This is a genomic window from Shimazuella soli (genome assembly GCF_022511585.1).
Lineage (GTDB): Bacteria > Bacillota > Bacilli > Thermoactinomycetales > Thermoactinomycetaceae > Shimazuella > Shimazuella soli.
In genome coordinates, this window is sequence record NZ_JAKWBN010000001.1 from 860,334 (window position 1) to 918,004 (window position 57,671).

General features: G+C 37.8%; 62 protein-coding genes, 2 pseudogenes, 1 riboswitch and 1 other annotated feature (2 of these 66 cut by a window edge). Of the genes and pseudogenes, 48 read left to right on the plus strand and 16 right to left on the minus strand.

Features of this window, described 5'->3' with window-relative positions; translation table 11 throughout:
* Both MK805_RS04665 and MK805_RS04670 read left to right on the plus strand, forming a co-directional pair.
* Positions 1–483, plus strand: partial view of a purine-nucleoside phosphorylase gene (locus tag MK805_RS04665; protein ID WP_240874088.1) — the 3' portion only. 330 nt of this gene lie to the left of the window's left edge; 483 of the gene's 813 nt are visible here — the last part of the coding sequence; the start codon falls outside the window, past its left edge; it ends in the stop codon at positions 481–483.
* Positions 484–493: 10 nt separating this feature from the next.
* Positions 494–1,312, plus strand: coding sequence for a purine-nucleoside phosphorylase (locus tag MK805_RS04670; RefSeq protein WP_240874090.1), 819 nt, complete (start codon positions 494–496; stop codon positions 1,310–1,312).
* 143 nt (positions 1,313–1,455) lie between these two features.
* Here the strand turns inward: MK805_RS04670 and MK805_RS04675 are convergent, their stop codons facing one another.
* Complete coding sequence (locus MK805_RS04675) at positions 1,456–2,121, minus strand: methyltransferase domain-containing protein (protein ID WP_240874092.1); 666 nt, start codon at positions 2,119–2,121, stop codon at positions 1,456–1,458.
* 63 nt (positions 2,122–2,184) lie between these two features.
* Positions 2,185–2,358: pseudogene (locus MK805_RS18005) on the minus strand (putative RNA methyltransferase); the annotation flags it as partial.
* Positions 2,359–2,686: 328 nt separating this feature from the next.
* On the opposite strand from MK805_RS18005, the gene MK805_RS04680 reads away from it, so the two are divergent.
* From MK805_RS04680 to MK805_RS04700, 5 genes are all read left to right on the plus strand, one after another.
* On the plus strand, positions 2,687–3,847 hold the full coding sequence (locus MK805_RS04680) for a D-alanyl-D-alanine carboxypeptidase family protein (RefSeq protein ID WP_240874094.1): 1,161 nt from the start codon (positions 2,687–2,689) through the stop codon (positions 3,845–3,847).
* A 141-nt stretch (positions 3,848–3,988) separates the two neighbouring features.
* Entirely contained in the window at positions 3,989–4,342 is a 354-nt protein-coding gene (spoIIAA, locus tag MK805_RS04685) for an anti-sigma F factor antagonist (protein WP_240874300.1), read from the plus strand.
* A complete protein-coding gene (spoIIAB, locus tag MK805_RS04690) occupies positions 4,339–4,794 on the plus strand; it encodes an anti-sigma F factor (RefSeq protein WP_240874097.1) in 456 nt (151 codons plus the stop codon). Before spoIIAA ends, spoIIAB begins: the two co-directional genes overlap by 4 nt.
* Positions 4,795–4,804: 10 nt before the next feature.
* Complete coding sequence (gene sigF / locus MK805_RS04695; protein WP_240874100.1) at positions 4,805–5,557, plus strand: RNA polymerase sporulation sigma factor SigF; 753 nt, start codon at positions 4,805–4,807, stop codon at positions 5,555–5,557.
* Positions 5,558–5,655: 98 nt separating this feature from the next.
* Positions 5,656–6,495: a DUF2935 domain-containing protein gene (locus tag MK805_RS04700; protein WP_240874102.1), complete on the plus strand. Its 840-nt coding sequence runs from the start codon at positions 5,656–5,658 to the stop codon at positions 6,493–6,495.
* On the opposite strand, the gene MK805_RS04705 is transcribed toward MK805_RS04700, so the two are convergent.
* The 3 genes from MK805_RS04705 to MK805_RS04715 all read right to left on the minus strand — a co-directional run bounded on the left by MK805_RS04705 (position 6,473) and on the right by MK805_RS04715 (position 10,192).
* Positions 6,473–7,522: a Ger(x)C family spore germination protein gene (locus MK805_RS04705; protein ID WP_240874104.1), complete on the minus strand. Its 1,050-nt coding sequence runs from the start codon at positions 7,520–7,522 to the stop codon at positions 6,473–6,475. The two genes, MK805_RS04700 and MK805_RS04705, sit on opposite strands and share 23 nt — an antisense overlap.
* Before the next feature lie 65 nt (positions 7,523–7,587).
* Positions 7,588–8,688 (minus strand): GerAB/ArcD/ProY family transporter, encoded by a 1,101-nt coding sequence (locus MK805_RS04710; protein WP_240874105.1) that lies wholly within the window; start codon positions 8,686–8,688, stop codon positions 7,588–7,590.
* Between the two features lies 1 nt (position 8,689).
* Entirely contained in the window at positions 8,690–10,192 is a 1,503-nt protein-coding gene (locus MK805_RS04715; RefSeq protein WP_240874108.1) for a spore germination protein, read from the minus strand.
* Between the two features lie 124 nt (positions 10,193–10,316).
* On the opposite strand from MK805_RS04715, the gene spoVAE reads away from it, so the two are divergent.
* The 13 genes from spoVAE to MK805_RS04780 all read left to right on the plus strand — a co-directional run bounded on the left by spoVAE (position 10,317) and on the right by MK805_RS04780 (position 21,242).
* Positions 10,317–10,688 (plus strand): stage V sporulation protein AE, encoded by a 372-nt coding sequence (gene spoVAE / locus MK805_RS04720; RefSeq protein WP_420833051.1) that lies wholly within the window; start codon positions 10,317–10,319, stop codon positions 10,686–10,688.
* Between the two features lie 3 nt (positions 10,689–10,691).
* Positions 10,692–11,267 (plus strand): stage V sporulation protein SpoVABEA, encoded by a 576-nt coding sequence (gene spoVAEA / locus MK805_RS04725; protein ID WP_240874111.1) that lies wholly within the window; start codon positions 10,692–10,694, stop codon positions 11,265–11,267.
* 66 nt (positions 11,268–11,333) lie between these two features.
* Positions 11,334–12,659 (plus strand): diaminopimelate decarboxylase, encoded by a 1,326-nt coding sequence (lysA, locus tag MK805_RS04730; RefSeq protein ID WP_240874112.1) that lies wholly within the window; start codon positions 11,334–11,336, stop codon positions 12,657–12,659.
* A 232-nt stretch (positions 12,660–12,891) separates the two neighbouring features.
* Positions 12,892–13,803, plus strand: a complete 912-nt coding sequence (locus tag MK805_RS04735) for a COX15/CtaA family protein (RefSeq protein ID WP_240874115.1) — start codon at positions 12,892–12,894, stop codon at positions 13,801–13,803.
* Positions 13,804–13,872: 69 nt separating this feature from the next.
* Positions 13,873–14,019: riboswitch (FMN riboswitch) on the plus strand.
* 134 nt (positions 14,020–14,153) lie between these two features.
* The gene (gene ribD / locus MK805_RS04740; protein WP_255724506.1) at positions 14,154–15,227 is read left to right on the plus strand and encodes a bifunctional diaminohydroxyphosphoribosylaminopyrimidine deaminase/5-amino-6-(5-phosphoribosylamino)uracil reductase RibD; all 1,074 of its coding nucleotides are present in this window, start codon (positions 14,154–14,156) and stop codon (positions 15,225–15,227) included.
* The gene (locus MK805_RS04745) at positions 15,187–15,879 is read left to right on the plus strand and encodes a riboflavin synthase (protein ID WP_240874119.1); all 693 of its coding nucleotides are present in this window, start codon (positions 15,187–15,189) and stop codon (positions 15,877–15,879) included. The genes ribD and MK805_RS04745 overlap by 41 nt, the downstream gene beginning before the upstream one ends.
* A gap of 18 nt (positions 15,880–15,897) precedes the next feature.
* A complete protein-coding gene (locus tag MK805_RS04750) occupies positions 15,898–17,091 on the plus strand; it encodes a bifunctional 3,4-dihydroxy-2-butanone-4-phosphate synthase/GTP cyclohydrolase II (RefSeq protein WP_240874121.1) in 1,194 nt (397 codons plus the stop codon).
* A gap of 18 nt (positions 17,092–17,109) precedes the next feature.
* Entirely contained in the window at positions 17,110–17,586 is a 477-nt protein-coding gene (gene ribH, locus MK805_RS04755) for a 6,7-dimethyl-8-ribityllumazine synthase (RefSeq protein ID WP_240874123.1), read from the plus strand.
* Positions 17,587–17,649: 63 nt separating this feature from the next.
* Positions 17,650–18,339, plus strand: a complete 690-nt coding sequence (locus MK805_RS04760; RefSeq protein ID WP_338057481.1) for a segregation and condensation protein A — start codon at positions 17,650–17,652, stop codon at positions 18,337–18,339.
* A complete protein-coding gene (gene scpB / locus MK805_RS04765; RefSeq protein WP_240874128.1) occupies positions 18,339–18,938 on the plus strand; it encodes an SMC-Scp complex subunit ScpB in 600 nt (199 codons plus the stop codon). The genes MK805_RS04760 and scpB overlap by 1 nt, the downstream gene beginning before the upstream one ends.
* A 125-nt stretch (positions 18,939–19,063) precedes the next feature.
* Positions 19,064–19,402 carry a hypothetical protein gene (locus tag MK805_RS04770; protein WP_240874131.1) on the plus strand — a complete coding sequence of 113 codons (339 nt, stop codon included), beginning with the start codon at positions 19,064–19,066 and terminating at the stop codon, positions 19,400–19,402.
* A gap of 425 nt (positions 19,403–19,827) precedes the next feature.
* Positions 19,828–20,487 (plus strand): hypothetical protein, encoded by a 660-nt coding sequence (locus MK805_RS04775; protein WP_240874133.1) that lies wholly within the window; start codon positions 19,828–19,830, stop codon positions 20,485–20,487.
* A gap of 89 nt (positions 20,488–20,576) precedes the next feature.
* Positions 20,577–21,242 (plus strand): DUF2953 domain-containing protein, encoded by a 666-nt coding sequence (locus MK805_RS04780; protein ID WP_240874135.1) that lies wholly within the window; start codon positions 20,577–20,579, stop codon positions 21,240–21,242.
* 231 nt (positions 21,243–21,473) lie between these two features.
* Here MK805_RS04780 and MK805_RS04785 read toward each other — a convergent pair whose 3' ends face one another.
* The gene (locus tag MK805_RS04785; protein ID WP_240874138.1) at positions 21,474–22,484 is read right to left on the minus strand and encodes a terpene synthase family protein; all 1,011 of its coding nucleotides are present in this window, start codon (positions 22,482–22,484) and stop codon (positions 21,474–21,476) included.
* Positions 22,485–22,497: 13 nt separating this feature from the next.
* Entirely contained in the window at positions 22,498–22,839 is a 342-nt protein-coding gene (locus tag MK805_RS04790; RefSeq protein WP_240874140.1) for a hypothetical protein, read from the minus strand.
* 909 nt (positions 22,840–23,748) lie between these two features.
* Between MK805_RS04790 and ytfJ the strand changes: the two genes are divergently transcribed.
* A complete protein-coding gene (ytfJ, locus tag MK805_RS04795) occupies positions 23,749–24,183 on the plus strand; it encodes a GerW family sporulation protein (protein WP_240874302.1) in 435 nt (144 codons plus the stop codon).
* A gap of 266 nt (positions 24,184–24,449) precedes the next feature.
* Positions 24,450–25,502 (plus strand): lactonase family protein, encoded by a 1,053-nt coding sequence (locus MK805_RS04800; protein WP_338057482.1) that lies wholly within the window; start codon positions 24,450–24,452, stop codon positions 25,500–25,502.
* A gap of 67 nt (positions 25,503–25,569) precedes the next feature.
* On the opposite strand, the gene MK805_RS04805 is transcribed toward MK805_RS04800, so the two are convergent.
* On the minus strand, positions 25,570–26,451 hold the full coding sequence (locus MK805_RS04805; protein WP_240874145.1) for a glycoside hydrolase family 16 protein: 882 nt from the start codon (positions 26,449–26,451) through the stop codon (positions 25,570–25,572).
* A gap of 226 nt (positions 26,452–26,677) precedes the next feature.
* Between MK805_RS04805 and MK805_RS04810 the strand changes: the two genes are divergently transcribed.
* The 9 genes from MK805_RS04810 (at position 26,678) to MK805_RS17790 (ending at position 35,473) form a co-directional block, all read left to right on the plus strand.
* Complete coding sequence (locus tag MK805_RS04810; RefSeq protein ID WP_240874146.1) at positions 26,678–27,808, plus strand: D-alanyl-D-alanine carboxypeptidase family protein; 1,131 nt, start codon at positions 26,678–26,680, stop codon at positions 27,806–27,808.
* On the plus strand, positions 27,805–28,392 hold the full coding sequence (locus MK805_RS04815; protein ID WP_240874148.1) for a nucleoside recognition domain-containing protein: 588 nt from the start codon (positions 27,805–27,807) through the stop codon (positions 28,390–28,392). The genes MK805_RS04810 and MK805_RS04815 overlap by 4 nt, the downstream gene beginning before the upstream one ends.
* 4 nt (positions 28,393–28,396) lie before the next feature.
* Positions 28,397–28,930 (plus strand): spore maturation protein, encoded by a 534-nt coding sequence (locus tag MK805_RS04820; RefSeq protein ID WP_240874150.1) that lies wholly within the window; start codon positions 28,397–28,399, stop codon positions 28,928–28,930.
* Positions 28,931–29,022: 92 nt separating this feature from the next.
* A complete protein-coding gene (locus MK805_RS04825; RefSeq protein ID WP_240874152.1) occupies positions 29,023–29,763 on the plus strand; it encodes a pseudouridine synthase in 741 nt (246 codons plus the stop codon).
* 177 nt (positions 29,764–29,940) lie between these two features.
* Positions 29,941–31,503, plus strand: coding sequence for a cytochrome c biogenesis protein ResB (gene resB / locus MK805_RS04830; RefSeq protein WP_240874155.1), 1,563 nt, complete (start codon positions 29,941–29,943; stop codon positions 31,501–31,503).
* A complete protein-coding gene (gene ccsB / locus MK805_RS04835; RefSeq protein ID WP_240874157.1) occupies positions 31,500–32,687 on the plus strand; it encodes a c-type cytochrome biogenesis protein CcsB in 1,188 nt (395 codons plus the stop codon). Before resB ends, ccsB begins: the two co-directional genes overlap by 4 nt.
* Positions 32,688–32,723: 36 nt before the next feature.
* Positions 32,724–33,452, plus strand: a complete 729-nt coding sequence (locus MK805_RS04840; protein ID WP_255724470.1) for a response regulator transcription factor — start codon at positions 32,724–32,726, stop codon at positions 33,450–33,452.
* Positions 33,449–35,248, plus strand: a complete 1,800-nt coding sequence (locus MK805_RS04845) for a sensor histidine kinase (protein WP_240874159.1) — start codon at positions 33,449–33,451, stop codon at positions 35,246–35,248. Before MK805_RS04840 ends, MK805_RS04845 begins: the two co-directional genes overlap by 4 nt.
* A gap of 93 nt (positions 35,249–35,341) precedes the next feature.
* The gene (locus MK805_RS17790; protein WP_255724471.1) at positions 35,342–35,473 is read left to right on the plus strand and encodes a hypothetical protein; all 132 of its coding nucleotides are present in this window, start codon (positions 35,342–35,344) and stop codon (positions 35,471–35,473) included.
* Positions 35,474–35,644: 171 nt separating this feature from the next.
* Here the strand turns inward: MK805_RS17790 and MK805_RS04850 are convergent, their stop codons facing one another.
* From MK805_RS04850 to MK805_RS04860, 3 genes are read right to left on the minus strand one after another with little or no spacing between them, the layout of a single operon-like run.
* The gene (locus MK805_RS04850; protein ID WP_240874161.1) at positions 35,645–36,316 is read right to left on the minus strand and encodes an SDR family oxidoreductase; all 672 of its coding nucleotides are present in this window, start codon (positions 36,314–36,316) and stop codon (positions 35,645–35,647) included.
* A gap of 49 nt (positions 36,317–36,365) precedes the next feature.
* A complete protein-coding gene (serA, locus tag MK805_RS04855) occupies positions 36,366–37,949 on the minus strand; it encodes a phosphoglycerate dehydrogenase (protein WP_240874163.1) in 1,584 nt (527 codons plus the stop codon).
* Entirely contained in the window at positions 37,942–39,096 is a 1,155-nt protein-coding gene (locus MK805_RS04860; protein WP_240874169.1) for a pyridoxal-phosphate-dependent aminotransferase family protein, read from the minus strand. Before MK805_RS04860 ends, serA begins: the two co-directional genes overlap by 8 nt.
* Before the next feature lie 57 nt (positions 39,097–39,153).
* Positions 39,154–39,379: a binding site (T-box leader), on the minus strand.
* A 791-nt stretch (positions 39,380–40,170) separates the two neighbouring features.
* Here MK805_RS04860 and MK805_RS04865 point away from each other — a divergent pair.
* The 6 genes from MK805_RS04865 to rbsB are packed head-to-tail and all read left to right on the plus strand — an operon-like array spanning position 40,171 to position 45,815.
* Positions 40,171–41,178, plus strand: coding sequence for a LacI family DNA-binding transcriptional regulator (locus tag MK805_RS04865; protein WP_240874178.1), 1,008 nt, complete (start codon positions 40,171–40,173; stop codon positions 41,176–41,178).
* Positions 41,153–42,064, plus strand: a complete 912-nt coding sequence (gene rbsK, locus MK805_RS04870; protein ID WP_240874180.1) for a ribokinase — start codon at positions 41,153–41,155, stop codon at positions 42,062–42,064. Before MK805_RS04865 ends, rbsK begins: the two co-directional genes overlap by 26 nt.
* The gene (gene rbsD, locus MK805_RS04875) at positions 42,039–42,434 is read left to right on the plus strand and encodes a D-ribose pyranase (protein WP_240874181.1); all 396 of its coding nucleotides are present in this window, start codon (positions 42,039–42,041) and stop codon (positions 42,432–42,434) included. Before rbsK ends, rbsD begins: the two co-directional genes overlap by 26 nt.
* 16 nt (positions 42,435–42,450) lie before the next feature.
* Positions 42,451–43,938, plus strand: coding sequence for a sugar ABC transporter ATP-binding protein (locus MK805_RS04880; RefSeq protein ID WP_240874183.1), 1,488 nt, complete (start codon positions 42,451–42,453; stop codon positions 43,936–43,938).
* A gap of 54 nt (positions 43,939–43,992) precedes the next feature.
* Positions 43,993–44,886, plus strand: coding sequence for an ABC transporter permease subunit (locus MK805_RS04885; protein ID WP_240874303.1), 894 nt, complete (start codon positions 43,993–43,995; stop codon positions 44,884–44,886).
* Between the two features lie 17 nt (positions 44,887–44,903).
* Positions 44,904–45,815, plus strand: a complete 912-nt coding sequence (rbsB, locus tag MK805_RS04890) for a ribose ABC transporter substrate-binding protein RbsB (RefSeq protein WP_240874184.1) — start codon at positions 44,904–44,906, stop codon at positions 45,813–45,815.
* 105 nt (positions 45,816–45,920) lie between these two features.
* Here the strand turns inward: rbsB and MK805_RS04895 are convergent, their stop codons facing one another.
* Positions 45,921–46,259 carry a VOC family protein gene (locus tag MK805_RS04895; protein ID WP_240874304.1) on the minus strand — a complete coding sequence of 113 codons (339 nt, stop codon included), beginning with the start codon at positions 46,257–46,259 and terminating at the stop codon, positions 45,921–45,923.
* A gap of 262 nt (positions 46,260–46,521) precedes the next feature.
* On the opposite strand from MK805_RS04895, the gene MK805_RS04900 reads away from it, so the two are divergent.
* Complete coding sequence (locus MK805_RS04900) at positions 46,522–47,490, plus strand: DNA polymerase III subunit delta' (RefSeq protein WP_240874309.1); 969 nt, start codon at positions 46,522–46,524, stop codon at positions 47,488–47,490.
* Positions 47,491–47,607: 117 nt separating this feature from the next.
* Here the strand turns inward: MK805_RS04900 and MK805_RS04905 are convergent, their stop codons facing one another.
* Positions 47,608–48,105, minus strand: coding sequence for an inorganic diphosphatase (locus MK805_RS04905; protein WP_420833052.1), 498 nt, complete (start codon positions 48,103–48,105; stop codon positions 47,608–47,610).
* 87 nt (positions 48,106–48,192) lie between these two features.
* Positions 48,193–48,402, minus strand: a complete 210-nt coding sequence (locus MK805_RS04910) for a ferredoxin (protein WP_240874188.1) — start codon at positions 48,400–48,402, stop codon at positions 48,193–48,195.
* A 193-nt stretch (positions 48,403–48,595) separates the two neighbouring features.
* Between MK805_RS04910 and MK805_RS04915 the strand changes: the two genes are divergently transcribed.
* The 4 genes from MK805_RS04915 (at position 48,596) to MK805_RS04930 (ending at position 52,207) form a co-directional block, all read left to right on the plus strand.
* A complete protein-coding gene (locus MK805_RS04915; RefSeq protein WP_240874190.1) occupies positions 48,596–48,964 on the plus strand; it encodes a hypothetical protein in 369 nt (122 codons plus the stop codon).
* A 138-nt stretch (positions 48,965–49,102) separates the two neighbouring features.
* Positions 49,103–49,693, plus strand: coding sequence for a genetic competence negative regulator (locus MK805_RS04920; RefSeq protein ID WP_240874192.1), 591 nt, complete (start codon positions 49,103–49,105; stop codon positions 49,691–49,693).
* A 210-nt stretch (positions 49,694–49,903) separates the two neighbouring features.
* Positions 49,904–51,172, plus strand: coding sequence for a Glu/Leu/Phe/Val family dehydrogenase (locus tag MK805_RS04925; protein WP_240874193.1), 1,269 nt, complete (start codon positions 49,904–49,906; stop codon positions 51,170–51,172).
* Between the two features lie 63 nt (positions 51,173–51,235).
* Complete coding sequence (locus MK805_RS04930; RefSeq protein ID WP_240874196.1) at positions 51,236–52,207, plus strand: YpdA family putative bacillithiol disulfide reductase; 972 nt, start codon at positions 51,236–51,238, stop codon at positions 52,205–52,207.
* A 65-nt stretch (positions 52,208–52,272) separates the two neighbouring features.
* Here MK805_RS04930 and MK805_RS04935 read toward each other — a convergent pair whose 3' ends face one another.
* Positions 52,273–52,881: a hypothetical protein gene (locus MK805_RS04935; RefSeq protein ID WP_240874198.1), complete on the minus strand. Its 609-nt coding sequence runs from the start codon at positions 52,879–52,881 to the stop codon at positions 52,273–52,275.
* A 109-nt stretch (positions 52,882–52,990) separates the two neighbouring features.
* Positions 52,991–53,170: a hypothetical protein gene (locus MK805_RS04940; RefSeq protein ID WP_240874202.1), complete on the minus strand. Its 180-nt coding sequence runs from the start codon at positions 53,168–53,170 to the stop codon at positions 52,991–52,993.
* Between the two features lie 143 nt (positions 53,171–53,313).
* On the opposite strand from MK805_RS04940, the gene MK805_RS04945 reads away from it, so the two are divergent.
* The 6 genes and pseudogenes from MK805_RS04945 to rpsA all read left to right on the plus strand — a co-directional run.
* Positions 53,314–53,478, plus strand: a complete 165-nt coding sequence (locus MK805_RS04945) for a hypothetical protein (protein ID WP_240874204.1) — start codon at positions 53,314–53,316, stop codon at positions 53,476–53,478.
* A 201-nt stretch (positions 53,479–53,679) separates the two neighbouring features.
* Positions 53,680–54,039, plus strand: a pseudogene (locus MK805_RS04950) (cell wall hydrolase); the annotation flags it as partial.
* Between the two features lie 12 nt (positions 54,040–54,051).
* Complete coding sequence (gene ypeB / locus MK805_RS04955) at positions 54,052–55,395, plus strand: germination protein YpeB (RefSeq protein WP_240874205.1); 1,344 nt, start codon at positions 54,052–54,054, stop codon at positions 55,393–55,395.
* Positions 55,396–55,633: 238 nt separating this feature from the next.
* A complete protein-coding gene (gene cmk / locus MK805_RS04960) occupies positions 55,634–56,302 on the plus strand; it encodes a (d)CMP kinase (protein ID WP_240874207.1) in 669 nt (222 codons plus the stop codon).
* A gap of 1 nt (position 56,303) precedes the next feature.
* Positions 56,304–56,909: a lysophospholipid acyltransferase family protein gene (locus tag MK805_RS04965; RefSeq protein ID WP_240874212.1), complete on the plus strand. Its 606-nt coding sequence runs from the start codon at positions 56,304–56,306 to the stop codon at positions 56,907–56,909.
* 91 nt (positions 56,910–57,000) lie between these two features.
* Positions 57,001–57,671 carry the 5' portion of a 30S ribosomal protein S1 gene (gene rpsA, locus MK805_RS04970; RefSeq protein WP_240874214.1) on the plus strand. Its footprint extends 466 nt past the window's final position, so the window shows 671 of its 1,137 coding nt (coding positions 1–671); its start codon is at positions 57,001–57,003; its stop codon lies beyond the right edge, outside the window.

Here is a 57,671-nt window from a genome sequence, read left to right on the forward strand (position 1 = left end):
GCTGGAGGAGTAAATACCTCTTATGAACCTGGTAATCTGATGTTGATTCAAGATCATATCAATCTGATGTATCGCAATCCATTGATTGGACCAAACGATGCTTCGTTAGGAGAGCGCTTCCCTGACATGTCCACTGCATATGATGTAGAATTGCGAGAATTGGCAGCTAAATTAGCGGCCGCGCAAGGAATAAAGCTTCAATCAGGTGTTTATGCAGCTGTTCTTGGTCCATCTTATGAGACCCCAGCAGAAATCCGTATGATTCGGGCAGTTGGGGCAGATGCAGTTGGAATGTCTACCGTGCCTGAAGTAATTGTTGCACGTCATGCGGGTATTCGGGTATTAGGTATTTCTTGTATCACCAATATGGCAGCAGGAATCTTACCGCAACCGCTCAGTCATGCAGAGGTAATGGAGACAGCAGAACGAGTGAAAGGTGACTTTGTTCAATTGCTTCACAGTATTCTAAAAGAACTACGTTAGGAGTTATATCATGGATAGTTGGAAACAGATAAAAGATGCAGCAGAAGCGATTAAAAGAAAAAGTGATATAAAACCGTTAATAGGGTTGATACTTGGGTCAGGATTAGGAGATCTAGCAGATCAAATCCAAAACTCTACTAAGATTACATATGATCAAATCCCCCATTTCCCCGTTTCCACCGTTGAAGGTCATACAGGACAATTGGTCATTGGTGAATTAGAAGGCAAAACAGTAGTAGCCATGCAAGGAAGAATTCATTTTTATGAGGGCTATACACAACAACAAGTTGTGTTTCCCGTGTTTGTAATGAAATTATTAGGAATTGAAAACTTGATTGTAACGAATGCAGCAGGGGGAATGAATGCAGATTTTCAAGCTGGTGATTTGATGGTGATTACGGATCATCTGAATATGACAGGGTCCAATCCGCTTATTGGAAAACATATTTCTGATTTAGGTCCTCGCTTTCCAGATATGAGCAGTGCGTATACACCTAAACTGATTTCGTTAGCTGAAAAGGTTGCTAAACAGCATGACTTCTCGATTCAAAAAGGAGTATACGCTGGTATTAGCGGACCTGCTTATATGACACCAGCTGAACTCATTATGCTTCGTAATTTAGGTGGGGATGCCGTAGGGATGTCTACCGTTCCAGAAGTAATCGCAGGGAGTTTTCTAGGTCTAGATGTACTTGGAATCTCTTGTATTACAGATATGGCGATTGGAGAAGAATTGGAGCCACTCTCACATGAACAGGTGATGGAAACGGCCAATCGCACAAAACCTAAATTTATTCAGTTAGTAAAAGGGATAATAAGTGAGGTTTAAGGAATGAATGTAGTAGAAGTCATTCGCAAAATCTGCTGAAAAGTGTTAACGATAAAGTCGTAGTGGACAATATAATGGCTCCAAGACAAAACACCAACTGGTCCTTGCTCATAAATGACCAGTTGGTGTTTTAGTTTTATTGATTAGTGAGGTTTTCCAAGGAGAATGGCTAGATCGACTGTTATGGTTTTGGAATTTGCGTCTAAAAGCTGTTGGAGTTGCATATCTGTAGCTCTCCAAGATAAAGGTGTCATTTGAATGAGAGGTTTGATAAGAGTACTGTTTAATGTTATACGATATTGTATCCGTTTCACATCTAGAAGCTTAAAATGATCTCGAAATCGTTCCAATGATTTTTGATTTGAATAAATCTGTTTATCTGTATGTTCATAAAAAAGGTTTCTCAATTCGTGAAGATAGTTCTTTTCAGGAATTACCTTTATTACTCTTCCATCATCCGTTAATATTCTTTTGAATTCCGCATAATTAGAAGGCGATAAAATATTCAAAATGAAATGAAATTGGTTTGCTTCAAATGGCGAATTAGCAATATCTCCAATACACCAGATCAGATTTGTATTATCTTGAGAAGCAAGATCAATACCCTCTCTGGAAATATCCATGCCTATTCCTAAAAAATCATTTGTGGTTGGAGCCGAGATTTTTTCTCTTAGACTGGATAATGAAGACCCTTCTCCACAGCCTGCATCTAAAATATACATTCGCTCATTTTTGGAAGTAGGTCCACTTTTGATCCTTACACAAATTTCCTCTATTAATGGTTCAAAAAATCCACTTTTCCAAATCATCCTCCTAGATTCAAACAAAGATTTATCATATTTTGTTTTTTGAGGACGGTTTAAAAAGTTCACATATCCCCTTTTGGATAGATCAAAACAATGATTCTTGGAACAAACTAAGCTATTATTCTGAACCATTTTCATCGGTTGGGAGCATAGTGGGCATTTAAAGATACTTTGATTTCCTAAAATAAGATTTGCTTGTAAAGTCTTTTTTTTGCTTGTTGACATAAAGAAGCACCCCATTCATTCATAGTCGATATCGGTGAATGAAAAAAGGCACAGAGAAATAGACCCACCCCATTTATAAATAAAAATGAGTGAGTATTCATTTTCTGTACCTCACATTATCGAAACCGAATGAATTGGATGATCATGTCAGTAACCTCTTGAAATAAGATCTTCAAACCTCGTTATTATACCATAAGTTGATTTCAGTATATCCGCTATTTTATTTCGGATGGATGATAAAGGAAAATAATTTGATGTTGTTTTTCACTGTGACATTCCTACAAGAATATTCTTTCTGTCCGCTGCGCACACTATGGTCGTACGATAGGAGGAATGAAGATCCATGTGGAAAAGATTTAGCATTCTTTTTTCTGTTTTTTGTTTGGGTTTGACAAGTATCCCTATGATTGCTTTTGCAGGTCCAGACAACTCATCTGATCTAGCACCAAATGCTCGATCAGCCGTACTTTTGGATGCAGACACAGGTACTATCATCTTTGAGAAAAATGGACACGATAAATTACCACCAGCAAGTATTACCAAAGTAATGACCATGTTAATGATCATGGAAGCCATTGAACGAGGACAATTGAAGTGGACGGATCAAGTCAGTGTAAGCGAAAATGCAGCTTCTAAAGGTGGTTCCCAAATATTTTTAGAGCCCGGAGAACAAATGAGTGTACGTGATATGCTGAAGGGGATTGCAGTAGGTTCTGCGAATGATGCTTCTGCGGCCATGGCAGAAAAACTAGGTGGAACAGAACAACGTTTTGCCCAAATGATGAATGCTCGGGCGAAGGAATTAGGAATGAATGATACAAAATTCCAAAACTCTAATGGACTGCCAGTAGCAGATCATTATTCTTCTGCACACGATATTGCACTTATGTCCCGTGAGTTACTGAAACATCCGGAAATTACAAAGTTTACAGGTCTGTATCAAGATTATTTACGTCAAGGTAGTAAAAAACCATTTTGGTTAGTAAACACAAATAAATTGGTTCGCTTTTATCCTGGTCTCGATGGTCTTAAAACGGGTTTTACCAGTGAAGCACGTTTTTGTCTTACCGCTACTGCAAAACGAGAAAATTTCCGGGTTATAGCTGTTGTCATGGGGGAACCCGATTCGAAAATAAGAAATGCAGAAATATCTCAAATGCTTGACTATGCATTTGCCCAGTTTACCAATCAGGTATTTTACAAAAAAGGCCAAGTTATTGCTAAACTTCGGGTAGAAAAAGGAGATCCGGAGTATATTTCCATTCGTGCTCGTCATCCAATTAGTATGATGCTAAAAAGAGGAGAAAATCCAAACGGTATACGCAAAGTTATTAAATGGCGTACATTACAAGTTCCCATCAAAAAGGGCCAAGTTTTAGGAACGATGGAGTTTCATAAAGAGGGAAGAAAAGTTGCCTCACTTGAATTGATAAGTTCGAGTGATATTGGAAGAGCTAGTTTTTGGTCTTCCATAAAACGAGTGTTAGAGGATACATTATTTTAAATAGAAAAGCTGGAAGTATTTTAAAGTGTACCCTATAAAGTAGACCGTAAAAGTCCACTATATAGGGTACTTATGTTAGCAGGAAATATAAGGGAATAAAGAGAATGTATTCGTTAAAGGATGGAGAGGAGCGTGCTAGGTTTGTCGTTATCTGTAAATATAACTTCCAACCATCAGGTGCTTATTGTTCGGCTGAATGGAGATTTGGATCATCATACTGCGTCAGATGTACGAAGAAAAATAGAAGCAGAGTTGGTGAAGGATACCCATACTCATCTCATTTTGAATCTTGGGAACCTTCAATTTATGGATAGTTCAGGTCTAGGTATGATTTTAGGAAGATACAAACAAATGACTAGCAAGGGTGGAAAAATGTATCTATGCTCAGTTCAACCATCTATTTTTAAATTGATGGAGATGTCAGGATTGTTTCAAATTTTGCCTACTTATCAAGATGAGCGTAGTGCTGTTTATGCTTGTGAGGTGGCCTCATGAGTAATATTTATCGAAATGTGATGGAACTTACCTTTTCTAGTCTTTCGGAGAATGAGGCTTTTGCCAGAATTGCTGTTGCAGCTTTTGTATCCCAATTAGACCCGAGTTTAGATGAGCTGAATGATATTAAAACGGTAGTTTCCGAAGCAGTAACAAACGCAATCATTCATGGATATGAAGAACATCCAGAAGAACAGGTATATATTCGTGCTGAAATTCAAGGTACGAAAATTTCGATTCAAATCACTGATAAAGGGGTTGGAATTGATGATATAGGGCAGGCCCGTCAGCCGCTCTTTACTTCAAAACCGGAACTTGAAAGATCTGGTATGGGGTTCACTATCATGGAGAATTTTATGGATGAGGTGACGATTCGTTCAAACCCAGGTCAAGGAACAACAGTTTATCTTGTGAAGCAATTGAAAAATCATCCTCAAACGATGGCGAATTGAGGGATGGTAAATGGAAGCTGATGTAAGGAATACAAGGCACCGGTACTTACCAGACAAAGAGGTAAAACAGCTGATTCAAGAAAGCCAGCGTGGAGACAATTCTGCTAGAGATCATTTAATAAAACATAACATTCGATTGGTTTGGTCTGTTGTGCAACGATTTTTAGGGCGAGGCTATGATGCAGAGGATTTGTTTCAAATCGGGTCTATTGGATTACTCAAAGCAATTGATAAATTTGATCTATCCTATGATGTCAAATTTTCTACCTATGCAGTACCAATGATCATTGGAGAAATCCAACGTTTTTTACGAGATGACGGAATGGTAAAGGTGAGTAGATCCCTAAAAGAGATAGCTACCAAAGTTCGAAAAAAGAAAGACGAGCTCAGCAAAAAATTAAATAGAATCCCTACACTAAAAGAAGTTGCAGATGAATTAGAGCTATCACCAGAAGAGATCGTATTTGCCCAAGAAGCGAATAGAGCGCCTACTTCTATACATGAGACGGTATATGAAAATGATGGTGATCCGATAACGCTCATGGATCAGATTGCAGATGAATCTGATATAACTTGGTTTGATAAATTAGCTTTAAAGGAAGCGATCGAGCATTTAACAGAGCGAGAAAAATTGATTGTGTATCTACGCTATTACAAAGATCAGACTCAATCAGATGTGGCAAAAAGGTTAGGGATATCTCAAGTTCAAGTTTCCAGGTTGGAGAAGAAAATCATATCGCAAATGAAATCACATCTTTTATAGAAAAAGAAGACCGCATGATGGTCTTCTTTTTTCGTAAAAGGGGATAAAGCCATGATCTATCTAATAAGATGATACAAATAAGAAGAGGGGGGAAATAGATGGATAAGTGTTATATTTCTCCGTGGGAAGAGCATCAATTTTGGTTAAAAATATTAGATGATCATGCTCATTTCGTTAGAGATTATTTATCTCCAGCAGAAAAAGAGTTCGTAAGGACTGCCAATCAGTACATTGAGCAATTTAGATATTTGAGAAGAAGGTTAAAACAAATTGATCCTTATTTGGATGTTTCTTCACCGGAATTGATTCATTTTGCCAGAGAAGTTCACCCTGTAGCATATGGATATTTTGCTTTAGAGTCTAACTTAGAATATTTAAGACTAAGAAATAAAGTAAATCTCAACCTGACACCTTCTTTTTTAACGGGAACTCTTTTAGAAAATCAAGAGTATCTACGAATTTTAGGTTATTTTTCTTGCGGGAAAGAGGCTCCGCCTTTGTCTCTTGTTCAACTGCTTGATTTATGGTTAGAAGATCAAGCGGGACATGCTGAGCTACTCGCGAATGGATTAGATCCATTGGAAGGGGAGATCATTGCCAAATCACAAGTGTTATCCAGACAATTTATATCCTTTTTATTTCACAATCGAAAAATAGCACAAATGGAACATTTTACACATGAAGACGTACCCCAACAGAAGAAATTTGTCCATCAAATAATCGTAGCTGTAAATGAGTTCAACCAATTGGTCATTCGTGTTTTGCATGAATATAAGGATAATCAATTGTTAAGTAGATTGACTTACCGATTTCTCGAGCATCATCTTCCTGAGACATGTTATTTTTTAAAGAAATTATCTTGTTATGTTCCAAATCAAGCAGATATACCAGATTGTATGCTTATCCCACCCTACTTCAATGACTCACTCCGGTATTGATTAAGATTAACTTTGTCCGGATATTTATTTTTGCTTTAGCATACTGATCGAACCATTCACCTTTGATTTTTTTCCATTGATCATACTTGAATGCCCTTGCATAAACCCCAAAGCCAATAGGGTCAATCTTTTTTTGTTGGATTTTTCGTATTAGGTTGTTGTATTCTTTATCCAACTGTTCCTCGATGATTTTGTTCTGAAGGTCAGCATGTTTTTCTGCATCTAAAAAGAACATTCTTTCTACTAAATCAGCATATAAAGTTAACTGAACATCAAATTGATAATGCCCATTTACAATTCTTGTATCTACTTTTCGTTTGATTTTTTTAATTTGTATACTAATACGTTTAAGTTCTTTTTTTGCATGAATTTTATCAGAAGTGATATTCATACTCAAAGGAATTTTATCTGTAAAGAATGCTTGTATACTTAATGCTAAAGGGCTTTCTGATAAATTTAATGTTGTGACATAAAAGCCTTTATGTGAGAGTAGTGCCATACCTGTGATCTTGGGCTCATTATGGATAACTTTCATCGCTGGTACCATGGGAGTGAATCTAGTATCTAATTGTTGGGCAACGTACTGCTGTAAATTTGGATTGGTAATGATACCACTATAAAATGAGGTATCTATCATATTTCTTATTACAGCACTTAAACGACCTTTATCACTCATATTCGCGTTAAAAATATCCTCTACAGGTCCATCTATAAAAATAACCCTGCTATTTAGATCATCCTTGGGATCACGCAATATAACATCAAGGTATGGTAAAACAGCTCTATTCTGTAAGAGTTTTTTTCCAATTAGGATAGTTTGAATTTTCCCCTTTACTATGCTTCCTGGGCTTAATGAATCAAATCGGTATCTGGCTTCTCGTAAGCTTTTTGCTGTTACCTTGATATGATGATCTTTCTTTTTCGCATCTGTATTGAAGACAGGAGTATCAGCAAAAAAGACCAGTTCATTTTTCTCATTTAAGTCAATACCAAGTAATAAAATAATGTCTGATTTCTCCAAATACATCTGGTCTCCGCAGCCACTCATAAGCAAACACAAACTCAAAAATATAAAGGAAATCCACCTAATTTTCATCCTTTTACTTGCCCCTTTCGTAAAGCTAAAAATACTTTGCTATATAACCAAAGTAAGACGGGGAATGCGAAGGCAAAAATAAGACCCAGATTAGCGAACCATTTTTTGAAATAGATGATAGGTTGAAATCCGATAATCGGAGAATATAAGAGGATAATCCAAAGAAATAATATCCCGACAAGAGCGTATTTTTTTAGCGAAGATCGCTGAATTAGTTGAGAAGTTCCAGATAAAGCCATATAAAGATAGGGGATGATCGTCATAAATAAAATAATGATATAAGCAGAAATGAAGATAATTTCCAAGCGTTCTAAAAAAGGAAAACGAATTAATTTAATGAGATCCAATGTTGGCCAAATAGCATAGGACAGCTCGGCTTCACTTAAGCGTACATAACTTAAAATAGTGACGAGTAATAACACAATAGCTGTCATGGTATTCGCTATGAACATGCCTTTATAGGCTTGTTTTTTATTTTTCAAATGAGGATACAAAAGATAGATGAGTTCAAAGCCCAAAAAGGAAAGTGCGGTTGTAGGAGTAGACTTAAAAATGGGCATCCAACCGTCTTTCACTATAGGAAGTAAGTTAAACCACATCCCATAATGTGCAGTAATTAGGATGATGGGGTACATCCATATGGTGACAAGAAAAGTAAGCTCTGCATAACGACTGATCATTGGTAGACCGCGTACGGTTATTTGGAAGATCGGAACAATAAAAAGTATCCCGAGCAAGATAGGGCTGGTATTGGGTAGAACCCAAACTTTAATGAGATAAACGGTATACATAAACACATAACTTGCAGCATACAACGTATAGATTATCCAGCAAAAAAGAATGCCTTTTCCGAGCCATTTTCCAAAATACTTGGGAAGTAAATCATAAAGCGTTTCATCAGGGTGTTTTTCTAAGGTGTTAACAATAAAGAATCCGATAATGAGACTGATGATCCACCCAAAGATGACCGCAATCCAGCCATCAATTCCACTAATCTGAAACAGATCGTGAGGAAGAGTTAAAACACCTATCCCAATCTGTGTTTTATAAATAATGAAGATATATTGACCAAAAGATAAAGGTGTTTTCTTTTGCATGCTATTCTTTTTCCTCTCCTAAACGTCTGGATTGCTGCGGGTTAACAGAGAAAGGCCTTTTCTTCATCCAGTTTAGCGGAACGCGTACAAAAACATCTTTCCAATCGATTAAATGAATGGGTGCAATGGGACTGCCAAAAGGCACACCAAGTGATTTGAGGGAAATGAGATGAGCGAATAGCACCATTAATCCTACTGATAATCCAACGATTCCAAATAGAGCAGATATGATCATGACAGGAAAACGAACCAATCGAATTGCACTGGACATGTCATAGTTTGGGATGATAAATCCGGCAATAGCAGTAACCGATACAACAATGACCATGATATTGCTTACAATCCCTGCTTGAACTGCAGCTTCTCCAACTACAATCCCTCCAACAACCCCTACCGTCTGTCCAATAGGATTAGGTAGACGTAATCCTGCTTCCCGAAGCATTTCAATCGCAATTTCCATTAAAATTGCCTCTAATATGGGTGGAAATGGAACTCTAGACCGAGATTCCCCTACAGATAACATTAAATCCAAAGGAATCACTTCATAATGGAAAGAAATAACAGCAATGTATAAGGAAGGAAGAATGATAGCTAAAAAAAATGCAGTCACTCGCAATAAGCGTAAAAATGTTGCAACAATCCATCTTGAACTATAATCATCTTGGCTTTGGAAAAATGCAGCCAGTGTCATCGGAGCAACGATCGCATTAGGGGAGTGGTCCATTAAAATTGCTACTCGTCCTTGTAAGAGATTGGAAGCAATATTATCTGGTCTCTCTGAAATCAAAAATTGAGGAAAGACGGTAAGTGGATCATCTTCAATCATTTCCTCTAATTCTCCCAAATCTAAAACTGCATCTTTTTTTATATTTTGAATACGATTTGTTACCTCTTGTACATAATCTGGATTAACTACATCTTCTATATATAGGATATATACTTTAGTAGGAGCGCGTTTTCCCACGGAATGTTCTTTCACCACTAAGTTATCATCTGTTACGTATCTCCGTATTAATGCAAGATTTATTTCAAGCGTTTCTACAAATCCCTGGTGTCCGCCTTTTAGAGACGATTCTATTTGCGGTTCTGCAATAGCACGTTGTGGCCATCCTTGTGTACAAAAAGCAAGTGCATGGGAAACGTTATCGATAAAGAGGATTGATTCACCTCGAAACATAGCTTTTTCAATATCAACCCAAGAATTCAACTTTTGCACACTTCCTATTGGAAGTGGTATTTCAGGCTGGAATATTTCACTGATGCTGTCCAGATGAAACATTAAGGGTCGTAATAGATCTTCATTTATGGAGGCTTTATCATTGAGACAACTAAAAAATACCAATGCAACATTTTCTTCCCCTTTTGTTTGGAAAGAACGAATAATCAAATCAGGGCTATGGGAGAATCTATTGGATATGTATTCTATATTCACCATGATGTCACTGGAGACAGGATTGCTATTTTGATTGTTGTCTTGTGTGTTACTTGGATTTGTTTCCATCATTAAAACCTCATTTAAACTTCAGAATGAATTAAAGATAGTATTAGGAAGTTGTAGCTATTTATACAAAATCTTCAATTGTATCTTGATTAAGCATTTGGACATACTACCTTTCATATATCACATGATGAGGTGGGGTTTGTCATTGGGATCTTTTCTTAGTGCTTTTATTGTCGGAGGACTTATTTGTGTTATTGGACAATTAATGATGGATTTAACTCCACTTACCCCTGCACATGTTTTAAGTATTTTAGTAGTTGCAGGAGCAGTTCTCGATGGGGTAGGACTCTATGACCCATTAATTTCCTTTGCAGGTGCAGGGGCTACTGTTCCTATTGTTAACTTTGGCAATTCTTTGGTACATGGAGCATTACAAGCGGTAGAAGAAGAAGGTCTAATTGGAGTACTTTCGGGAATCTTTCAAATTACAAGCGCCGGAATCTCAGCAGCAATCATCTTTGGTCTTTTAACTGCGTTTATTTTTAAACCAAAAGGATAAATCATGGCTAAGCGACAAGTGATACTAGTCACCGATGGAGATCAAATAGCCAGAGATAGTTTGGAGCAGGCAGCTAGAAACATTGGCGGACGTTGTATCTCCTTATCTGCTGGAAATCCTTCACCGCTGTCTGGGGATGAACTGGTCTCTTTTATTCAGCAAACACCCTATGATCCAGTGCTTGTGATGTTCGATGACTGCGGATCGAGTAAGATTGGTGCCGGAGAGAGCAGCATGTATAGTGTTGCGACTCATCCAGATATAGAGGTGATTGGAGCGATTGTGGTCGCCTCTAATTGTATGAGAAGTCGAGGAACTCCTGTACATATGTCATTGGATTGTTACGGAAATGTAGTGAGTACAGGTGTGAATAAATTTGGTTACCATCAACAACAACGAACAGCAAGAATATATGGAGACACAGTAGAAATATTAAATCAGTTATTTATTCCTGTCATAATTGGTATAGGTGACATCGGTAAGATGCACCATCGAGATACGATGGCCATTGGTTCCCCCATAACAACCAAAGCTATACAGCTCATCTTAAACATTCATTATCAAAATGAGTGGAAATAATGCTTTCATCCTCTAACAGACTAGCGTATAGTAGAGTATTATTGGCACAAAGGGGAATATGGAGAAATGTATTTACATGGGACAGCAAAAATCAATCCTGATGGCAATCTAGAAATCGGATCTTGCGATACAACACAACTAGTAAAACAGTTTGGTTCTCCGCTATATGTGATGGATGAAACGAACATTCGCAATCAAATGAGACGGTTAAAATCAGCTTGTGAACAAACTTCCATTCCTTATCGTGTTGCGTATGCAAGTAAAGCGTTTAACACGCTTGCTATGTGTCGAATCGTAGAGGAAGAAGGATATTTACTGGATGTTGTATCTGGAGGGGAATTGTATACAGCAATTCAAGCAGGGTTTCCAGCAGAACGCATTTATTTCCATGGAAATAACAAGTCCACAGAGGAATTGAGAGAAGCAATAAATCATGGAGTAAAGTATATCGTAGTGGACAATATGGTAGAGTTGACCATGTTAGAGGATTTAGCAAGTGAGATGGGAAAAATTGTTCCGATTTTATTTCGAATCACTCCTGGAGTGGAAGCACATACTCACAATTTTGTGCAGACTGGCCAAGAAGATTCAAAATTTGGATTTGATTTATCAAGTGGACAAGCGAATCAAGCTGTCCAATACGTATTAGGAAGCTCATCCTTACTATTAAAAGGATTTCACTCACATATTGGTTCGCAAATTTTTGATGCAGATGCTTTTGCAGTTGCTATCAATCGTTTAGTAGAGTTAATCCATGAATGTCATAAAGAGTATGCTTTCTTTCCTACAGTCCTCAATATTGGTGGTGGCTTTGGGATTCGTTACACAGAGCAGGATACTCCAAGGTCGATCGAAGAAATAATTCAAGGGATAACAGCTATTATCGAAAAAGCATTTCCAGAAAGGTGTCCCGAAATCTGGTTAGAGCCAGGTAGATGGATTGTTGGAGAATCAGGCACAACACTTTATACGGTTGGAACGATGAAAGAGATTCCTGGAGTTCGCAAGTATGTGGCAGTAGATGGTGGAATCGCAGACAATCCGAGACCAGCTTTATATGATGCTAAATATGAAGCAATGCTGGCCAATCGAGCAAATGAAGAAGAAACTGAATTGGTTTCCATAGCAGGAAAGTGTTGTGAATCTGGGGATATGTTGATTTGGGATGTTCACCTACCACCTGTAAAAAAAGGAGATATATTAGCTATTAGTTGCACCGGTGCCTATAATTATTCCATGGCTAGCAATTACAATCGCTTACCCAAACCAGCTGTTGTGTTAGTTCAAAATGGTCGAGCTGAAATGATCGTGGAACGTGAAACATATGCAGATATTCTAAAAAAAGACAAAATTCCGTCAAGGCTTTTAAAACAAACCGTAAATCCTGTATAGAAATTATTACAAAATAGTGCACCTTTGAAGGGAACTCTCGTCTTTGCTTTCTCTCTAAAATTGATATAATTGAACCTGCAAGACATATCCTGTCTGTTTGTAAGCACTCTGATGGAGTGCTTTTTTGGATTTATGAGACTATCCTTCTGTAATTCCGACGTTTTTATGTCCATTCTAAGAATAGGGATTATCTATGTTACAATGTGTAATTGGATAGGGAGGGTCTATTCACGTGCATAAACAATATCGATATTTACGTGTTCTCACTTGGCTTACTGTATTTGGGGCTTATCTTATGCTTATCCACGGTTCCATTGTTACCATTACCGAATCTGGACAAGGCTGTGGAAATAGTTGGCCGGTATGCCAAGGACAACTCATACCAAGTAATGTATCTGTTGCCACTGTCATTGAATATAGTCATCGGATTGTTTCTGGAGGGGTCGGTTTTCTTATTTTATTTCTTGCAGTCTGGTGCTGGATTTCCTTTTGGAAAGAGAAAAAAATTCGTTGGTTAGCTTTTTACAGTTTGTTTTTTGTAGTGTTGCAAGGAGCTCTTGGAGCACTTACGGTTGTATTTCAAGGAGAATTTGAAAGAAATGCAGCTTTAGCACTTCATTTTGGATTTTCATTGGTTTCTTTTGCAAGTGTTGTATTGCTCAATATTGAACTAACTCGACGGATGAAAGAGAACCAACCTACTCGTTTTCCTGTAGGGAAAAAGTTCTCCATATTGCTTTGGCTGTATGTTATTTATACGTACATCGTCGTATATTCTGGTGCTTTAGTGCGTCATGCAGATGCTACAATGGCTTGTGGGTATCATGTTCCTTTATGTGGACCTCAGTTGTTGCCTAGTCTTTCTACACCTGCTGGCATTCAAGTCCTCCATCGGTATGCAGCTTTTTCATTGTGGATTTTGATGTTGGTATTACTTTTTGTTATTTTGGTAAAATATCAAGATAGAAAACAACTTAAGAATACGGCTTGGTTAGGCTTTATATTGATATCACTACAAGCAGTATCAGGAATCATTGTTGTTTTGAGTGGTGGACAATTACTTGCGGCGTTGCTGCATACTACCATTATTTCTCTATTTTTCACTGTCCTATTGTTTATGGCGACATCGAAAAAATGGAGTTAGCGGCTAACTATTGATTAGTACAATATGTTTGTGTTACGATGGCAATGATTTCGAATATAAGATATATACAGTGTCCTTCGGGGTAGGGTGAAATTCCCAACCGGCGGTGAGGTGCCATGAAGCCTAAGCCCGTGACCCGCAGAATCGCTAATATTCTGCGGTGGATTTGGTGAAATTCCAAAGCCGACAGTATAGTCTGGATGGGAGAGGGATAGAACGAACCTTTTTTGTTTGAACAAACATAAAGGTTCATTCGGCATGCAAGAAACCTCGACCAAAACACTAGTTTGGTCGTTTTTTTGTATAAGTCGTAAACTAGGAGGTATCAAGTGGGAATTCATGAACACTGGATGAATTTAGCGATTCAACTAGCAAAAGCAACGACTGGTCAAACTTCACCAAATCCTATGGTAGGTGCAGTTGTAGTAAAAGATAACCGTTTACTTGGAACAGGTGCCCATCTTAAAGCAGGAACACCTCATGCAGAAGTACATGCATTGAATATGGCGGCAGATGAAGCAAAAGGAAGTACGATATACGTAACCCTTGAGCCTTGCAATCACTTTGGACGTACACCACCTTGTACGGAGAAGATTATTGAATGCGGTGTAAAACGTGTAGTCATAGGTTCCGGAGATCCAGATTCATTAGTGGCAGGAAAAGGAGTTGCCAGATTAAAAGAAGCAGGAATTGAAGTCCTAGAAGGAGTAAAGAAACAAGAATGTTTACAGTTAAATGAAGCTTATTTTCATCATAGAAAAACAGGAAAACCTTTTGTTACACTAAAGACGGCAACGACGTTAGATGGAAAAATTGCTACCAAAAACGATGATAGTAGATGGATCACTGGTGTGGAATCGAGAGCATTTGTACATCAACTTCGCCACGAGCAAGATGCAATTTTAGTGGGCGCAAATACAGTAATCGCAGATGATCCAGAGTTAACGACTCGATTGCCTGAGGGAAATGGTATCCATCCAGTTCGCATTATTTTAGATAGCACTTTACGCACACCAATTACGGCAAAAATTTTAAACACGACGAAAGCTCCTACCTGGATTTTTACGACGGATGCCAAAGATCCTTTTAAAGAGGCTGCTTTTCAAGAAGCTGGTGTCCATGTATATTCAACTGGTTCTGATCCAAGAGTAAGTATCGAACAGATGTTAAAAATACTTGGCAGTAAAGGAATACTATCCTTGTTGGTAGAGGGTGGAAGCGAAGTAAATGCTGCCATGTTAAGAGGGAATCATGTAAATAAATTTGTTGCTTTTCTCGCTCCGAAATTGCTCGGAGGTGTAGAAAGTCCTAGCTCTATAGGAGGAGAGGGACCAGATAAGATGGCAGAGGCAATACCACTCCACCAAGTTTCTTGGAAGCAGTATGGTGAGGATTTATGCATTATTGGTTATCCCACTGCTTAAGGAGGAAAAAATTATATTTACAGGACTTATTGAGGAAGTTGGTCGTGTTGTACAGATTATACAGAGTGGGGACGGAATGGAGCTAACTATTTCTTGTTCCAAAGTCCTAGAAAACACCAACATAGGAGACAGTATTGCTGTGAACGGTGTTTGTCTGACTGTAACAGAGATGGGACAAGAATTCTTTGTTGCAGATGTAATGGCGGAAACGGTTCGGAAAAGTGGCTTGGCAAACTATCGTCCATCTACTGTAGTGAATTTAGAACGTGCAATGAAGGCTTCAGATCGATTAGGTGGGCATATTGTGCAAGGCCATGTTGATGGAGTGGCAACGGTACTGGAACGGTTAGATCATGGAAGTGCTACTTATTTTCAATTCCAATCCACTCCAGAAATTGCTGCACTATTAGTTGAAACGGGTTCTATTGCAATTAATGGGGTAAGTTTAACCTTAACAGAAGTTATCCAAGATACCTTTGCTGTATCTCTTATTCCCCACACCCTTTATCAAACTCAATTTAAAGTGCTCCAAGTCGGAGAATTAGTAAATATAGAGTGCGATATTATCGGAAAGTATTTATTTAAATGGAGAAGTACTGAAGCGAAAAAACAAGTATTAGATAAAGAAAAATTAGCAAAGTACGGCTTTTAATCTGGAAGGAGTAGAGAGATGTTTCATACTGTAGAAGAAGCACTTGAAGACTTGCGAGCTGGACGCATGGTAATTGTAGTAGATGCGCAAGATCGTGAAAATGAAGGAGATCTTATCTGTCTTGCTGATCAGGTTACACCAGAGATCATCAATTTTATGGTGACCCATGGACGAGGGTTGGTCTGCGCCTCGATTTCCAAAGAAAGAGCAGAAGAATTAGAGCTTACACCAATGGTTGCGTCAAATACAGAGCGACATGGAACAGCATTTACTGTATCAGTAGATGCGGATGACGTGACAACAGGTATTTCAGCAGCTGAACGTGCTACCACCATTCGCGCGCTGTGTGACCCCACAAAGAAAGCATTTCATTTTCGTAGACCGGGCCATATATTCCCATTGATCGCCAACCCTGAAGGTGTATTGGGACGTGCAGGTCATACAGAAGCTGCATTGGATTTAGCTAGATTGGCAGGAGGTACACCGGCAGGAGTAATCTGTGAAGTATTGAACGAAGATGGTAGCATGGCAAGATTACCACAGCTGGCTACTTTCTCCCAAAAGCATCAATTGAAAATGATCTCGATTCAAGATTTGATCCAATATCGTCGTTCCTCTGAACCACTGGTAGAACGCGTTGTTTCTATTCAACTGCCCACCGATTATGGAGATTTCAAAATGGTAGGTTATTCGAATACAGTCGATAATAAAGAGCATGTTGCAATTGTAAAAGGCGAAATTAATCCAGATGAGCCTATTTTGGTCCGGATTCATTCGGAGTGTTTAACTGGTGATGTATTTGGTTCTAAAAGATGCGATTGTGGTCCACAACTCCATGCAGCATTGCATCAAATTGAAGAAGCAGGTTCAGGGATTATTCTTTATATGAGACAAGAGGGAAGAGGAATCGGTCTTCTTAATAAACTACTGGCTTATAAACTACAAGAAGAAGGATATGACACGGTAGAAGCAAACCTACGCTTAGGATTTGCTGACGATTTAAGGACATATGATTTATGTGCGCAGATGCTCAAAGATTTGCAAGCAACAAAAATCAAATTAATTACCAATAATCCAAGGAAAATCAAAGGATTGGATGAACATGGTATTGAAATAGTGGAAACAGTACCTATCCAGCTTCCAACAGGAGAACATAACAAAAGATACATGGAGACCAAGAAAGAAAAGCTTGGACATCTCCTTCATCTATAAAAGTAAAGAGGTAGAGATATGGCTAATTTATTAGAAGGAAAGCTAGTAGCAGAAGGATTACGATTTGCCATTGTTGTCAGTCGTTTTAACGAATTTATCACACAAAAACTACTCACAGGTGCACAGGATGCACTTTATCGACATGGAGCTGAATCACAACATATCGACATTGCTTGGGTTCCAGGTGCATTTGAAATCCCACTGATTGCAGAACAGCTAGCTGCAACAGGTCGTTATGATGCTGTGATTACGCTTGGAACAGTAATACGCGGAGCAACCACCCACTATGATTATGTATGTAAAGAAGTTGCCAAAGGGGTAGCTGCTGCAAGTACAAAGTACCAATTGCCTGTTTTATTTGGAATCTTGACAGTCAATAATATCGAACAAGCAATAGAACGTGCAGGAACAAAAGCTGGGAATAAAGGACATGAAATTGCAGTGAATGCTATTGAGATGGCAAATTTACAAAAGGCAATAAAGGCTGTGATGTAAATTACAACGCTACAAATAAAACTAGATGCTTTTGAAGGTCCTTTTGATCTGTTACTACATTTAATTGATAAAGCAGAAGTAGACATTTATGAGGTGTCTATTTCTACCATTACGGATCAATATCTTACTGTTTTGAATGATGCAAAAGCATGGAATATGGAAATTGCTAGTGAGTTTATGGTGATGGCGGCAACGTTATTATCTTTAAAAAGTAGAATGTTGTTACCTCCAACTATAAAAGAGGAAGAACGAGAATCTGATTCTGATGAATGGTTGGATCCTAGAGAAGAGCTGATTGAACGCTTATTAGTCTATAAACAATTTAAACGTCTAGGGGATCAGTTGGAGGAACGAGAGAGTGAACAAAATAGGGTTTATTTTCGACAGCCTATGGATTTAACGCCTTATACTCCAACACAAAACCCGCTACAAGGTTTAGAACCAGAAGATTTATGGAAAGCATTATTTGCTCTACTGGAACAACAAAGAGAGATTGAGCAGCCTTTAACAAAATTGGCTAGAGAAGAAATATCAGTAAGTGATCGGATGGATCAAATTTATCAGGAGTTAGTACATAAAGGCGAGCTTTGGTTTTCTAAATTAGTAAAGGCAGAAGGTATTACACGTGAAAGATTAATTACGACATTTCTCGCTATCTTAGAGTTAATGAAAACCAAACCGCTAACTTGTATACAAATGGAATTATTTTCGGATATATGTATTCGGCTAGATCAAACAAAGGGGAACGTTTGATGGAAGCAAAAGCATGGAAGAGTATATTGGAAGGGATTATATTTGCTGCTGGTGTAGATGGAGTAAGTATAAAAGAACTTGCACAAATTACAGAGCTTCCAAAGCAAGAAGTACAACTGCTGTTAAATGAGATGCAATTGGAATGGAAACTGGATCATCGAGGGGTACAACTGACACAAGTTGCTGGAACTTACCAAATGAATACTCTTCCACAACATACACCTTACATTCAAAAAATGGCTCAAGCCCCAACTAGAGCGAGATTATCACGTGCAGCTATTGAAGTGCTTGCCATCATCGCGTATCGACAACCAGTTACTCGTGTTGAGATTGAAGAGATTCGCGGCGTTAAAAGTGATCGCATCATTCAACAACTGGAGAGAAAAGAGTTGATTCGACAAGTTGGAAGAGCGGAAGGACCAGGAAGACCCATCCTCTTTGGTACAAGCCGCCAATTTTTACAGTATTTTGGACTGAATAAAATCGATGAGTTGCCTTCTCCAGAATCGATTTTTCATTGGCAGGAATGGGAAGAAGATCGAAAAAATTTATATGAGCGATTAGGAGTAGAATCAGAAATGGAGAGTAAAATAGAATAATTGTTTTCATGTCAAGGGAACGCGCTTTCTGACGAAAATTTGGAAAAATAACCAAATAATAGTGGAAATTGTTTCTCGTTTTCGCTATAATCAAACAACAGGTGCGAGAATACGAGGGGGTTCCCATGGTAAACAATAAGGATATCATTTTGAAGGAATTAAGCGCAGTGAAAGAGGCCATTTGTGGAGTAAAAGAAGATATCATTCAGCTAAAACAGAATCAAGAGCGAAATGAGAAGATGATAACACAGTTATTGCAAATCGTTGGTTCTACAAATGCAAAGGTCGGTTCATTCGATGAAAAAATGATAATGCTTAAAGGGTCTTCTTCCGAGTTAGGTCATAATATGGAAATAATTATGGAAAAGATAAAAAAACAGGATGAGATGATGGATATACTAACAAAACGATCTCTTCACCAGGAGAAAGAAATAATGGACCTGAAACAAATAAAGTCAGCATAATTATATATAGGACCCAATGGGTCTTTTTTTTATTCATAAATAAATAATACACGAATAAATAGCCCAATTTTTTCTCTTTTGGTAGGTAAGAGAGTATAAATTTTATCTTATCTACAAAGCGAGACTAGGAGCGTAGCGACGTAGCGAGACTTGTGCCCTAGTCTGAGGTGCAAAGCGAGACTAGGAGCGTAGCGACGTAGCGAGACAGAGGCGTGACTTTGCGCTTTAGCGCAGTAGCACGACCCGTACACTCGGTGTGCTTGTGCCCTAGTCTGAGGTGCATAAGTGCAACTAAGCCTCTGTCTGCGTCTTGAAAGGCAAGACACACCGGCAAGTTTTCTTTAAAAATGTTGACGAAATGAATATTGCTCGCTACAATTAATTGATAATAAATATCATTATCAATTAATTGTAAGGGAATCGATATGATGGAGACATTAGCCTCTTTACAACAAACAAAAGCGATACATCTAAATAAATTGTGGAAACTCGATGTACTTCAAACATTTTTAACCGAAATAACCTCTATTCTAAAGGTTCCTTCTAGCCTTGTAGCTGCTTCTCAATTTTCAAAACGGTATAGCTCTTATTTATTTTCTTTAAGTCTTAATCAATTGTTAACAAGTGGGAAATTTCCTTTGATTCAAAGAGATCGAGATTTTATCGAATTCAACTATCAGACAGGTGAGCTAGAGCTTATTATCCAAGAAAGTACAGTAAAGTATCAGGCGAAACATTGTTCCAAAATACAAATGGATCGTTATATTCAGCACTATTTTGCTGAACACTTGGTTCCATTATGGTCTTCTATCTCCCAACTTACGGGCATTAAAATGGATTTATTGTGGGAAAATACCTTCATTTATATTGCTTGGACCTGTTTAAATAAAACAAAAACACCAGACTCATATGACAATTTTATTTATTTAACTCGAGAAGCAGATGGAAGTCTATTTCATTTGTCAGAAAATCCTTTTACTGCTTTTCATGCAGGTGCTGTTCGCAATAAATGTTGCTTGTATTTTATGATGCCGGGTGCATCGGGTGTCAAATGCAAAAACTGTCCACTTGACTGTAAGAAATAGATTTGTTCAGTAGAATATTCCTACCAGTTTTTGCCGATCCTATATATAGGATCATTTTTTATTTATTTTAAAATTGGTGTGAGATATAAATGGGAATGTTTATTCTAATAGTAGTATTGGGATTAGGATTGTTGATTTATTTTTCTAAAATTAAAATCGAAATTAATTATAAGCGAACAGATAAACAAGATAAAGGGGAACTAAAAGTAAGGGCTTTAGGAGGTCTTCTTCACTACCGTTTGTCTATTCCTACTATTGATTTCAAAAATGTGGATAAGGGTGTAAAAGTAGAAAGTAACAAAGAGTCATCTACAGATAAAAAAGCAGAAGATACATTCATCAACAAAGATAAAATTGAATTCTTGTACGAGAATTATGAAGATTTATTACACCGAGTTAAATATTTCCAAGAGAGTGTTAGGTGGTTTATGAGTCGTGTACATTGTACGAAATGGGATTGGGAGACAAATGTAGGGACAGGAGATGCTGCAGAGGCTGGTGTATTAACTGGTATGATATGGGGAGTAAAGACAACGGTACTCGGATTTTTTAGTCATTATATTCAATGGGATAGCAGACCCCAAATAGAAGTAACTCCTTGTTTTCAACAGGCACTACTTGATACATCATTTGTGGCTAAATTTTCGTTTACATTTGGAAGTGCAGTGCGTTTTCTTTTGCTTTTATGGTTCAGATTTAAAAAAAGTAATAAAAAATCTCATATCCTTTCAACCCAACGAATAAGTAATATGTGATGGTAAAGAGTCTGTTAGCATACTCTTAGTGGATAAGATTTAGCCAGTTCACAAGTGAACAACAAAAAACACCCGTATAAGACGGGTGAATGATAATTCCAAAAATCTCTTTCTAAGTTAGAATGAAGTTGTTCGGGCTATATGATAACGAAAGGGAGAGAAAAAGCTTAAACAAAGCAAATCACTTATGCCAAACGAAGTGGTTGTGCAAGGGTAAGGTGAACTTTTCTTCTAGGAAATTTTATTAGTACCTTGGGTTAATATATATCTTTGAGACTTTTTTCCCACCCAGTCGACATGTCCTCTAATCCAAGATTGCAAGAGGCCTACATACTTGCTTACATCTTGATCAGTTTTTGATCCAAGAACAGGTATTTCTTTCTTTAAAACCAAAAACCGTTCTACCATTTTATTTACTCGTTCAATTACTTGGTTAACTGCATCTTCAACAGTGGTTTGATTTTGTTGTACCATTTGCAAAACCAAGTTATGATGAACTTCTTCTTGTAGAATCTCTTTACCATGCGAAAAGAGATCATTACAAAGGGTTATGTGCATGACAGTTAAATCTGTCATTTCTCTTAAAATAGGATGATTTTTCATTTCAATGGGTACGTTCATCTTTTCTGTGATATCTCCTAAATCCATGGAAGGATATACGGCACCAGAAAAATAGCGATTGCGAATATATTCTTCTTGAGAAGGGATAATATGAAACTGGCGATTTCGAGATTCCCAGACACAAGCATCAAAATATCCCTTCATTCCATTTATAAAATTTTCCTGCCACTGAAGATCTGGTTGATGTTTACAAATCCGATTCCAAAGTTCGCACATTGATTCAGCAATAGGATCTTGTGCATCTCTTGATAGGATGGTTCGATCAATTAACAGTTGTAATAGATAATCAAAGCGACGGCGGAGCTTTGTATAGTCTTGTCCGATTTCTGAAGTATCATTCAGATCATCAAGTAAAAAAAGCCATGCATTCCAATCAGAAACAATAAATTGTTCTTCTTTGCCAGCATTTGGATAGGCGTAAACCATTAACCAACTATAGCCATATGATTGAAACTTCCGCTCATCTTCAAAATTATCAAAAAAGCCAAAATACCTTACCCAATCATTCATGTGTTTTTCTGCTTCTACTCCAAATTCACATTCTTGAAAATCAAATGGAATATAAAGTTTTTTAATAATTTCTGGAATAGGAATAACCATATGTTGATAAATATTATTCACATCCTTATTCTAATTAGAAATGATACCGGGTTACAGTATCTTCAACACCTATAAACCAATGAGATTTTACCCCTAGAGAGTTAAATACAGAAATCAATTCACTACTTCTTTCGTCACTAATCATAGCTTCGATCGCTTCAGTAGTGGGGAAATAAGCTGTAATACTAAAGAAAATATCATTTCCCAAAGTAACTTGAAACAGCTCTGATTCTACTGGATTTACTTCACAATATTGGATCTTCACAACCCCATTGATCTTAATAGATTCTGGTAAAAACGCTTCCTTATATAATTTGATGAAGTGTTCCTTATCGGTATCAGGATTAGCTTCACAAAGTATCGTCAATGTTTTCATAGATGTTTTCCTTTCTGTTTCAATGGATATCTAGTTTAAAATACTTGAATCAAATCAATGGCTCATTCTTACTTATATAATATCAGATTTTTATTAAAGTTTGTTGTGTTAATCTTCACAATTAAATAGAAAAACACATCATAAAACCGTGGTTATGATGTGTGTGGTCAACACCAATCCACGGAGGCAGAAACAACGAGTTTAGCATGGTTTTCATTGAAAAATCATCCACTATGCTAATAGATGACCAAAAGTTATTTGCTAGGACTAATGAACTTTCATTTTTTGGTTTCATCGTAAATATGCGAAATACTTCTTAAAAACTAAATTTCTGACTCAATGAGGATCGAGTGGTGCTAAAAATCCAGATTGGATTATTTTACATCATGACCATTGGATTACTTTGTTTTAATTATTTGACTACTGATTATAATCCTCTGATTTACATTAAGAACTATCCATGGAACGGCAAGTAATTTATTTTCCAGATAAATTATGTAACAAGCTCTCATCTATATCCATTTGACAAACTTACCATGCAGTGAGTTGGTGATCAGATATAAATGAAACAGGAATACTTCAAGAAGATTCGATGCATGCAACACATTCAATTTTTAATGTTGGCGGGATATTGTAACTTTCTGCGTTTTGTATACCTTTATGTTCTTGAAATGTAAAACTAAACCTTATTTTCATTGTTACATTGCCCCCTTATTTGTAATGTATTTGATAAACAAATTATAATCGTTTGAATTAAATTTTTGTACCCATAAATATGAAAATTAATGACTAATTTGCATCTGAATATTCTTTTGCCATTGGGAAAAGCTAAATCTGATTTCAACATAAGGGTAGTTTGATCATGAAGGAGGATATAAAGTGTCAAACGAACATCCTATTCAAGGCTTAATGCAAACAGCTATGGAAAACCTCAGGGATATGGTAGATGTCAATACTATTATAGGTGCACCTGTAGAGACTCCTGATGGCCAAGTGATTATTCCAGTTAGTAAAGTAGGATTTGGATTTGCGGCAGGTGGAAGTGAGTTTTCAGCTGGAGTGAAGCCAAAATCGAATGGAAATGGAAATGGACATGAACCAGGAAAACAAGATGGTAAACATTTTCCTTTTGGCGGAGGTAGTGGTGGTGGAGTATCAATCACTCCAGTGGCATTTATTGTAGTTGGGGATCATGGTATTCGCTTGCTCAGTATGGATGGAAATGCACACTTAATCGATCGAATTTTTGACTTGGCACCAAACTTATTTAGTAAATTTGGCGGAAAAAGAAAAGCGGGGGTTTGCGGTACAGGGGAATCAGCACCCCAAACTCCTATCGATTAATTGTCGTTTCTATAAACCCGAGGTGATCACTTTTTACCTCGGGTTTTCTAGTTGAGGTACCAATAGGATAATACGTAAAATTATTTTCTGTTTTTTCATACATAACTGGGTATGAATAATACAAAATAAAAAATATACAGTTAAAACTATATGTTTATGAACTATAGAAATGTATAAAAGCGACACATAATTTCTTAATATATACTAAAGTATGTGTACATGTTTTTCGTTTACATATAATTCAGTTCTAAGTGAAGGAGTTAAGTATTATGGAAGGATCAAAATTTATTGGTTATGTAGGAACATATACAAACACAGAAAGCAAAGGCATTTATTCGTTTGAATTGGATGCCAAAGAAGGACAGATTGTGAATCTGAAGGTCGCAGCTGAATTGGAAAACCCTACTTATTTGGCGATCAGTTCAAATCGCCAATATCTTTATTCGGTAATAAAAGAAGGGGATATGGGTGGTGTTGCAGCATTTTCTATGGATGGTCAGGGTGAACTCACGTTTATTAACGCAGAGATGTCAGCTGGTTCCCCTCCTTGCCATGTGAGTGTAGACCAAGATCAGCGTTATGTTTTTAGTGCGAATTATCATAAAGGAACGGTAGAATCTCATCCTATCAGTTCAAATAATGGAATTATCTATCCGCCATCTTCTATTATCCATCATGAAGGTACTGGACCAGATCCGAGACAAGAAAAACCTCATACTCACTTTGCTGCAATGACACCAGATAATAACTATTTAGCTGTTGTAGAACTAGGAAGTGATTATTTGATTACTTATCAAATAGATGATAATGGACAATTAGAAGAAGTAAGTCGATTGAAAATTCGTCCAGGAAGTGGCCCGAGACATCTTGTTTTTCATCCTGAAGATCCAAATTTTGCTTATGTAATGACGGAATTTAGTTCTGAGGTCATTGTACTTTCTTACAATGATAAAAATGGGAGTTTTGCAGATATTCAAACAATATCTACTCTCCCAAGTGATTTTACTGAAAATAACCAAGGGAGTGCGATACATATCTCCAGTGATGGCAGATATGTATATGCAGGTAATCGTGGACATAATAGTATTGTTATTTTTGAAGTTGATGAGCAAACCAAAAAATTGACTTTTATAGACCGAACTTCTACAGAAGGAGATTGGCCAAGGGATTTTGTGTTGGATCCAACCGAGAAGTATGTAATCGCCTCCAACCAAAATTCGAGTAACCTCGTTTTGTTTGCGAGGGATGTAGAGACAGGAAAATTGAGCCTTTTACAAAATGACATCCAAGTTCCTAATCCTGTATGTGTAAAATTTTAGTTTTTATCACAAATAAAAATCAAACCCGCTTCTAGTTTTGAGAAGTGAGTTTGATTTTCTATTGCTATTATTCTCCTGTGTATTCATATGCTGCAACCCATGTGATCCAAATGGTTGCAGATGAATTTGGAGCGGCTTGTTCTCCATTTAAAGCACTTTCGGATTGGATGATCCAGGACATGGGTTGATCAGGAACTTTGGAACCTTCAGAAGTTCCAACTTCCTTTCCATCAAGGATAAATCTCACTTTTTCAGGGGACCATTCCGTTACAGCAGTATGCCAAACTCCATAAGGTTGTCCAGTATCAAAGGCATCTTGCTTTTTGCCATCTGGGTCTCCTTTGTGATGCATAAAAGCAGATATATTATCATCTAATTCGAGTTCAGGGAAGTCAATTTCACATCCTGGGCAGGAATTGTTATCATCTGGCCATTGCAACCAAGCTAGTTTGTAGCCTGGTGTTGTCTCTGCCTTAAAACGAATGACATATCGGCCATATTTTGATCCGGCGATTTTTTTTGGAACAACCGCAGCAACTTGATTTTCTCCACCATTGTTAAACATTTTAATCTTCATCACGCCATCCCCATTTGGCAGTGGTTCAATAGAGATAGTCTCTTCTGGATTGTAAATACCGCCTAATGGATACTTACGTTTTTTTGCAGTATCAGGCCATCCGTGCGGATATGCCCACCAGATGCTTTTTTGTGGCTCAGGAAGACCATTGCAGTAGGCGTTTTTAGGATCCATGGCGTTATGATCACAATCCGAAAATTTTCCAACTGGAACATATTGACCATTGAAGTTATCTGCAAAAACTTGCTTCCAGCCAGGTAAATTTCCTTTCGGCATAGAATTATCCACGTTTTTACTTGTGGTGGTAGATCCATAGGCAGGAAATAAGGTTACGATAAATATCAAACAAATGATCAAAAATTTCAATTTCATGCTTTCACTCCTGTGAAATCAAATTGATTTGAATAACCAATTTACTTGCTTGTATAAATGTTAGTATATTTCGAAATGAAAGTAAATGAATATTCCCTCTATTTATTATAGTAATTTGTCCTAATGAATAAATAAAGAACTTTGTGATCACATTGTTGGAAGTGGTCTATTTCTTTACTTTGTTCGCATAAACTGGTACAAACCCTAGCTGGGCGAGGTGAAACCAGTGAAACGATGGTACTATTTCGTCATAATCGCTGTAATATTGTTTGTCCCTATCTATGTTTATGCAACTCCCCCATTAGCGGGTTCTGCACAAGCTGCAATCTTGATGGATCGTGACTCTGGTAGGATATTATTTGCCAAAAATGCTGATAAAGAGATGAAGATAGCGAGCTTAACCAAAATCATGACTGCATTAGTGGCAATCGAACAATCCAAGTTGGACAGTATTGTCACAGTGGGACCAAATGCAGTTGGAGTTGAAGGATCTTCGATATATCTGAAAAAGGGAGAGAAAATTCCTCTTGAACATTTGTTGTATGGACTTATGTTGCGGTCTGGAAATGATGCAGCTACAGCAATAGCAGAACACGTAGGAGGTTCTGTAGAAGGTTTTGTATATTTGATGAACCAAAAAGCTAGTTTTCTAGGTTTACAGCATACCCATTTTACAAATCCACATGGTTTGGATCAACCGAATCACTATTCCTCTGCGAAAGATTTAGCTATCTTAACTAGCTATGCGTTAAAAAATCCTGTTTTTCAACAGATAGTCAAAACGCAAGTAAAAACAATTGATTGGCCTAATTTGGACTGGAATCAAAAATTTTACAATAAAAACAAATTATTACGGTTGTATCCTTGGGCTGATGGGGTGAAAACAGGTTTTACGAAACAAGCAAGAAGAACACTTGTTACTTCCGCTACGAAAAACGGAATCCAGCTTATAGCAGTTACATTAAATGACGGAAATGATTGGAACGATGCAATTGATATGTACAATTATGGATTTGCCAATTATAAAAAAGAAGTGATTGTAAAAAAAGGACAACTTCTTGCTATGATGGGTGTAACAAATAGGAAAAACAAAGAACTATATATGATGGCTGGAAAATCATTTTTATATCCATTAACCAAAGATGAAAAGAAGAAATTACGAATTCAAACGGTACAAAGCACCCCAACAGAAACAATACGGACAGACAATCAAGCAATCGGAATTGCTAAGATTTATTTGGAAGAACAATTAATTGGTTCTGTCCCCATATTGTCCGCATACCGTGACAAACCAACCTATTTTCAAAGAGTAGAACAAGTACTGTCTTCTGTCGTTGCTAGGGTGGTGGAACCATGATTCATTACATATGGATGTTTTTGCTGCTTAGTGGGGTAGTAGCGGCAGCTGCAAAAGGACGAATTGATCTAGTCACTTCTGCAACATTGACAGGAGCAAAAGACGCAATTACGGTTTGTTTTGGATTAATCAGCATTATCGTATTTTGGTTGGGGATGATGCAGATTGCCCAAGATGCAGGTTTAGTGAGAAAATTAGCTAAGTTATTGGGGCCCATTGCACGCTTTTTATTTCCTAGTGTTCCAGCAGATCATCCAGCTATGGGATACATTTTGTCAAATATGAGTGCTAATTTATTTGGATTAGGAAGTGCAGCAACACCTATGGGTTTAAAAGCGATGGAAGAGCTACAGAAATTAAATCCTGATAAGCAAACTGCAACACCGGCTATGTGTACACTCCTGGCTATTAATACTTCTGGTTTAACCTTAATACCTACCACCGTTATTGGTCTGCGTTTAAAATATGATTCCCTTAATCCTACTGAAATCATTGGTCCTACGATGATTGCAACTTTTATCGCTACTTCGATGGCAGTCCTTATTGACCGGTACTACCAACGAAAATATAGCAGAAAGGGATAAATTTATGTTTGAATTTATTACCTTAATATCCAAATGGATGTTGCCAGCTCTCATCGTATTTATCCCTTTATACGCGCTTTTTAAAAAAGTACCTATTTATGAGAGTTTTGTTGAAGGGGCGAAAGAAGGATTCCCTACAGTTATTTCGATAATTCCACACCTCGTAGCGATGATGGTTGCAGTCGCAGTTTTTCGTGATACGGGAGCAATGCAATTTTATTTACACCTTTTGTCCCCTATATCCAATTGGTTTCATATACCAAGTGAAGTAATACCAATTGGTTTGTTACGACCTATATCGGGTATAGGAGCACTTGCTTTTGTAGAGAGCATATATCGAGAATTTGGTCCTGATTCTTTTCTCGGTAAACTAGCTTCTACGATTCAAGCGAGTTCGGATACTACTTTATATGTTTTAACGGTATATTTTGGTGCTGTAGGGATAAAGCGTTCGCTCTATGCTTTAAAAGTTGGTTTATGGGCGGATTTCATTGGGTTTGTAGCGTCACTCGCCGTTTGTTCCCTCATGTTTTTGTAACATATCGAAAGATACGATGATTATCCTCTGCTAGTAGAAAACTAGCTTTTTTTTTGTGAAAAAAGTAACATAGGAAGCGAGGTGACAATTTGGTGGAACGTTTACAAAAAATATTAGCTCAAGCAGGTATTGCTTCACGTCGTCAGGCGGAAGTGTTAATACAAGAAGGAAAAGTACAAGTAAATGGTCAAGTGGTAACAGAACTAGGCACAAAAGTAGATCCAGATAGTGATCACATTTTGGTAAAAGGCAAGTTAATTCAAAAGGAACAAAAGCGAACTTTTATCTTTTATAAACCGCTTTATGTGATCTCTAGTATGTCAGACCCACAAAAGCGAAAAGTGGTACCAGACTTTTTTCGTCACATCAAGGAACGGGTCTATCCAGTTGGACGGTTAGATTATGATACGGAAGGGTTATTACTTGTTACCAATGATGGAGAACTGGCCAATCATTTGTTGCATCCTCGATTTGAAGTAGAAAAACAATACATTGCTACTGTAAAAGGAATCCCTGATGAAAATAGCTTAGAACAATTACGCAAAGGTGTTTATTTAGAGGATGGATTAACAGCGCCTGCAGAGGTAAAGATGATACAAAAAAAAGATGAGGATGCCAAAATAAAATTGACGATCCATGAAGGGCGGAATCGACAAGTCCGTCGAATGTGTAAAGCAATTGGACATCCTGTCATGCATCTTATCCGTACAAGATTGGCAAACCTTACAATCAAAGGTTTAAAACGTGGAGAATTTAGGGAGTTGACTTCTCAGGAAGTGAAAAGTTTGAAAAAGTTACTAAGTGGTGAACGAAATCGAAATAGGCAAAAATAATTTGACGCTACTTGTATAATAAAATAAAATTGCCATTTGCAAGCCTGTGGAAGGGTGCAAAGCTTTTATTATGCTCATCATTTGATTTATGGACACTGATGTTATCTTCTTTATGGGGATCCGTATAACATGATCAAAGAGAGTTTTGTGTAATAAGGTAGAAACTAGGTGCAGAGAATGATTGAAAATACAAAATGTGAATGTGGTCACAATAATCCTCTTGGAACAGTTCTTTGCGAACATTGTGGAAGGCCATTAGACGAGATTAGCGATAGCAAGGAAAAGATCGATAAAGAAATGAGATACGAAGGGAAAGCACGTCGTTCTCTTACTTATCAAACGTCCATTATGGATCAAGTATGGAACTTTTTTTCTTCGGTGAAAATTGCAATCGTCCTCATTATTATCACATTGATCATGTCTGGTATTGGTACGATTTTTCCACAAGAGCAGTTTATTCCTTCTTCGTCACCAGATACATACTATGAACAAACGTATGGAACGCTTGGAAAGTGGTTTTATCAATTAGGATTTTCTGATATGTATTCTTCTTGGTGGTTTGCTACATTAATGTCGATGATTGGAATTTCCTTAGTGATCTGTAGTTTGGATCGTGTTATTCCTTTGTATCGGGCACTTAAAAATCAAAAAGTAGCAAAAAGTACCGTTTTTATTGAACGGCAACGTATTTCATTAAAAGAGAATATGCTTGAGGACGTTCCTGCAAAAATAGATGATTTAGCAGATAAATTAGCTGCAAAAAGATACCATGTACGAAGAGAAGGCAATACACTGCTTGCTGAGAAAGGTCGTTTTAGTAGATGGGGCCCTTATATTAATCATATTGGGCTTATTATTTTCTTAGTTGGGATTTTATTGCGCTATTTACCTGGATGGAATCTAGATGATTATGTCTGGGTGCAAGAGGGACAGACTGTTCGTGTTCCCCAGACTCATTATTATGTGAAAAATGAAGGATCGTCGATAGAGTACTACAAAAGTACAGAGAAATCGAACAAGGGTCCGATTGTTAGTAAATATAGAACAAAAGCTGTATTATACCAAAAAGATAGTGCTGGAAAACTGATCCCTCTGACGAAAAAAACAATTTTAGTCAATGATCCATTGAACTACCAAGGTTTAAAATTATATCAATCGGATTTCCGTTCTGGAGACTTGACAGGGATTAAGTTTTCGCTCATTGATCGAAAAACGAAGAAGAATCTTGGGGTGTTTTCCGTAAATCTTTCCCAGATTTCGGAGTCACAGATATATAAAGTGGGAGACTTGCGAGTAAAAATCAAAGACTATTACCCTGATTTTGCGATTGAAAATAATGTTCCTGTTACCAAATCCCAAGATCCAAATCAACCAGCTTTTTTGTTTGAAACGATAGAAAAAGGCAAAACAAAAGGGGAAAATTCCTTAGTTATTTCTGGGATGAATTTTCCAAATCCCAAAAGTAATAAATACGATATTGGGCTTGCTGGATTTGACATGGTTAATACAGCAGGGCTTATGGTTCGAGTTGAAAAAAGCCTGCCTATTTATTTAATTGGTGGAATTATTTCCATGATAGGTTTAGTCATGGGCTTTTATTGGCAACATCGAAGAGTATGGATCAGAGTTCAAGACAGAATATTGTATTTAGGAGCACATACAAATAAAAATTGGTTTGCGCTTCGTAGGGAGTTATCACAGATCGGCTTTAGCCATCTAGTGAAGGAGATAGAAAAATGACTACCGTAATGAATAATCTCTTATATGGGACATTTATCTTATATCTGGTTTCTGCAATCGTTTTTGTAGTTGTAGCAACAGAGTCAAAAAATCGTTCCAAAGTGTGGAGAAGACTCGCCATCATTCTCAGCATTGCAGGGGTAGTGATCCATGTAGCATTTATGATTACAAGAATTGTGATCGGCGGTCATTTTCCAACTAGTAATATGTTTGAGTTTATTGCTTTTTTGTGTTTTGCTTTGGTGCTGGCGTTTATTGTTATTTTTGCAATATACAGAACCTATGTATTAGGTGCATTTGTAATGCCATTGGCAGTGGTGTTACTGGCTTATGCTGCTGTTTTTCCACGAAATATTCAACCCTTGATTCCCGCACTTCAAAGCCACTGGTTATATATTCATGTGACTACTGCTGCTCTGGGACAAGGTGCTTTTGCTGTATCCTGTGTAGCAGGATTAATTTATCTCATTTATCAAGTTGGGAAGGGCGAAAAGCCCAAACATGCAAAGTATTTGGAGATGACTTTGATTATTCTTGTTATGCTAGTCGGATTTTCAATTGCTTCCTTGCTCTTCCAAACATTTGGATACCAAGCAAGCTTTATCCATCAAGTGAATGAAAATCAAGTGATAGAAGAGTATAATTTACCGCCAATTGTTGCCCCAAATGAAAGTAAAGCAGTAAAAGTAGATCAATTTCTAAGTTATCAAGGTCCTCTATTTGAAGCACCTTCTTGGATGAAAGGAGAAAAAGCAGCAAGTAAATTTAATTCTGTAATTTGGGGAATTGTGGTAGGATTAGTTTTATACGCTATCTACCGAGCTATCGCCAGAAAAAATCTCTATCAATTGCTCTATCCTCTGGTGCGAAAATTAGATCCAGAGTTATTAGATGAGATCAGCTATCGTGGTGTAGCCATCGGGTATCCTCTCTTTACATTGGGGGCTCTTATATTTGCAATGATTTGGGCAAATGAAGCATGGGGAAGACCATGGGGATGGGACCCAAAAGAGACTTGGGCATTTATTACTTGGATGTTCTATAGTGCGTATCTGCACTTGCGGTTATCTCGAGGCTGGGTTGGTATGAAATCTGCTTGGCTAGCAGTAGGTGGGTTTGTTATCATTATGTTGAATCTGATAGTTATAAATCTTGTTATTTCTGGCCTCCATTCCTATGCTTGAGAATGGAGATGGAAGAGTTCGTAAGAGGTGAATGTATTGGCATCTAATGAAGGCAAAACTTATTCTATCTTAGTCGTAGATGACGAAGATCGCATCCGGCGTTTGCTTAGGATGTATTTGGAACGAGAAGGTTATGTTATTGAAGAAGCAGAAGATGGGGAAATAGCAGTCCAAAAAGCATCTTCACAAAATTACGATCTCATCTTATTAGATCTGATGTTACCAGGTATGGATGGTTTGGAAGTTTGTGCAGAGATTAGAAAACATAAAGCTACTCCCATCATTATGTTAACAGCTCGTGGAGAAGAAACAAATCGAGTAGAAGGATTCGAAGCTGGTACGGATGATTATGTAGTCAAACCCTTTAGTCCCAGAGAATTGGTGCATCGCGTGAAAGCTGTACTTCGACGTGCATCTGCAACCGCATACTTATCTACGAATACGGAAACACATAATGTTATTGTTTTTCCAGAACTTACAATTGATAACGATGCTCATGAAGTAAAAGCAGGCGGCAAATCAATCTCTCTTACACCTAAAGAATATGAGTTACTGTATTACCTAGCACAGTCACCCGATAAAGTATTTACCCGTGAAACTCTGCTGCGTGATGTATGGAATTATGAGTTTTTCGGTGATTTGCGAACCGTTGATACTCACGTGAAACGGCTTCGAGAAAAATTAAATCGTGCATCCAATCGTGCAGCATCGATGATAACTACAGTTTGGGGTGTAGGTTATAAACTAGAGGTGCCCAAAGAGTGATTTTAAGAAGTGTTGTCGGGAAACTGTGGCTTACGATAATTATTTTGGTTTCACTCGTGCTGATTCTTCTGAGTTTGTTTTTAAATCAACAAGTGGAAAAGACATATGTGCAAGACCAACAAATTAGTCTAAGTAAGCTAGCAGATGTCGTACAACGCAAATTAAACAGTACGATGATTGATATGCCTAACTATGTTGCTAATACGATTGCCATTGCCAAACAATTTAATACACACGTAGTTGTTGTAGATCGGAATGGGAATGTTTTACCTACTCTATCTTCTTTTGAAGACTCTATTCCAAAAACACTAATTCAAAAAGCCAATTTACCATACATATTAGCTGGAAATAAAAGCGTAGCCGTTGGGCGTATTCCATCAACGGAATCCATTTTAACAAGTGCCTTTCAAAAAAATGATGTGTTTTTAGTTGGAGTTCCATATAAGAAAGATAATAAGACGATTGGTGCGATATTACTGTATCAAACAAAAGATCAGTTGAGTGTTTCGGATATCAAACACTGGATCTTTTACTCTGCTCTCATTGGTATTGCTTTAACTACTGTTTTTGCTTTCTTCTTGTCAACACGTATTACCCAACCACTGATTCAAATGCAAAAAGCAGCTGAGAAAATGGCTCTTGGTCAATTCTCCACTCGTGTTCGAGTCAGGCCGCATGAACGCGATGAAATAGCTGATCTTGCGATCACGTTTAATCGTATGGCTCGACAGTTGGAAGAATCCATTAATCTTTTATCTCATGAGAAGGAACAGTTGACTAGTATTTTAAGAAGTATGGTTGATGGAGTATTGACCATCAGTGCTTCAGGTAAAGTCATTGTTACCAATCCACCTGCTGAAAGATTGTTAACTCTATATGATTTTCCGCATTCCCGTTTACTTCCGCCTCCACTGGAAACCGCATTTCGCCAAGTATTGGAGGAGGAGAAAGAGTATCAGGGAGACATTACGGAACAAGGAAGAACTTGGTCTGTTGTCATGACCCCATTATATGCGAGGAATCAAGTGAGGGGAGCAGTAGCAGTTCTTCGAGATGTTACAGACGAACGGTTACTAGAAAAGTTCCGCAAAGATTTTGTGGCCAATGTTTCCCATGAACTCCGGACACCGCTCGCTATGTTACAAGGATATAGTGAAGCATTGTTAGACGATATTGCAGAAACACCAGAAGTCCGACACGAGATTGCTCAAGTGATTAATGATGAGTCACAACGCATGGGTAGATTAGTCAGTCAGCTGCTTGATTTGGCGAGGATGGAAGCTGGATATATTGACTTAGAACCAACATTTATCTCTCTACATCCATTTATCACCCGGGTATGCCGAAAATTTGCAAACTTGGCAGAAGAGCAAAAAGTTGAGTTAACAAGTGATTTCCACAATCCATTGCCTGAAGTTTTTTGGGATACGGACAAAGTGGAACAAATTTTGACTAACTTAGTTGGAAATGCAATACGACATACACCAGAAGATGGTACCGTTACGGTAAAAGTTTATTGGGAGAATGACTACGTTCATCTTGATGTTGTCGATACAGGAGAAGGAATACCAGAAGAAGACTTGCCATTTTTATTTGAGAGGTTCTACAAAGCGGATAAATCTCGGAAACGGGATAATGCTTCTGGAACTGGACTCGGATTGTCGATCGTAAAACATTTAGTCAAAGCGCATGAAGGCGATGTTACTGTTCGAAGTAAATTGGGTGTGGGGACAACGTTCTCTGTTCAGTTGCCAGTAGAGGTAAAGCTGGAGAACGACGAGGAGTTAATAGGATAACGAAAAAAGATGTTGGTCTATCCGTGACCGACATCTTTTTTTGTAAATATCTCAAAGGGAACAAAAACTATTTTCTATTGTTGTGTTACTATAATGATAAGCTCACTAGTTGGAAAAGGTAAGACGAATGCGACGATTTCTGCGCTTTCTTCAGAGTTGGTTGTCCAGGAAGGACGTTGTGACCTACGGATCTACCACAGCACCTCAGATCGTGATCTGCTCTGATAAACTTAATGAGATCAAAATGGGTCCGTGGACGGTGCAGGTGGTGAATCAAGAGCCCATCCGAAAGGCAGCGCCTCCTGAATGGGAGCTTTGGAACGCGGCTAAGTGAGAAAAGACCGGCTTGTATCTATTTCTTCAATAGATCAAGTCGGTCACTCGTTTCAAAACATTTTAAGGAACTTGTGGGCGCATCACGATTTGGCCATAGATGACTTCTTTAGGAGAAGATACAACTATTAGAACCGTTTCTGCGACTTTTTCAGGTGGCAGAGCCCAATCTTTGGGAGTGCCAAAACTCGTTTTAATGGATCCAGGACAGATGGTGGATACGCGTACATGATGAGGTTTTAACTCTTGGGTAAGTGCATCTGATAGAGCCATTAATGCAAATTTGGATGCACAGTATCCTCCCCCTCGGGCAAATGCTCCTAGACCTGCACCACTTGAAATATTTACAATATGGCCTTTTGTCGCTTTCAAGTGAGGGATAGCATATTTGCAAGTAAGAAAAGGCCCTTTGCTATTTACATCAAGCATCTCATCCCACTGTTCTTCTGTTAATTCATCGACTGGAGCAAAATGTCCAACTCCAGCATTGTTTACTAAAATATCGAGTTTACCCCACTTTGCTATCGCCTGCTCGATGACATCTTTTACTTGGTTTTGTTTGGTGATATCACAAGCTATAGGGAGAATTTGCTCAGGTGCTATTTCGGTTAATTTGTTTAAAGATTCTTTATCCCGAGCAGTAGCAACCACACGATATCCTATTTGAACAAATTGTTTTACAATTTCATAGCCTACTCCTCGACTTGCTCCCGTTACAATAGCTACTTTGCTCACGATGGTTCCTCCTAATACAATCGTTTATAGGGCTATTATAACGTAATCACTAAAGCTCTATCACTTGAACTCCATTTACTACCCCGCACCCACGTAGATTTTCAAGAGCATCTTCGTCAATACCTTTGTCTATTCCTAGCAGCATAATGGCTTGTCCACCGATTGTTTCTCGACCAACTTGCATCGTAGCAATGTTTACATTGTCGTTTCCGAGGATTGTCCCAACTTTTCCAACAACCCCTGGTTGGTCTTGATGAGTGATGTGTAGAATATGCCCTTCTGGGACAACATCAACGGAATATCCATTTACTTTGGTGATTCTAGCTCCAAATCCATTTAGTAATGTACCAGAAACCGTAGTTTTCCCTCTGCTGGTTGTAATATCTACTGTTATCAATTGTGTAAATCCATGACTAGCAGTGGATTTTTTTTCAAGAACTTCAATTCCACGATTTTTTGCCACATGTGGGGCGTTTACTTGGTTAATTCCATCAAGATGCTCTGAGAGTACGCTGCTCAGTAAAGCTCGTGTTAATGCGGAAACTTCAAGGTCTGCTACTTCTCCACCATAGGAAATAATCATTCTTTGCAGGGCACCAGCTGCCAATTGGGAAGCAAATTTTCCTAGTTTTTCTACTAACGGCAGGTAAGGTCCTATTTTCCTTTGTAATTCAGCTGATAGAGAAGGAAGATTTACTGCATTTTTGAATGGTTCGTCTCGGAGTATATGCAGTACTTCTTCTGCAACGTCAATAGCTACATTTTCTTGTGCCTCTACGGTAGAAGCTCCAAGGTGAGGCGTGACAATAACTTGTGGTAAGACAAAGAGTGGGTGATCAGCAGCAGGTGGTTCTTGTTCAAATACATCCAACGCAGCTCCCGCAACTTTGCCAGATTGAATAGCGGCGACAAGTGCATGCTCATCAATAATACCACCACGAGCACAATTCAAAATACGAACTCCATCTTTCATCTGATGAAAAGCGTCACTATTGATGAGATGACGGGTTTGTTTGGTTAAAGGAGTATGAACAGTAATAAAATCTCCTGCCCGTATAGCATCTTCAAACGAAGCTTTTTGTACACCCAGTTCTTCGGCACGGGCAGCAGTCAAATAGGGATCAAACGCGACGACATTCATCCGAAAAGCTTTTGCTCTGCGGGCCAATTCTGCACCAATACGTCCTAATCCGATGATGCTTAATGTTTTTCCATTAAGCTCCACTCCAACGTACTCTTTTCGTTTCCATTCTCCATTAACGGTGGAACGATAAGCTTGTGGAATATTTCGGGACAGGGAGATGAGCATTGCAAAAGTGTGCTCAGCGGTTGAAATCGTATTTCCATCTGGAGCGTTCATCACGATAATGCCGCGTTTTGTAGCAGAGTCAACATCGATATTATCTACACCTACTCCAGCTCTGCCAATTACTTTCAATTTATGAGCTCTTTTTAGTACTTCTGCGGTCACTTGTGTTTGACTACGAACGAGCAATGCATCTGCGTCTTCGATTTCGAGTAAAAGTTCGTCAGGGGTCAATCCTGTTTTTTTCACCACTTGTACATCTGTTGCTTCTGTAAGAGCAGCCAATCCTAAATCGCTTATATTATCTGTTACCAATACTTTAAACATAAGTAGATAAAACCTCCTCAGCAGCTTGTATTGCAGTACCAAAAGACAGGGCTACATTTTGTTTCTTTAAGGAAATCTCAATTGCAGATAGAACAGGTAATACATCTAAGGGGTCACAGTAGCCCATATGACCTATGCGGAAGATCTTTCCTTTTAAATGTTGCTGCCCTCCTGCGATGACAATTCCCATATTTTTGAGATCACTTCGAAGGCTTTCACTATTCCAACCATCCGCTTGATATACAGATGTAACAGTTGGAGAAGCATCTTGGTCACTTGTCATTAATGGCAGGGAAAGAGCACGAATAGCACTACGGGTCATTTCTTTCATCACTTCATGACGTTTGAAAATTTTAGGCAATCCTTCTTGTTCCAGTAGCTCAAGTGAGGCATCAAGTCCAAATAATAAAGATACTGCAGGAGTAAATGGAGTCGTACCTTTTATTAGATTATCGCGGTAACGTCTGAAATCGAGATAAAACTTTGGATTTTTATTTTCTTCAATTACTTTCCATGCTTTTTGGCTGACTGCTGCAAACGCCAATCCAGCAGGGATCATCAACGCTTTTTGTGAACCAGCAACTGTGATATCGACTCCCCATTGATCCATCTCAAATGGTACAGCACCTAAGGAGCTAACAGCATCTACGATGACAAGGGCATCCGAATGTTCCTTGACAATAGGGGCTAATTTATCAATTGGATTTAAAACTCCTGTAGATGTTTCACATTGAGTAAAAAAGACAGCTTTCGCGTTTGGGTTTTGTTTCAACATGTTTTTTACAGCTTCAGGTTCAGGAGTTTTTCCCCATTCTACATCTAGTCTTTTTACAGTAACACCATATTCTGTCAATATTTTTGCAAAACGATCCCCAAATACACCTGTTACCACCACGATCGCTTCTTCTTTAGGTTGGACTGTATTGATAACAGCTGCTTCAAGTACAGAAGTACCACTGCCAGTAAATAAGAGAGGGGGTTCATTCGTACCAAAAAAAGGTTTTAAGCGTTCGCTTACTTCATTAATAAGTGTACTGGCTTCACCGCTTCGATGACCAATCATTGGCTTATTCATAGCAGCTTGAACTGCTGGTGGTATCGGAGTTGGACCTGGAATGCGAAGATTGATTTTGTTTGCTATAAACATAAGACAAAATTCCTCCTTAAAATAAAAAAACTCGTTCCAATCACCTACTGTAGGTAGGTGAGGGACGAGAGACTCGTGGTGCCACCCTCAAATCATTGTTTGCTCACGCAAACAACCTTGATAAGTCAGTTGACTTAGAGGTAACGGATCTACCGTATTTGCCTACTATATTCTTTCAGCAAATCACTCCAGAGTGCTCCATCAGGTTAGGAATACCGATTTACACCAACCATCGGCTCTCTTTGATTCCTATTTCCTCATTTGGCTCTTTCATCGCTTTCGTATGAAGTTGTGCTTACTTTAACACGAATAAGAAAAGCATGTCAATGCACTTTTTAGAAAAATAGGTCCATAATAAAGAACATTTATCATGAATTATAGTGATAATGTTCGCTTTTTTAGTGTTTGTAGATATTTTAAATTGGTATTGCTGGATAAAAGTAACTTTTTTTTGACTAGCGCAAACACAAAAAACCAGACAGCAGAACCATCTGGTAAAAGCAAAACAAATCAAAGCAAATTACATAGAATGGTCAAGCATCCATACATGGTCATTCTGCGTTTCAGCGATCACTGGTCGCAGTTACTGGTAAGCTCAATCGCATCCTGTTACCGATGCGAATACGTTTTTTTAACCAACACTACTGTGTTAGCTAAAAGGACGTATCCGTAACCGTAACGGGGAAACGATTTGTTTTCAAAACATCATTTGTTTCCTTCCCGTGTAACGCGTCCAAAAAGATCACGCTTACTCCAAGAAGTCACCAGAAAGTATGGGTAACACATTCCAAATTTATTATATGATAGAGAAACGTTCTGATCAATCAGAAAATGCTGTGTGTTTGTGATCAGCCACGTCAAAAAGCTATAAAAATGAAGAAAATAAAATATAAATATAAAAACACCAAAAATAAATCAATAAAAATTTACTATTTTCCTTTCTTGTAATTATAATACAGAAATATTTTTTATCTGATTTTAAAAATATACTTGACTAAAAAAATATACGAAGATATAGTATATGTAACCGGTTTCATGTAACCGGTTACATAAGGAAAGGGAGGTGTAAAGAATTTGGCTACTATTCGTGATGTGGCGAAGTTAGCCGGAGTTTCTGTTGCCACTGTATCACGAGTGATAAACAAAAATGGTTATGTCCATGAAACTACGAAACAGAGTGTAGAAGCAGCAATATCCCAATTAAATTATCGTCCAAATGAAATAGCACGAACACTATATAAAAAGAATTCAAAACTCATTGGACTGATCATACCAGATATTACAAACCCTTTTTTCACAGAATTAGCAAGGGCGATAGAAGACACTGCTCATCATTATGGATACACTGTTGTCCTCTGTAATACAGATGAGATTTTAGAGAAGGAAAAGCATTATATTGAAGTATTACAGCAACGGCAAGCAGACGGGTGCATTATGATTATTAATGAAAAAGTAACGCATTCTAACCTGCAACAAGATTTTCCTATTGTCGCCTTAGACCGTCCCATTCATGCAGAGATTCCTTTTATTCATGCTGATCATTACCAAGGGGGGCAACTTGCAGCTCAGATATTGCTGCGAAAAGGATCTAAACATTTGGTTCATATACGAGGTCCAAAGTATTTAGATTCTGCTGAAGCTAGGTATCAGGGATTTTTGGATATCGTAAAAAAAGAAAGCGTCTCCTATCACATCTTGGAGAGCTCCTTTCAACCAAGCAATGATGAACGGTTAATTAATGACCTGTTTGATCGTTTTCCAGAAACAGATGGAATATTTGCAGCAAATGATGTGATTGCAGTATCTGCTTTAAAAACGGCATTGCGTCGGGGAATTGCTGTACCGGAAGAATTACAAATCATGGGTTATGATGGGATTTTGTTTGGGCAGTTATTCTATCCATCCATTTCCACTATCGCACAACCCATCTATCAACTTGGCGAAAAAGCAACCAAAATATTATTGCAATGGATTGAAACGAAAACTTGTGATCCGTTGGTTAGTTGTTTACCAGTTGAATGGATAGAACGTGATACGACTCGAAAGGAGTTATTGGATGAGCAACATAGTAATAATCGGTAGTATGAATATGGATTTAGTTGTGATCACTTCTCGACGCGCTCATCCAGGAGAAACTATTTTTGGAGAAGAATTTCTTACTGTTCCTGGAGGAAAGGGAGCCAATCAGGCAGTTGCTGCTGCTCGATTAGGAGCAAAAGTCCACATGGTTGGTGCAGTAGGAAATGATTCGTTTGGAGCATCCATATTTCAGAATTTGAAAAAGGAAGGGATAAACACAACGAACATTCAAGTTCTGTCTGATGAGAGTACAGGTACCGCTCACATCACAGTTGCAGAAGGTGATAATACGATTATTGTTATCCCAGCAGCAAATGCAAGGCTATCTGTGGATATCATACAATCGATTCGAAAATTAATAGAAGATGCTTCTATCGTAATTCTTCAACTGGAAGTTCCACTTACGACAGTAGCTTATGCAATCGACCTTTGTAATGAATTGCAAACTCCTGTTTTGTTGAATCCAGCTCCAGCTCAAGCTTTGCCGAAGGATATGATAGATAAGGCAACTTATCTTACTCCTAATGAACATGAAGCAAAGATACTTTTTCCTGATGATGAATTAGAAGCAGTCTTAAAAAAATATCCAAATAAATTAATCGTTACCGAAGGTGAAAAAGGTGTTCGGTTTTATGATGGAGAGCAGTTAATACACGTTCCAGCAAGAAACGTTGAGGTAGTTGATACTACTGGAGCTGGAGATACCTTTAATGCCGCATTCGCTATTGGTCTAACAAAGGGATACAAATTGAAAGAAGCGATTGAGTTTGCCAACTTAGCAGCAGGATTATCAGTGGGCAGGTTAGGTGCACAAGCAGGAATGCCTACATTGGAGCAATTAATTCAAGTTCAAGGTGAGATGGATGAAAAAAATAGGCGTCATCAATAGCGAGATATCTACTGTATTGGCACGAATGGGGCATACCGATACCATTGTAATAGCAGATAGCGGCTTACCAATTCCCGGACATGTAAAAAGGATTGATTTGGCAGTCGATCTAGGAAAACCTGCATTTATTGAAGTGTTACATGTTGTTTTAAGAGAGTTAGAAGTAGAAAAAGTAACGCTAGCTTCTGAAATAAAGCAATATAATCCGAAGTTATTTCGACAAGTTGAGTCTATTTTTTCTGATCAAGGCAAATCATTTGTTTCGCATGAGCAGTTTAAAAAAGCATGTCATGAGGCGAAAGCTATCATTCGGACAGGTGAAAACACCCCATATGCAAACGTTATTTTACATGCAGGGGTGATCTTTTAAGAAGGGAGGAGGTTTTATGCAGATTCAACTAAAAAATATTTCTAAGTCTTTTGCCAAGAATCAAGTACTTCATAGGGTTGATTTCACTTTGGAATCAGGAGAAGTACATGCTCTCATGGGAGAAAATGGTGCCGGAAAATCAACATTAATGAAAATCTTGACTGGTGTTTACACCCAAGACGAAGGACATGTTTTGATTGACGGTAAGGAAACAAGATTTAAAAATGTGAAGGAAGTAGAAGAAAAAGGGATTGCTTTTATTCACCAAGAGCTGAATATTTTCCCGAATTTAACTGTTGCAGAAAACTTATTTCTAGGACATGAAGAAAAGATAGGTCACACTGGGATTTTAAAAACCAAACAAATGGAACAGAAAACAGAAGAGTATTTAGCTGGTCTTGGTTTATCTGTTAAAGCTTCAAAGCTTGCAGGCTCGCTTTCTGTAGGACAACAGCAGATGATTGAAATTGCAAAAGCATTAAGACTCCAAGCACAGGTAATTATCATGGATGAGCCTACAGCTGCGTTAACGGATCGCGAAATCCAAATACTCTTTTCGCTGATTGAAAAACTCAAAAAACAAGGCGTTTCTTTTGTTTATATCTCTCATCGGATGGAAGAGATATTCGAAGTATGTGACAAAATAACGATATTACGTGATGGACAATATATTGCGACCAAACAAGTGAAAGATACAACATTTGATGAAGTAGTTTATATGATGGTGGGGCGGAGTATCGGAGATCGATATCCTGTGCGATCTGGTCATAAGCAGTCAGACGTGTTTTTAGAAGTCAAAGATCTGACAAGAAGAGGTGCATTTGAAAATATCTCTTTTCATGTAAAGAAAGGAGAGATTCTAGGTGTAGCTGGTTTAATGGGAGCAGGTAGAACCGAAATCATGAAAGCTATTTTTGGCTATGAATCAATCCACTCTGGGGAGATTTGGATAAATGGGGATCGAGTGTCTATTCGAAAACCATCAGACGCCATACGGTATGGTTTAGGTTTTATAACCGAGGATCGAAAATCAGAAGGTTTAATATTAGATTTTTCGATTCAAGAGAATATGGTTCTACCAATTTTGAAACAATTTCAATCATTATTTGTAATATCCAAGCAAAGAGAAAAAAGTTTTGTTCATAAAATGATAAAAAAATTAAACATTAAAACCACCAATGAAACACAACAAGTCAAATCTTTAAGTGGTGGGAACCAACAAAAAGTAGTTCTTGCTAAATGGCTTGGACTCATGCCGGATTGTCTCATACTTGATGAACCTACAAGAGGAGTGGATGTAGGAGCAAAAAAAGAGATTTATTCTCTCATGCAAGAGTTAGCTGATCAAGGTGTAGCGATCATTGTTGTTTCGTCAGATCTGCCAGAGGTATTAGGCATTAGTGATCGAATCATGGTCATATCTGAGGGAAAAGTTGGTGGATTTGTGGACAAACAAGATGCTACAGGGGAGAAGATCATGAATCTAGCAACAGGAGGGAAATAAATCGTGACTGCAATACGAGAAAGATTAGGAAATGGATGGAAACAGTTAGGTTCGATGATTGGTTTAGTGCTTATCGTCCTAATTGTAAGCGCTTTAAATGCTGATTTTTTAACGATCAATAATTTGTTAAATGTTTTACGGCAAGTTTCTATCAATGCATTGATAGCTTTTGGAATGACTTTTGTCATCTTGACAGGTGGGATCGATTTATCTGTTGGCTCTATGTTAGCGCTATCGAGTGCTGTGGTAGCTCAGTTGATGGCAAAAGGGGTAAGTTTCTATCCTGCATTATTAATAGGAATTGTTGCTGGAGCGATAATGGGTGCATTTAACGGAATTATGATTACCAAGGGAAAAGTAGCTCCATTTATTGCAACTCTCGCTACGTTAACTATCTTCCGTGGATTCACCTTAGTGTATACAGATGGCAGTCCTATTACAGGGATGAGTAATGATTTTTCCTTTCAATTGTTTGGGAAAGGTTATATGTTTGGTATTCCGGTCCCAGTTGTGACAATGTTAGTGGTTTTCCTGTTTTTGCTTTTTGTATTAAAGAAAACAGTTTTTGGTCGACAGACCTATGCCATCGGTGGCAATGAGGAAGCTTCCATTTTAGCTGGCATCAAGGTCGATCGTATCAAAGTAATCATTTATTCCATTTCCGGAGCTCTTTCGGCATTAGCAGGGATCATCTTAATTTCTCGCTTGAATTCAGCTGATCCAAATGCTGGGACTTCGTACGAATTAGATGCAATTGCAGCAGTAGTGTTGGGTGGTACCAGTCTTTCTGGCGGAAAAGGCTCCATTTGGGGAACTTTAATTGGTGCATTGATTATTGGAGTATTGAATAATGGATTAAATTTATTGAATGTCTCTCCATTCTATCAGCTTGTCGTAAAAGGATTTGTCATTTTGTTAGCAGTACTCATTGACCGAAAAAAATCATAAAGGAGATCAGATATAAAATGAAAAAAATATTTACACTAGTACTTGTTGGAATGTTGCTTTTAGTTGGTTGTTCGATGCAACCAGCAGGACAAGAAAAGACAAGTGATAAGAAATCTGCAAAAACAATTGGACTTTCCATTTCTACTATGAACAATCCATTCTTTGTTACTTTAAAAAATGCTACTGAAAAGAAAGCAAAAGAGTTGGGATATACATTAATTACAGTTGATGCGCAAAATAATTCAGCAAAACAAGCAAGTGATGTAGAAGATTTGATTCAAAAAAACGTAGACTTTTTATTAATTAACCCAGTTGATTCAGATGCTGTAGTTTCCGCAGTACAATCGGCTAACAATGCAAATATTCCTGTTATTACATTGGATCGCTCCGCAAACGGGGGAAAAGTAGTTTCTCATATCGCGTCTGACAATGTATCTGGAGGAGAAATGGCAGGAAAACATTTACTTCAGTTAGTTGGTAATGGAGCAAACATTGTAGAGCTAGAGGGTGTACCTGGTTCATCTGCTGCACGTGAACGTGGACAAGGTTTCCATAAAGTGATTGATGGGAAGTTAAAAGTAGTCTCTAAACAGTCCGCAGATTTTGATCGTTCCAAAGGATTATCGGTTATGGAAAATATCATTCAAGGAAACAAGAACATCCAAGGTGTATTTGCACAAAATGATGAAATGGCTTTAGGAGCACTAGAAGCTTTAAAATCTGCTGGTCTCACAAATGTAAAAGTTATCGGCTTTGATGGTACAGATGAAGCGAAAGCAGCAGTGAACAAAGGCGAGTTATCCGCGACGATTGCTCAAAAGCCAGATGTAATGGGTGAAACTGCGATCGAAACAGTGAAAAAAGTTTTAGCAGGTGAAAAGGTTGATGCAAATATCCCTGTACCACTGGAACTTGTTGTAAAAAAATAACATGATTGTGAATTGGGTAAAGCTCCAAATCAAAGATTGGAGCTTTACTTTTTTTACTCTTCTTGCTTAAAACCTCCACTATTCCTAAAATTGAGGGAATTTCAACTAATGGACTACTTCAACCGTAAATCCCCCAGGAGCCTTTACATAAAAAGTATAGCCATGTGATTGGACAGGTGGCTGTACGTCAAATCCATCTTCTTTTAACCGTTTATTTATCTCATCTACTTGCTCTCTGCTCTTTTGTGGAAATCCAATATGGAAGGTTTTTGGATAATTCACTTCTTTTCCATACATCAATGTTAGTACAAATTCATCTTCGTCGTACATTAAGGCAAATCCATTTCCACGAGCTGCTGTGCATGTTAGACCAAAATAAGTTTCTAAAAACTTCCGTGCAGCCAGAACGTCTGTAACTGTCAGATTGAGATGATTCAGTTTCAATTCGCTCACCTTTTTCTCATAGAAATTATCTTTCATTTTCATTGTATGATATTGAAGCTAGTAAGAAGTTTATAGATGGCTACAGTTGATTTTTCTGGGTTTTAAATCGTAAAACTTGTAAACTAGTTTAATGTCTTGTCTCCTTGATTAAGACGAAAACTCTTTTATAGTTGAGGTTATTATTGCCTATTCGGCACTTGCAAGTTTTATCATTTTGCATAAAGATAGAAGTACTGTGGTGATGGAGGCGGTAGATTTGGCAATGAAAGATATGGTAGGACAGGAGCGCGTCGTCAGATGGCTTCAGTCATCGGTCAGGCAAAATCGGTTAGCACATGCCTATCTATTTACAGCTTTACATATGGATGAACCTATAAGAATGGCAATTCAACTTGCTAAAACGTTAAATTGTGAGAAAAAAGACATCGATGCTTGTGATTCTTGTTCAACTTGTATTCAAATTGAACATGGAAATCACCCAGATGTAGTTAAGATTCAACCAGATGGTGCTTATATTAAAATAGATCAAGTTAGAGCAGTACAAGCATCTTTTCGATATCGAGCATCCAACCATATTACACGAATTCTTATTATTGAATCTGCGGAGAAAATGCGACTAGAAACAGCAAATTCATTACTCAAATTTCTAGAAGAACCCATCTCGCCGATGGTTGCGATTCTCATTACAGATAAAAAAGAACGAATTTTACCTACGATCCAGTCAAGGTGTCAATGGGTTCGATTTTCTCCTCCTTCTGTGCATAAACAAATGGAGCAATATGTTGGGGCAGGATTTACATCAGCAGATGCACAACTGCTCGCTTCTCTTAAATACAAAGAGGAATTAAATGCACTTTCGTCCTTAGAATTCAGGGATTTGTTGGGCAAGTTGAACAACTGGTGTCATGATTTTGTTACTGGAAACGACTCTGCTCTATTAGAAGTACAAGTAGGATGGCTTGCAGATGTATGCGCTCAAGGTCAAGTAAAAAGTGTATTGGAATTGCTTTTGATTTGCTTAAGAGAAAAATTAACCAAACAGACCCATTACTTTTCACAAAAAAATGAATCAGAATCAGCAACTACATTAGCAATGGAAAATGTACTGATTGCGAGTCGATTGGTACAAAAAACAGAGGTATCTTCTCCTGCAGTATTGGAGCAGATGGTAATTGCGACCCAAGAGAAACGGAAAAGTAAACCCGATGATTGGCGTTTGATCGTAATATAGTTCTCTAAAAGAAAGGAGCTATCAAAAGTAGTAGCTTCTTTTTTTTGTATCTATTTTCAAATTTATTGAAAAGAAAAATGTCCATACAGTGTAAAAAAACTCCCCACCGGGGAGTTTTTACTTTGTTTCTTCGTAACGTGAGAGACAAGCTTGGTAAAGATTGGAGGCAAATGCTGCATCTTTCCAACCTTCGATATGCGTTTCTTTTTTCTCCAAATCCTTGTAGACTTGGAAAAAGTGTGAGATCTCATCCAAAATATGTGGGGCGACATCATCTAAGCTTTTTACATTAGCAAAACGTGGATCTTCCGTTGGAACAGCTAGCAGTTTTTCATCCTGACCTTTGTCATCAGACATTACCAACACACCAATTACACGACTGGAAATAACACAACCAGGAAAAGTAGGAAAACTGGTAAGAACGAGAATGTCTAATGGATCTCCATCTTCTGCCAATGTTCCTTCTAGATAGCCATATTCGGTTGGATAATGCATAGGCGAAAAAAGAACGCGATCCAGACGGAAAACACCTTTTTCTTTATCGTATTCATATTTGTTTTGACTGCCAGTTGGAATTTCAATAAAGGCATCTACAATAATTTCTTGGGACATTATGAAACCTCCTTAAATATGTACAAGCAACATTTTAAACGTTACAGAGAGAAATTTCCACAAAATAAAAAGAGGCGAGTACGCCTCTTTTTATTCTTCGACTTTGATGGAATCAGTAGGACATCCTTCTTGTGCATCACGAACATCGTCATGAAGATCTTCTGGCACATCGGCTGTACCTGTATTATCATCTAATGTTACATATGCAATTCCATCTTCGTCATAGTCATAAACATCTGGTGCAGTTGCTCCGCAAGCACCACATGCAATACATGTGTCCTTATCTACCCAAGTACGCATGATTGAGATCCCCTTCCAAGTATGTAGCCTAAGAACTTCATACACCATTGTAGAATGATTTAATGTATATTGCAACAAGGAATGTGCAAGTACACACGGAGAGTAAATCAGTAAAGAAAGAAAAGGTAATTGTAAGAATAAGGCAAACATTGAACCCATACTTCTATCATATAGTGAAAAGGGAGGGATGGTGATGAGTAAAACAATTTGGATAGTGAGTATTGCAACTTGTGCAGCATTATATTATTTCCCTAATCAAGATAATTTTTGGGCATACATCAGTGTACCATATTATTTATCTGTATGTGGATTGATTGTAGCGCTGTTCCTTTCCACCCAAAATATATACCAATTGATAAATGATATGATGCTGATGAACTCCACCCTGCAAAAAACTTTTGTTCTTTTATTTTATGTATGTATTTTGGCTATACTCTTCCTGTTTCTTCCTGCTCATACGACCATCTTCTTTTTTTTGTTTGTGATGTACCAATGGAGGGAATGGAGTGAATATAGAGGCATACTTTTACTCCGGAAAGAGCAGTTAAATAAAGAGAAGTAAATTATCCTTTTATAGCATTTTTATGGACGTTCATGTATCATAATAGTAGAAAGAAATGGAGACTTGGAGAAGGAACAAATTATTCTCCTAACACATACAATATCATGTAAAGGTCTCCAGCGAGGGAGGGTAAGAGCCATGCGTGTCGAACGTCTAGGTGGGGATAAGGTCCGTTTCTTTTTAACTTTGGATGATTTAATGGATCGGGGAATTGAGAAAGAGGATATGTGGCGTGATATCCCCAAGGTGCATGAACTATTCAATGATATGATGGAGCATGCCTACCAAGAATTAGGCTTTGAGATTGCTGGGCCTTTAGCCGTAGAGGTATTTGCCTTACCAGCGCAAGGGATGGTTGTTGTCGTAACACGAGGACGAGTTCCTAAATCAGAAAATGATGACTATGATGGCAGCGATGTTTATGAGCTAGAGGTAACGATGGAAGAGAGTGATCGTATCGCTTTCCGGTTTAGCGACTTCGAATATTTGGTTCAAGCCGCTCTCCGTCTAGAACCGTTAGTGAAACAAGCGGGTCAAGTGTATAGCTATAAAGATTCTTATTATCTTTTATTCTCAGATGATATCCCAACCTCACGTTTAGAAGGTGTGATTGCAATTTTATTGGAATTTGGAGAGCCTTCAACTGTAACAGATGTTTTTTTAATGGAGTACGGTAAAGAAATATGGAAAGAGAATGCGATTAAAGAGATTATCCACTATTTTGGTTAATGATATAGAGAATCATTGCGCGCTTGAAGCGCGTTTTTTTATGGAATTACATTGATTTTTACTTTGCATTTGTAGTAAGGTGAAAAGGGCATGTCAGCGTAATTTTTCATATATTATTTCTTCTTTTTTAACAGGCTTTTTCCTGCTAAAGAAGTGGTGTATACTGTTCACGTGATGGAATAAGTTCGATAACATTTCGAGGTGGTTAGGATGGGACAAACAATAGCGAAAGGTCAAGAAGAAAATCTAGATGTACTAGTTTCTACACAAACAGTTGTAAAAAATGCATTGGATAAACTAGGTTATCCAGAGGCCGTGTATGATCTGCTGAAGGAACCAATGCGTATATTGACTGTACGAATTCCGGTTCGTATGGACGATGGAAAAGTGAAAGTGTTTACAGGATATCGTGCTCAACATAACGATGCAGTTGGACCAACCAAAGGTGGTGTTCGTTTCCATCCAGATGTAACAGAATCAGAAGTAAAAGCATTATCAATTTGGATGAGCTTAAAAGCAGGTATTGTGGACTTGCCTTATGGTGGTGGGAAAGGCGGTATTATCTGCGACCCACGAAACATGTCTTTTGGAGAGTTAGAGCGTCTATCTCGTGGTTATGTTCGAGCGATTAGTCAAATCGTGGGACCAACCAAAGATATTCCAGCACCTGATGTTTTCACCAATTCTCAAATAATGGCATGGATGGTAGACGAGTATAGTCGTATCCGTGAATTCGACTCTCCTGGATTTATTACAGGAAAGCCTTTGGTTTTAGGCGGGTCACGTGGACGTGAAACTGCTACAGCAGCAGGTGTGACTATCATGATCAACGAAGCAGCGAAAAAACGAAATATTGATATCAAAGGTGCCCGAGTTGTTATTCAAGGTTTTGGTAACGCTGGTAGTTTTCTTGCTAAATTTATGCATGACGCTGGTGCAAAAGTTGTTGGAATCTCTGATGCTTATGGAGCGCTTCATGATCCAGATGGCTTGGATATTGATTATTTGTTGGAGCGTAGGGATTCTTTTGGAACGGTTACGAAGTTATTTAAAGATACAATCTCTAACCAAGATTTATTAGAACTAGATTGTGATATTTTGGTACCTGCAGCTGTTGAAAATCAAATTACAGCTCGCAACGCAGCTAATATTAAAGCAAGTATTGTGGTGGAAGCTGCAAACGGTCCAACTACATTAGAAGGTACACGTATCTTGACAGAACAAGGAGTACTGCTTGTTCCAGATGTACTTGCAAGTGCTGGAGGAGTTACCGTTTCTTACTTTGAATGGGTACAAAATAATCAAGGGTACTATTGGTCAGATGAAGAAGTTCAATCCAGACTGGAAGATATTATGGTGAAAGCATTTGAAAATGTTTACCAAGCAGCTGAATCCCGTGGTATAGATATGCGTTTAGCAGCTTATATCGTTGGTGTAAGAAAAATGGCTGAAGCTTCCCGGTTCCGCGGATGGGTTTAATCATATAATAGAAGAAAATGAAAAGCACCCACTTGGGTGTTTTTCGCGTAAGAGGATGACAAGATGGAAGATGTAATTATTATTGGTGCAGGTCCATGTGGGTTATCAACTGCAATCGAGTTAAAAAAAGCTGGTTTTAATCCATTAATCCTGGAAAAAGGTTGTATTACTAATTCGATATATCACTTTCCACTTGGAATGACCTTTTTTAGTTCTCCAGATAAGATTGAAATCGGTGATATTCCTTTTCCTACTATTCACGAAAAGCCTACTCGAACAGAAGGTTTAACTTACTATCGGAGACTAGTAGAACATTTTGGTTTGCGTATACATCAATATCAACCAGTGGAGCATATTTATGTTAATCCTCATCATTTTGAGATCTGGTCTACTTATCGTGGAAAAAAACAGATTTTCCATTCTAAATACTTGGTCATTGCGACAGGATATTATGGAAAACCAAATTTATTAAATGTTCCTGGGGAAAATTCACCTCATGTTTATCATTATTTCCGTGAAGCTCATCCATATGCTGGAAGAGATGTGGTGGTGATAGGCGGAAAAAACTCAGCAGTTGATACAGCTTTGGAGTTGTCTTATGTACGAGCAAATGTAACGATGATCTATCGGCGGTCTTCTTTTCAGCCGAGTGTAAAATCATGGGTAAAACCATTGATTGAAGCTGCTGTCCAAAATGGACGAGTAAAAATGTTTTGGGATACCGTAATAGAAGAAATACAAGAAGACGCCGTTATTGTTCGCCATCAAGGTAATAAGAGAAAAATACCTACTGAGTTTGTCTTTGCTATGACAGGTTACCGACCAGATACTTCTCTTTTGCAAAGTGCAGGAGTTCATTTCGAACCAGGTTCAAATGTTCCTATTTACACAGAGTATATGGAGACTACAGTCCCTAACTTATATGTTGCTGGTGTTGTCATATGTGGAAAAGAAACTAGTAAAGTATTTATAGAAAATGGGCGACTGCACGGGAAACAAATTGTCCAAGGTATTAAGAAAAAAGAGCTTGTTTGATAACCATAAAACAATTGTGTACAAAAACCTCCACTATGTTAAGAAAGTGGAGGTTTTTGTAATTCCTATTTTGTTGTTCCCGTAAGCAAGTATTGTACTGTACTGGCTACTTGATCTACTATGCGGATAATAGGGCCATCATGGTGTGGCACTTCGCTTGGTGGAGCAGGATCAGTGACAACAGGAGTTTCTGTTGATTTCGTTGGTGGTGTTTCTTTTGGAGAATTTGGTTTGGATTGCTTGCCTTTACTAGGTTTTGATTGGGAATGTGATTTTGTTGGACTTTTAAATGTAGTAGAACTATTACTACTCGTTGGATTTTTTTGTTCGGTTGATTGTTTTTGTTGTATCACATTAGTTTGTTCTGTCTTGGTTGATGTCACTGAATAAACAGGAGTTTTGGACTCAGTTGCAGGTACTGGATTTACTTTTACTTGCCCGGATGGTTGTTTAACAGCTAGCTGTGTGTGTGTTATATTAGGAGATTTGTTAACAGCAAAAACCGTTGATTTTGTTTTTTTTATTGAATTTGAAGCTTGATTTGTTTGTTGCATAGCAAAAGCGATGCTTAATCCGACCAACAAAGATGCAGCTATTGTTCCTATATACCAGATCCAATGGGTTTTTGGTCTTTTTCGCTTCAACTCCTGTAGGGGATAATTTGATTCGGTCAAACTAAATTCCTCCTAATGATAATCCGACTACTCCAATTAAACAAAATTCATTACATCTTTTCAAGTTATTCAAATTTAATTCTTTACATTTTCACAAAAAAACAGACAACTAACCAGCTGTCTGTTTAAATGGAAATGGGATCAAGGTATGAACTTTTGTATTATCTATCAAGATGGATAGGAGTTGTTTTTCAAATGTGTCGTCATCATAGTATTTTCGATTATCTAATAGCTCTCTTAATCTTTCTTGATTTTGGGGACCGTTCATGACCGTTTGATAGAGGATCATTTTTTAGCAGCTCCCGTTGCTTTAATATATTAAAGTATAAAGCATTTTTGATATAATGTGTATATTTATACGGGTAATTTTCACATAAAAAACTTATTTTTTTTCATTATCCTGTCCATACTGAAAATGGTGAGGTGATGGAAATGAATGAACAGCGTAAATACATAGTAAATATACAATGTAACCAATGTGGTGAGCGATTTATATTAAAAGGAAGAGTAAAAAAAGGAAAGATCGAAACGGGATTCAAAAAATGTTTGTGTGACAATGAAGATGAATTTGAGATATCACAAGAGGAGCTAATCTAGCTTCTCTTTTTTGTATAAGGAACCAAATAACAGTTCAAAATACCATAGAAGTTAAATTTGTTTTTTAGAAGATGAAATAGGTAGGTTAGGAGGTTGAAAGGAATGAAGAAACTAATTTTCTTGCCTTTATTTATATGTGGATTTCTCTTTTTAGCTAGTTCAGAGCCTTTATTCGCTGGTAATGCGGGGAAGAGCAGTGGTGGATTTTCTGAGAATGACATTCGTCTCATGTCGAATGCTGTCTACGGAGAATCTCGAGGAGAACCCTATATCGGACAAATAGCGGTTGCCGCAGTCATTTTAAATAGATTAGAAGACAAGCGATTTCCTCACACTGTTTCAGGTGTGATTTTTCAGCCAGGAGCATTTACTGCTGTAGCAGACGGACAAATTTACCTTACTCCAAATGCACAAGCAAAAAGAGCTGTAATGGATGCAATTAATGGCGTGGATCCTACTAGTGGATGTAATTATTATTTCAATCCTGCTACAGCTACTTCTAAATGGATTTGGTCTAGACCACAAGTGAAAAAGATTGGGAAACATATTTTCTGTCGATAAGGAGTGTTTTTTTTGTATAGAAAAATAGCAGCTGTATTATTTCCGGTTTCTCTGATAGCTTTGGTTGCAACAGGGGTGTGGGGGTATTATGAGAGTAAAGATAAAGATTCGGTACTAATCAAAGCAGAAAATCAATACCAACGAGCGTTTCATGAACTTAATGATCATATGGATCAATTAAATGAAGAAATGGGCAAATCACTTGCAATTAATTCAGCAAAACAAACTACTACTTCGATGACAAATGTTTGGAGGCTGACCTATGCAGCCCAAAATGATATTGCACAATTGCCAATGACATTAATGCCATTTCATAAAGCGGAAGAGTTTTTAAGTGATCTTGGTACCTTTTCTTACAAAATTGGTGTACGGGATCTTCATGTCCAGCCGATGAGTAACAACGAATGGAAGTCGCTACATGCACTTTATAATCATCAGAAAGAGATACGATCCAATCTGCACCAACTCCAATCAAAAGTGATGAATAAAAATCTACGTTGGATGGATGTAGAATTAGCTTTAGCTTCAGAAGATAATCCAATGGATAATACAATTATCGACGGATTTCATAAGGTTAATAAAATGGTAGAACAATATCCAGAAGCGGATTGGGGTCCGACCGTTAATAATTTAAAAGTAAGACAAAAAGAAAAGTATACTCGATTAAAAGGGAATCCCATTACAGCAGCAGAAGCGAAACGGAAAGTAGCTCAATTGATGAATCGACCTTCTACCAAAAATATGTCTGTTGTTTTAAATAAAAAAGGTGATTATCAAACCTATAGTGTTCGGTATCCTTTAAAATCTGGTGATGTTTACACAGATGTAACGAAAATTGGTGGACATGTAGTATGGATGATTGATGAGCGACCTGTAGGAAAAGCAAAACTGAATTTCGATCAGGCTGAAGCAGGCGCTAAGCGGTTTTTAACAAGAATTGGTTTCCCAGATATGTCTGTTATCTCTTATAATCAAGCTGATAACTTACTTTCTTTAAACTATGTTCACCGTGAGAATGGTGTTTTGGTCTATCCTCAAGCATTGACGGTTAAAGTAGCTCTAGATAACGGTAATGTTGTAGGAATACAAGCAGCAGAATACGTGTTTAATTTCCATGAAAAAGCTAAGGGTAAACCAAAATTAACCGAAGCAGGAGCTAGGAAGTATGTGAGTCCTAGATTAAAAATCCAAAAAACAAACCTTGCTTCTATTTATGGAGAAGATGGAAATGAAGCGCTTTGTTATGAATTTTTAGGTACTATCGATAAAGATCAATTTCGAGTCTTTATCAATGCAAAAAACGGAAATGAAGAACTAGTGGAGAAAATAACCAAAGCGGACATTTCGAAGGCTTAATAAAAATAGTTCAAATCGGTCGTTGTATCCATTGAATGGCGTTTGCCCCCTTGCAAGTTCGACAAAGTATAGTATAATACCTGTAGAACGAGCACGAATGTTTACATAAATATGATGTTTTGTCGGGTCGAAGTCTTAGATGGATTGCATTTGCATGGTGAAAATAAGTTCATCACTTTGAGCAGGCTAAAAGACCTGCTCTTTCTATTTTTATGCATGGGGAAAGGATCGACGGAACATGTTGCCCATTCAGGTAGCAATTGATGGTCCAGCAGGTGCTGGAAAGAGTACAGTAGCAAAGTTGGTTGCCAAACAACTGGGTGCAAAGTATATCGACACAGGTGCAATGTATCGAGCAGTTGGATGGTTAGTATTAAATGAGCATATTGATCCTTCAGATGAAGAAAGAATCGTTCATTTGGCAGAGTCTTTGCGTTTCTCGCTTACAGATTCAGGGATACAAGTTAATGGATACCATTTAACCAATGAAATTCGAATGGAAAAGGTTTCTGCAATTGCTTCCGCTATTGCAACATTAGGTGGAGTAAGAGAAGTGCTCGTCGATAAACAGCGCCAACTTGCTGGAGAACAATCTGTAGTGATGGATGGTAGGGATGTAGGTACACACGTCCTACCTAATGCGAATATAAAAATATTTCTTACGGCATCTATTGATAAACGGGTAGAGAGACGTTATCACGAGCTCAAAAAGAAAGGTGAATCCCCATCACTAGAGAGCTTGCGAAAAGAGGTTATCAGGCGAGATCATAATGATAAAAATCGTCAATTTGCCCCTTTATGTCGTGCCGCTGATGCTATTCTCCTTGATACAACTGAAATGACAACAAAACAAGTAGTGAATCAAATTATTCAGTTATGTCGCACCAAATTAGGCGGTGAAGAGTAGTATGAGTGAGAGTAGAGGCTGGTATGTATTTTTTAGAAAATGTTTTCGAATCCTATTTGTAACTATTTTTCGATGGAAAGTAGTAGGACTTGAACATGTCCCTACAGAAGGTCCTGCAGTTATCTGTTCCAACCACATTAGTTTACTGGATCCTCCCTTAGTAGGGAGTGCATCAAAAAGGCCTATACATTTTATGGCAAAAGAAGAGTTATTTCATATCCCGGTATTATCTTATTTTTTACCTAAAATATTGGCTTTCCCTGTTAAACGTGGGCAAAGTGATATGAAAGCGGTTAAGACCGCAATTAAGATTTTGAAGAGTAATGAATTATTCGGAATTTTTCCGGAAGGTACCCGAAAAAAGTCAAATGGATCTGAACAGGAAGCTGAAGAAGGTGCAGTATTTATCGCCTTAAAAGCAAAAGCGCCTATAATACCTGTAGCACTGATTGGTCCCTATCGTTTATTTCGATCAGTACGTGTTATTTTTGGAGAACCTATTGACACAACTCCATATTCTACAGGAAAGATCAGTAAAGAAGTGGTGTCAGAAGTTACACGGATTATGATGGATAATATCCAAACGATAATTCAACAAAATCGGTAACTGGATCATGATGTGAGTATAGAACAATTGCTCCGTGATCATTACAATAAATAATTGGCACATTGGTGATTTCATAAGGAGGTCTGTTGGCATGTCAGAAGAAGTAAAATCTGAATTTGTGCAAGTTGGAGACGTTTTGACAGGTAAGGTAGTGAAAGTAGAACAAAATCAAGCACTTGTTGATATAGGGTACAAATCTGAAGCCATATTACCAATTTCGGAAGTATCTAGTTTGCATGTAGAACAGGTGGCAGATGAACTACAAGAAGAACAAGAATTACAAGTAAAAGTAATCCGATATAACCAAGAAGAAGATCAGTTTGTCGTATCTAAAAAGGCAATAGATGCAGAAGAAGCTTGGGAAAAGTTACAAGCCAAATTTGAATCCGGAGAGTCCATTGTTGCAACTGTGGCTGACGTCGTAAAAGGTGGATTAGTTGTTAACGTAGGTGTGCGTGGATTTATTCCAGCATCTTTGGTAGAACTCCGTTTTGTTGAAGATTTCTCCGAATATAAAGGTCAAGAATTAGAGTTAAAAGTTGTAGAATTAGATAAAGAAAAAAATAAATGTATTCTGTCTCGTAAAGCAGTCCTAGAAGAAGAGGCTAACCAAAATAAAGAAAAAACTTTAAATAATGTAGAAGTAGGATCAGTATTAGATGGAACTGTCCAGCGTATAACTGATTTTGGTGCTTTTATTGATATCGGTGGAGTGGATGGATTGGTTCACGTTTCTGAGATCGCTTGGCACCGTGTTGGCCA

Coding starts and splice junctions, on each gene's coding strand:
- MK805_RS04860 (WP_240874169.1), bottom strand. CDS start 39,096: ATGTTTATAGCAAACAAAATCAATCTTCGCATTCCAGGTCCAACTCCG.
- MK805_RS04900 (WP_240874309.1), top strand. CDS start 46,522: ATGAAAGATATGGTAGGACAGGAGCGCGTCGTCAGATGGCTTCAGTCA.
- spoIIAB (WP_240874097.1), top strand. CDS start 4,339: ATGAGTAATATTTATCGAAATGTGATGGAACTTACCTTTTCTAGTCTT.
- sigF (WP_240874100.1), top strand. CDS start 4,805: ATGGAAGCTGATGTAAGGAATACAAGGCACCGGTACTTACCAGACAAA.
- MK805_RS04705 (WP_240874104.1), bottom strand. CDS start 7,522: ATGTATTTGGAGAAATCAGACATTATTTTATTACTTGGTATTGACTTA.
- serA (WP_240874163.1), bottom strand. CDS start 37,949: ATGTTTAAAGTATTGGTAACAGATAATATAAGCGATTTAGGATTGGCT.
- MK805_RS04750 (WP_240874121.1), top strand. CDS start 15,898: ATGTTTCATACTGTAGAAGAAGCACTTGAAGACTTGCGAGCTGGACGC.
- ytfJ (WP_240874302.1), top strand. CDS start 23,749: ATGCAAACAGCTATGGAAAACCTCAGGGATATGGTAGATGTCAATACT.
- MK805_RS04815 (WP_240874148.1), top strand. CDS start 27,805: ATGATTCATTACATATGGATGTTTTTGCTGCTTAGTGGGGTAGTAGCG.
- MK805_RS04700 (WP_240874102.1), top strand. CDS start 5,656: ATGGATAAGTGTTATATTTCTCCGTGGGAAGAGCATCAATTTTGGTTA.
- rbsK (WP_240874180.1), top strand. CDS start 41,153: ATGAGCAACATAGTAATAATCGGTAGTATGAATATGGATTTAGTTGTG.
- MK805_RS04670 (WP_240874090.1), top strand. CDS start 494: ATGGATAGTTGGAAACAGATAAAAGATGCAGCAGAAGCGATTAAAAGA.
- ccsB (WP_240874157.1), top strand. CDS start 31,500: ATGACTACCGTAATGAATAATCTCTTATATGGGACATTTATCTTATAT.
- MK805_RS04675 (WP_240874092.1), bottom strand. CDS start 2,121: ATGATTTGGAAAAGTGGATTTTTTGAACCATTAATAGAGGAAATTTGT.
- MK805_RS04805 (WP_240874145.1), bottom strand. CDS start 26,451: ATGAAATTGAAATTTTTGATCATTTGTTTGATATTTATCGTAACCTTA.
- lysA (WP_240874112.1), top strand. CDS start 11,334: ATGTATTTACATGGGACAGCAAAAATCAATCCTGATGGCAATCTAGAA.
- ribD (WP_255724506.1), top strand. CDS start 14,154: ATGAATTTAGCGATTCAACTAGCAAAAGCAACGACTGGTCAAACTTCA.
- MK805_RS04915 (WP_240874190.1), top strand. CDS start 48,596: ATGAGTAAAACAATTTGGATAGTGAGTATTGCAACTTGTGCAGCATTA.
- MK805_RS04780 (WP_240874135.1), top strand. CDS start 20,577: ATGGGAATGTTTATTCTAATAGTAGTATTGGGATTAGGATTGTTGATT.
- MK805_RS04790 (WP_240874140.1), bottom strand. CDS start 22,839: ATGAAAACATTGACGATACTTTGTGAAGCTAATCCTGATACCGATAAG.
- MK805_RS04770 (WP_240874131.1), top strand. CDS start 19,064: ATGGTAAACAATAAGGATATCATTTTGAAGGAATTAAGCGCAGTGAAA.
- MK805_RS04910 (WP_240874188.1), bottom strand. CDS start 48,402: ATGCGTACTTGGGTAGATAAGGACACATGTATTGCATGTGGTGCTTGC.
- MK805_RS04965 (WP_240874212.1), top strand. CDS start 56,304: ATGAGTGAGAGTAGAGGCTGGTATGTATTTTTTAGAAAATGTTTTCGA.
- MK805_RS04820 (WP_240874150.1), top strand. CDS start 28,397: ATGTTTGAATTTATTACCTTAATATCCAAATGGATGTTGCCAGCTCTC.
- MK805_RS04715 (WP_240874108.1), bottom strand. CDS start 10,192: ATGATGGAAACAAATCCAAGTAACACACAAGACAACAATCAAAATAGC.
- MK805_RS04945 (WP_240874204.1), top strand. CDS start 53,314: ATGAATGAACAGCGTAAATACATAGTAAATATACAATGTAACCAATGT.
- MK805_RS17790 (WP_255724471.1), top strand. CDS start 35,342: ATGATAAGCTCACTAGTTGGAAAAGGTAAGACGAATGCGACGATTTCT.
- ribH (WP_240874123.1), top strand. CDS start 17,110: ATGGCTAATTTATTAGAAGGAAAGCTAGTAGCAGAAGGATTACGATTT.
- MK805_RS04710 (WP_240874105.1), bottom strand. CDS start 8,688: ATGCAAAAGAAAACACCTTTATCTTTTGGTCAATATATCTTCATTATT.
- MK805_RS04880 (WP_240874183.1), top strand. CDS start 42,451: ATGCAGATTCAACTAAAAAATATTTCTAAGTCTTTTGCCAAGAATCAA.
- MK805_RS04745 (WP_240874119.1), top strand. CDS start 15,187: ATGGTGAGGATTTATGCATTATTGGTTATCCCACTGCTTAAGGAGGAA.
- scpB (WP_240874128.1), top strand. CDS start 18,339: ATGGAAGCAAAAGCATGGAAGAGTATATTGGAAGGGATTATATTTGCT.
- MK805_RS04920 (WP_240874192.1), top strand. CDS start 49,103: ATGCGTGTCGAACGTCTAGGTGGGGATAAGGTCCGTTTCTTTTTAACT.
- MK805_RS04885 (WP_240874303.1), top strand. CDS start 43,993: ATGATTGGTTTAGTGCTTATCGTCCTAATTGTAAGCGCTTTAAATGCT.
- MK805_RS04775 (WP_240874133.1), top strand. CDS start 19,828: ATGATGGAGACATTAGCCTCTTTACAACAAACAAAAGCGATACATCTA.
- spoVAEA (WP_240874111.1), top strand. CDS start 10,692: ATGGCTAAGCGACAAGTGATACTAGTCACCGATGGAGATCAAATAGCC.
- MK805_RS04680 (WP_240874094.1), top strand. CDS start 2,687: ATGTGGAAAAGATTTAGCATTCTTTTTTCTGTTTTTTGTTTGGGTTTG.
- rbsB (WP_240874184.1), top strand. CDS start 44,904: ATGAAAAAAATATTTACACTAGTACTTGTTGGAATGTTGCTTTTAGTT.
- MK805_RS04925 (WP_240874193.1), top strand. CDS start 49,904: ATGGGACAAACAATAGCGAAAGGTCAAGAAGAAAATCTAGATGTACTA.
- MK805_RS04940 (WP_240874202.1), bottom strand. CDS start 53,170: ATGATCCTCTATCAAACGGTCATGAACGGTCCCCAAAATCAAGAAAGA.
- cmk (WP_240874207.1), top strand. CDS start 55,634: ATGTTGCCCATTCAGGTAGCAATTGATGGTCCAGCAGGTGCTGGAAAG.
- resB (WP_240874155.1), top strand. CDS start 29,941: ATGATTGAAAATACAAAATGTGAATGTGGTCACAATAATCCTCTTGGA.
- spoVAE (WP_420833051.1), top strand. CDS start 10,317: ATGAGGTGGGGTTTGTCATTGGGATCTTTTCTTAGTGCTTTTATTGTC.
- MK805_RS04930 (WP_240874196.1), top strand. CDS start 51,236: ATGGAAGATGTAATTATTATTGGTGCAGGTCCATGTGGGTTATCAACT.
- rbsD (WP_240874181.1), top strand. CDS start 42,039: ATGAAAAAAATAGGCGTCATCAATAGCGAGATATCTACTGTATTGGCA.